The sequence below is a fragment of the Flavitalea antarctica genome, assembly GCF_054461535.1.
The window spans coordinates 115,344-173,014 of record NZ_JBTLQG010000009.1; the positions used below are offsets into that span (position 1 = coordinate 115,344).

Genomic DNA, 57,671 nt, shown 5'->3' on the forward strand with positions numbered 1-57,671 from the left:
CCTTTGTTCTGGGCACGGATAGATGGAAAACGTTGTGTCCACCAGCTATACCTGTGCGGCTCAGGATGAAACTCACGGAACGTGTCAATCCAACCGCTATCGAAAAGTTTATCCATCCATGCTCTTTCTTCCGGCAAAAATCCGCTTGACTTTTTATTGCCTTTGGGATCATGAATATCTATTTCTTTGTGTGCTATGTTGTAGTCGCCACAGAGTATAAGTTTGGGATGGGTTTTTCTTAATTTGGTGACGAAACTATAGAATTCATCGAGCCATTTATATTTGAAATCCTGCCTGTCATCCCCGGAGGTGCCGGATGGGAAGTATGCATTGATCAGTCTTATATCTCCAAAGTCCATCTGCAGTACCCGTCCTTCGTCATCGCTTACGGCATGGCCATTACCATAGATAACATTGTCCGGTTTGATCTTTGTAAATACAGCAACACCGCTGTATCCTTTTTTCTGGGCCGAGAACCAGTAATCTTCATAACTGAGATCGTTAAACATAGCCAGGTCAACATTATCACGTAGCGCCTTGGTTTCCTGTACGCAGATAATATCGGCGGGATCTGTTTTGAGCCATTCAATAAATCCTTTATTGATTGCTGCACGGATCCCGTTCACGTTATAACTGATGATACGCATGCTTTGTGTTTTATTAATTATATTGAAAGTGAATAACAATATTGGCGGCAATTTACATACTTCAATGAAAGCGCAGACTACTAAAAAAATACAGCGTATTATTCCTGCAAAGCAACAGGTCTACCTCGACGGGCCACACAGCCGTGAACATGAACTGGGGTTTGCCTGGCGGGTGTTCAGACAACTTATCAAGGGCATGAGAACCCTGCATTTTGTTGGGCCATGTATCACGGTTTTTGGCTCGGCACGTTTTGATGAAACCCACAAATACTATCAGGCCGCAAGGGAGTTTGGCAAGCGGATAGCAGATCTTGGTTTTACAACGATGACCGGGGGAGGCCCGGGTATTATGGAAGCTGCCAACCGGGGGGCGTTTGAGAACAATGGAAATTCTGTCGGTTGCAATATTGAACTGCCTTTTGAGCAGAAGCCTAATCCTTACATGCAGTATTCAATAACCTTTGAGCATTTTTTTGTCAGGAAGGTGTTACTCAAGAAATATTCATATGCCTTCATCATCATGCCAGGAGGCTTCGGTACACTCGATGAATTTTTCGAAACACTGACCCTCATCCAAACCAAAACCATGACCCAGTTTCCATTGGTGATCTATGGAACCGAATATCATAAGGACCTTATTGAATACTGTAACTTCCTGGTAGAAGCAGGAACAATTTCTGCTGCCGATATGAAACTGGTTTTGTTGACCGATGATATCGATGAGGCCATGCATCATATACTCACTTATATCACCGTCAACTACAAAATAAAACCCAGGAAACGTAAATGGTGGTTGTTCGAAAAACGATAACCATCTCTCACTAAGCATCATACTCCAGGATCGGTCTGAGCCAACGTTCGACTTCTTCAAGCGGCATTTCCTTTCGCCGCGTGTAGTCCTCAACCTGGTCCTTCTCGATCTTACCGACACCAAAGTATTTGCTTTCCGGGTTTGCAAGATACCAGCCACAAACCGAAGATGCCGGGAACATAGCCAGCGATTCGGTAAGCATAATGCCGGCATTTTTTTCCGCCTTCAGCAATTCAAATAATTTATATTTCTCCGTATGATCCGGGCATGCAGGATAACCCGGTGCCGGCCGGATACCCATGTATTCTTCTTTGATCAATTGCTCGTTGGTGAGGTGTTCTTCAGTCACATAACCCCAATCTTCTGTTCTCACTTTTTTATGAAGGAACTCTGCAAAAGCCTCTGCGAGCCTGTCTGCCAGCGCCTGCAATGTTATTTTGTTATAATCATCCAGTTGTTCTTCAAATCTCTTGATATGTTTATCGATACCATGAATTGAAACAGCAAATGCACCGATATGGTCCTGCTTTCCGGTTGACGCAGGTGCTATGAAATCAGCAAGTGACAGGTTAGGTTGATCAGCAGTTTTCTTTATCTGTTGTCTTAAGAACTCGAGGTTCACCGTTTTGTCACCGTCTTTGAGATGCACAGTATCCTTGCCATCAGAGTTTGCTGGCCAGAAACCGATCACACCTTTAGCCTGCAACCAATTTTCTTCAATGATTTTTTTCAATAACGATTGCGCGTCATTATATAATTTGGTCGCTTCTGCGCCAATTACTTTGTCAGTTAATATTTGAGGGAATTTTCCATGAAGTTCCCACGCTATAAAAAATGGCTGCCAGTCAATGAACTCACTGATCTCTTTCAAATTGTGATTATCAAAGACCTTAATGCCGGTATAGCCAGGTTTAACAGGTGTAAATGAATCCCAGTTTATTTTGGTTTTGTTTTTCTGTGCGTCTTCCAGGCTCAGATACTGCTTGGAAGTTTTCTTATTTCCAAAGTCCGTTTTGAGCTTGGTGTATTCCGTTTTCAGCTTGTCAAGAAATGCTGGTTTGTTCTCCTTGTTAAGCAGTGTTCCCACCACTGTTACACTCCGCGAAGCATCGAGTACATGCACCACACCGCTTTCATACTCTGGTGCTATCCTCACCGCAGTATGCATTCTTGAAGTAGTGGCACCACCTATGAGCAACGGTACATGAAAATCTTTTCTTTTCATCTCCCGGGCAACATTAACCATCTCGTCAAGTGATGGGGTGATCAAACCACTCAGTCCGATTATATCTACGTTTTCTTTTTTAGCAGTTTCAAGTATCTTTTCGGTTGGTACCATCACACCCATATCTATAATGTCATAGCCATTACAACCGAGTACCACTCCCACAATATTTTTTCCGATATCATGCACATCGCCCTTGACGGTGGCCAGCAACACCCGGGCAGCTCCGCCCGACTCATCATTTTTAGTTCCGGCGGCAGCATGTGCAGCACGGCGATCCGCTTTTTCCTGTTCTATGTAGGGAGTAAGAATGGCGACCGATTTTTTCATTACCCGCGCGCTCTTTACTACCTGTGGCAGGAACATCTTTCCGCTTCCGAACAGATCGCCTACTACATTCATACCATCCATCAATGGCCCTTCAATTACATCCAGGGGCTTGGGGTATTTTGTGCGCGCTTCCTCTGTATCTTGATCGATATAGTCAGTAATACCATTAACCAGGGCGTGTTTCAGCCTTTCCTCAACCGATGTGGTTCGCCATTTTTCGTCTTTTACTTCAACCTTGCCTTTAGCTTTAACAGTCTCTGCAAACTGTATCAGCTTTTCAGTAGCCTCGTTGTTGTCATTGTTACGGTTGAGCAATACATCTTCACAAAGGTCGCGAAGTGTTGGTTCAATTTCATCGTAAACAACCATCTGTCCGGCATTCACAATACCCATGTCCATACCCGCCTTGATTGCATAATAAAGGAACACGGAATGCATGGCTTCACGAACATGTTCATTGCCACGGAAGGAGAATGATATATTACTTACACCACCACTTACCTTGGTGAGTGGCATCAATCTTTTTATTTCTGCTGTAGCCTCAATAAAATCGACTGCATAGTTATTATGTTCCTCGATACCTGTTGCAACCGCAAATATGTTTGGATCGAAAATGATATCCTGCGGATCATATCCCACCTCATCTACCAGGATCTTATATGCCCGATGACAGATCTCGACTTTACGTTCTTTAGTATCTGCCTGGCCCTTTTCATCAAATGCCATAACAATGATAGCAGCACCAAAGCTTTTGCAGATAAAAGCCTGTTCAATGAATTTCTCAACACCTTCTTTCATGGAGATGGAATTCACGATACATCGTCCCTGCACGCACTTCAGACCGGCTTCAATAATTGAAAATTTTGAAGAGTCGATCATGATAGGGATCCTTGCGATGTCCGGCTCACTTTGAACAAGGTTCAGGAATGTAGTCATCGCCTGGACACCATCAAGTAATGCATCATCCATGTTTACATCAAGTACCATGGCGCCGCTTTCCACCTGCTGACGTGCAACGCTGAGCGCTTCTTCATATTTGTTATCGCGGATAAGGCGGGCAAACTTCTTTGAACCCGTTACATTGGTACGTTCACCAACATTTACAAAATTTGTTTCGGGTCTTACTACCAGTGGTTCGAGGCCGGAAAGTCTTAAGTACGGTTTTATAATTGTAGACATATTATTTTCTTGGGTCAATATAGATAAGGTTATGCCAGTGTTTCTTCAAGCAAGGGCAACTGCCTTGGTGCAAACTTCTTTACATTGTCTGCTATATGTTTGATGTGATCCGGGGTTGTGCCGCAACAGCCACCCACTATGTTTACATATCCTTCTCTTGCCCATTCTTCAAGGAAATGAGCCGTTTGATGTGGTTCTTCATCGTATTCGCCCATCGCGTTTGGCAAACCTGCATTTGGGTAAGCCGACGTGTAGCAGGAAGCGATCTGGCTAAGCTCTGCTATATGCGGGCGCATCTCGGAAGCTCCGAGTGCACAATTGAGCCCGATGCTTAATGGTTTGGCATGCATAACCGAAACATAAAACGCTTCCAGTGTCTGACCGCTTAATGTGCGGCCGGATGCATCAGTGATAGTGCCACTGATCATGATGGGCAGATCCTGCATGTTGTTCTGGCGGAAGAAATTTTTTGCTGCGTAGATCGCCCCTTTGGCATTGAGGGTGTCAAAAATTGTTTCGATCAGCAGGATATCGACACCGCCGTCTACCAGCCCCCTGATCTGTTCAGTATAGGCGGCCGCTACCTCGTCAAACGTGACCGCCCTGAATCCGGGATTGTTTACATCGGGTGAAAGGCTCAGTGTTTTATTAAGAGGGCCGATTGCACCTGCAACAAACCGGGGCTTGTCATGATTCTTCGCGGTGTACTCATCTGCAGCTTTCCTCGCCACCTTAGCTGAGGCAAGATTCAGTTCATAGGCGAGTGACTGCATGTCATAATCACCCTGTGCTATGGATGTTGAACTGAAAGTGTTGGTTTCGATGATATCGGCACCGGCTTCCAGGTATTGTTTATGGATCTCTTCGATGATCTGCGGCTGGGTTATACTTAGCAGATCATTGTTTCCTTTTATGTCTTTGTGCCAGTCTTTGAAGCGTTCGCCCCGGTAATCAGCCTCCTCAAGTTTGTATCTCTGGATCATGGTGCCCATAGCGCCATCGATTACCAATATTCGTTTTTCGAGTTCTTTTCTGATGTTCCGCATTGCCACTCCTTTTTTATGGTTAATAATCATTTTCCCGGTTGACCTATGCGCAAAAAAACACATGGCCGGCTGTGAAAACCTGCGTAATGGAATAACCGATAATAAACGTTTGGAAACAAATGCGTGGGAGCGTTTCTTGGCGTTTATTAGTTCAATTAATCCCGTCCCGTATCCCGCACATGCGGGGAGACGTCTCGCGGGCCGAACAATAAACAAAATCCGCCCGTAAGAGTATGCAAAGGTAATAAAATGTATTCAAATAAAAAGTGGGCTATCTGGTCACGTAACTTTCCACGGGGAGTCGGTTTGTGATGGACCGGGCAAGCGTCATCTCATCCGCATATTCAAGTTCACCGCCAAAGGCAATTCCTCTTGCGATCGTAGTAACCTTTATGCCTAGTGGATTTAACTTCTTCTGTGTGTAATATATGGTGGTATCCCCCTGGATATTCGGGTTGAGTGCAAAAATAACTTCCTGTGTTCCCTCTTTTTGTACCCTGGAGACCAGGGATTCAATGGTCAGTTGATCAGGGCCAATGCCGTCCAGCGGGCTGATAATTCCCCCCAGCACATGGTAAACGCCATTGTATTGCTGGGTGCTCTCAATGGCAATCACATCCCTGATATTTTCCACCACGCAGATCAGTTCCTGTTTGCGCATCCTGTTCGAACAGATAGAACAGGTTTCTCCATCCGAGACGTTGTGACAACGATGACAAAACCGGATATCCTGGCGCATTTTGATAATTGTTTCGCCAAATCCCTGGACAATGCCCTGGTCCTGCTTCAATAAATGCAGCACCAGCCGCAAAGCTGTTTTTTTCCCTATTCCCGGAAGCTTTGCAAATTCATTCACAGCATTTTCAAGTAAGGAGGAAGAGAACTGCATAATGCAAAGATAATCTGGTTACAGGTTTATTTCGATATCATTATCGATGTTCGCCCTGATATTAACCTTCCGTTGTATAGGAATGACCCTCTCCGGCTGACGCCTGTTCAGAAAGAAACTACCCGGATCCCATTTCCCATTCTTATTCGCATCGTAGAGGATGCGCAGCTCGTATTCACCCGGGGTGAACAACCTCGAGTTGAATTCACGGCTGTTCCCAAAAACATGGGCAAAAACCACCGCGTCATTTTGCACAAACTGGAGAACGGGGTTAAGTGATAGATTAAGGTTAGGGAATCGAATCCTGACCAGCCCATAATCAGTTTCTTTTTTTGTGCGGAACGAGATTGTATCGGCCCTCGGAAGTTTCCGGCCCGAACTATCCACCGCAAAGTCCTTATCAAGTATAAGTTGATAGGCTGTGTTTTCTGTCCAACGGTAGAATATGCTGACACGTTTGCCGGTGCTATCTCTCAGGAACCGGTAATTGGTTAGCGGTTCAAACTTTTCGTTTGCTAACAGCACCTTTGTTGAATCGAACACCCTTAACGAATCAAGCGGGAAAAGCAAATGAAAGGTATCACTGGGAAGCAGGCCAAGCTGGTCGCCGGTAAGATTTGTTTGCACACGCAATAACCTGTCTGCGATGGCTGCATTTCCTTTAAGCACCGGCTTTGGCTGGGCAGGCTGTCTTCTTATGGTCGGGCGGGAAGTGTCTTTTTCCAGGTAAGCATACAGCGTGATGTCCTTAGGTGGTGCCTTACTTGAAATGACGGTATCATAAAACGCAAAAAGCTGTGATGGAGAAGAGTATCTCCTGCTTCCGCTTTCATCTGCAAAGGCATAAAGCGCATAAGTGTCAGGAGGCAGGTTACGAAAGATAAAATTTCCTTTTCCATCAACCTTTGTCGCATAACGAGGGCGGTCGCGCAGTGCAGAATCTGCAAAGTTTTTATGCAATACAACTACGATGGTACTGTCTGCCCTGCCGCTTTCCGCCAGTAGCACATTACCGGAAATAGTTAATGAATCGAGGCCGCCACCGGTCGAAAATATGTAAGTATAATTTTTATAAGGGTTGCCTTCATTGATGTCCCTGATGGCATCACCGAAATTTAATGAATAGGTTGTATTCGGCTCAAGTGAATCCCTGAGGGTTATCGTTATTTCACGCAATTTATTTTCAACCGTGGGGGTGATTTTTGGGACGGGTGACACCAGCAGGTTTTGCTGCACATTATCAAGTTGTACATATTCATTGAAAGCCAGCGTAATCCTTTTGCCCTTGAAGTTGATGGTAGAATCCCCGGGGTTTGCCCTAAGCAGAACCGGTGGTAATGAGTCTCTCGGCCCGCCCGTCGGGGGAATCATATTAGCACAACCTGATCCGCCAATCATCCCAAATACCACCAAAGCACTAACCAGGGTAAAAAATACAAAACTGTGTTTATTCATACTGTTCCTATGCGGATTGCAAACTTAATGGGTTTGAGCGGATATTGATTGTTTTGACAAAAGCTTAGCATTTCCACTATTCCTCTTCATCTGTTTCAAGATCGTGCAGGGCAATGGCCAGGTTATTGGTCTTCACAAATTCACACCAATGGCAGTCGGGTTTGCCACATCCGGTATAGAAATCATGTGCCTGTATCTTTTGCCAGGTACTAACAATCTGTTCGGTTACTGTAGTGATATCTTCAGGCGTAATCACCACTTTCATCTTCTGGTAGTTCTTCTTTTTATCCGGTTCGATAAAATCGAATTCGGTACTGGTAACCTTCCACTCCTTTTTATCATAGTTGTCCACCAGGATCTTATAAAATACTGCCTGCCTCCAATAGTCACCACCATTGGGGTCTTTCTCACCCGGACCTTTTAGTTTTGGTTTAGCATTATCCGGATCCCCTGTTTTGTAGTCAACTACGGTCACCAGCTTTCCATCAAATTCAAGTTTATCCAGCTTGCCTTTCAGGGGTACATCCCGGATAGCAACCTGCCGGATGTTCCTTTCAACCGAAACCACCTTGCTCCAGCTGTTTATATACTTATCATAGTAATCGGCCAGTATCTGGAACCCGTACTCAAGCCTGCGGTCAAACTGTTCTTTGGTAAAACTTTCCCGGTGGCGGTGCATATACCACTCAAAGTCAGTAAGAAATTCTTCCTTCGAAGGAAACTGGTCATTGCGTTGCTGCATCTTCTCGAACAACATTTGTAATGCGTGGTGCGCGGCAGAACCAAATTCCGTTGCTTCATTTTTTGGTGATGGTATGCGGACCAGGTTTTTGAAATAGAATTCGAGCGGGCACTTGAGATAGTTGTTCAAAGCCGTAACACTCATGACAAACTTCTCCAGCATGGTATGAAGAAAATCTTCTTCTACATGGCTTATCTCGGGAGCCCGGTTCTCAGCAAATGATAAGGCCTGGAATTCGAGGATAACTTCTTTATCAATGATTATTTTTTCTGTCGGGATGATATGATGATCCTGGATCTCTGCGATAAACATGGAAGGTTCCAGCTCACGGCCATCGTTCCTGAAACGGCTGTACGACAAATGCAGATATTGTTCTGCCCGCGTCAGCGCCACATAAAATAATCGTCTTAATTCCTCATCATCATTGGCATTGCTCACACTGGAAAATATAGTGTCGGGATAAGTATACCCGCCGCCCGGTTTTCTTTTCTTCTCCCAATAAGCGGAATTACATCCAAGTACAAAAACGTGTTGAAATTCGAGCCCCTTCGATCCATGTGCTGTCATCAGGTTGATACCTTTGTCGTTGCCGCTCACCTGCACGAGTGGCAGTACCAGTTCTTCCTTCTCCATCAGGTTGAATATATTTACCAGTTCGGGGAGCTTCATTTTCGGATTTCTTCTTGTCTCCTCTTTAACAAAATCGAAAAGTGCAGTCACCACCTGCATGAGCCATAATTTCTCAGGGTCCTGCATGATATGCCTCAGCACACCGGCTTCTCTTATGATGTTCTCTAACAGCGTTTGCAGGGTAACGTTAGGAACGTTTGCTATAAGTTTTTCGATGACCGTACCGGCAAACTTCAATTTTTCATTAAATGGTTTTGCAAACAGGTCAGCCGGTGGCCTGGTTGATTTTTCCAGCAATAACTTTCGGATCGATGTTTTTTGTGCACCGAATTTCTTCTCTGCTACTTCAATAGACAGCTTTGCAATTTCAATTGGTGGTATTCCAAACCAGTCAAAATGAAGGATCTCGAACAACATTTCATCGCCCCCAAATGGCGTTTCCAGTTCAGCCGCGAGGTATTTGAAAAACAATATGATCTTCGAAGCCACCGGTATCTGTAAAATGTTTACATCGCGTTTACTGTAGACGGGTATACCCCTTAGTTTGAAATATTGTGCAAGCTCTTCGCCATACCGGTTTTCCTTATAAATTATCCCTATACGGCCGGGTGCAAGGCCGGAGGCGATCAGCCTTTCACATTGAAGGGTTACATCGATCATCTCCTGGTGCTGTGATTCGTATTCCTTGATAACCGGCAGATGCGAGAGGGTGTTGATTGACATATTAGATGCCATCAGATCTTTTGAAAGCCCGTTTATCTTACTGATCAACCTTCCCTTGTTTCGATCTATAAGTGTTTTCGATACGTCAAGAATAGGTTGTATGGAGCGGTAGTTATTGGTAAGTACAATCGTGAGCAGGTCCTTATAGGTGTCAGTGAAAGCAAGCATGTTATCAATGTTCGCACCCTGGAAACGGTAGATGCTCTGATCATCATCACCCACAACAAATACATTGGGCCTGTCCCAGTAATTGATAAGCAGGTGAACCAGCAGGTTCTGGGTACCGCTGGTATCCTGGTATTCATCAACCAGTATATACAGAAATTGTTCCTGGTATTTTCTCAACAGCGCGTCGTTCTCCTGGAAAGCCCTGATGACCCAGTTGATCATATCATCAAAATCGTAACGGTTCCTTGACCTCATCAATTCCTGGAAGCGGTCAAACTCATGCACCGCGGCGCGGAGTTTTTCCATGCGTTCTTTTGCTTCATCGAGCTTATCTTTTTTCAGGTCACCCGCCTTATAGAGTTTGGTTGCTTTTTTATAAATGTATTCTTCCCGGGTCGGTAAGCTGTCAAGGTATTCCGTGATTTTACCATCGATAAATGCGGGGGTCCATCCCTCCCTTTTCATTGTGCTGAACAATGACTGGAGGTTGCGGATCTCGAAGTATACATCGCCCCTGTATCGTTTTAACGGATGATTTTTTGGAAACGTGTCGATGAGTTCCTTGAACAGGGCAATTTTTTCAAGCTCTGAAACCGGGTCCATAGCCGTTTTTTCGAACAATGAGAGATTATCCTGGATCACATCATTACAGAAGGCGTGGAACGTATAGATGCGGACTTTGTACGCATCCGGTCCGATAAACGATAGCAATCTTCTTCTCATCGCCACAACCCCAGCTTCTGTATAGGTGAGGCAGAGAATATTATCGGGAGCAGTATCAGTCTCCAGGAGGATCTTCCCGATGCGTGCACTCAGGATCTGCGTTTTGCCGGTACCCGGGCCGGCAATCACCATCACAGGGCCCTCAATGGTGTTTACGGCTTTTTTTTGCTGGTCATTGAGTTGCTCAAAAGTTTCACGGAATTTTTCATTGAGTTTGTCTGATAAAGCCATGCTGCAAAGGTAAAGCCTATACTTCATAACCCCTGACCGTGGGTCCGGGCGCATACTCGCGCGCCGGGCCAGGTATAACAGGCTAAGTACTTCCCCTTACACATTGATACCATGCACGTTATATACCAGGTTATTATTTTTGGAATTATTCCTTATTCTGGAATATTTTTTCATCATTTGCGTTTATAGTTACGTATTCCATACCCAACCCATGAAGAACCCTAATTCTCTCAAAATTTTCATCCTGGAAGATGATGTCTGGTACGGTTCCATGCTGAACCATTACCTTTCACTTAATCCCGATTATGAAGTTCGCCGCTTCGAAAGCTCAAAAGCGTTTTTTGGCGCCCTCCACGAAAAGCCTGATGTAGTTACGCTTGATTACTCCCTTCCGGACATGGATGGGGGAGAGGTATTGAAAAAGATCCGCGAGGTGCATCCCGACATCCAGGTTATTATTATTTCTGGCCAGGACGACGTTGCCACCGCTATCAGTCTTCTGAAAAATGGGGCTTTTGATTACATCGTTAAAGATGATGATACCAAGGACCGTCTTTGGAACATACTTGCGCATCTCAAAGAGATCGACGGGCTGCGAAAGGAAGTAGAACAACTGAAGGAGCAGGTTGGAAAAAAGTATGATTTTTCGAAGTTCCTTATTGGTAAAAGCGATGCTATTGAAAAAGTTTTCGGGCTGGTAGAAAAAGCATCAAAAACCAACATCACGGTTTCTATTTCCGGTGAAACAGGTACCGGTAAGGAAATGGTGGCAAAAGCCATTCACTATAATTCTGAAAAGCATAAAAAGCCTTTTGTTCCTGTAAACGTGGCCGCTATTCCAAGGGACCTGATTGAAAGTGAACTTTTCGGCCATGAGAAAGGCGCATTTACCGGGGCGGTCACCCGGAGAATAGGCAAGTTCGAGGAAGCCAATGGTGGTACCCTGTTTCTCGATGAGATTGGTGAAATGGATATTAACCTGCAGGCAAAACTGCTCAGGGTATTGCAGGAAAGAGAGATAACAAGAATAGGGGGCAATGAAATAGTGCCCATTAATGTGAGGATCATCGTAGCCACGCATAAGAATTTACTGGATGAGGTACAAAGTAAAAATTTCAGGGAAGATCTGTATTACAGGTTGATCGGTCTGCCCATTCACCTTCCCCCGATACGGGAACGCGGCAACGATATAGTTATTCTCGCCAAACATTTCATGGACCATTTTTCGAAAGAAAATGGCGGGGAGAAAAAGATACTGGATGCAGATGCACAACAAAAACTCCTGGGTTATGCGTTCCCTGGTAATGTGCGCGAATTGAAGTCTGTAATGGAACTCGCCTGTGTTATGTCCGACAGCGAAACAATTGCTGCCGAGCATATATCCATTAATACTACAGCCAAGATAGCCGACCTGATGAGCAAAGAAAGATCGTTGAAAGAATACGAGATCCAGATCATACAGCACTATCTCGACAAATATGACAAAGATGTTTTACTGGTAGCCAAAAAGCTTGATGTCGGCAAATCTACGATTTATCGTATGATACAGGCAGGCGAGTTGAAAGCAAGGTAAATGATATTGTATCAGTAAAAAGGTGAAAGTGCATCCAGGCGTGAATACTCAGAATACGATAGAAACCCTTCACAGGATTATTGTGGAAAAGCTTGCGGGCTCAGAACTGGCCGAAACTTCTCTCATCAATAAAGCAAAAGGCATTGGCGACATCAGCCACGAACTGGTGCAGCTAAATGAACTTTTGCAAAAGTCCGGCGGCAGGGCCGCGACATCCGAAGAGTTTATCAATCACTGCCTCTTAACTACTAGCAACCGACTTATGCACGTTGTTCAGAACCTGAACTACGGCATCTGTGTTGGTGATGAAAACAATAATCTCGTTTTTATTAACCAGCGTTTTTGTGATCTGTTCAACTGCCCCATTGATCCTATCGAGTTTATCGGAAAACCATGCAGCCTGACGACTGACGAGGTCGCAAATTTGTTTCGGTATCCTGAGGCATTTACCAACGGTCACAAGCAACTGATGAAAGAACGTTTACCCGTGCGCGGTATGCAGGTTGAACTTGCAGACGGCAGGATGTTGCTGCGCGATTATTGCCCGATCTGGAACAAAGATCACTTTCTTGGCCAGGTCTGGATATTTGAAGATGTAACCGACAGGATCGCCACCGAAGTTAAGCTTGAGGAACAACGAAAATTTTATGAAGATGTGCTTGATAAAATTCCAACTGACCTTGTGGTATTCAGCACAAAACGGGAATACCTTTTTATCAACGAAACCGCGATCAAAGATCCAGCTTTAAGAAAATGGCTGATCGGGAAAAGAGATGAAGACTATTTCAGCCTTCGTAAATATCCACCGGAGATGCTTCAGCGGAGAATTGCTGTGCTGGAAGAAGTGCTGCAGACTGCCGAACACCGTAAATGGGAGGAGACATTTATCTTGAAAGACGGCAGCATTCAACACCAGCTGCGATGTTTATACCCGGTGTTTCACGAATCCGGGAAACTGAAATTGCTGATTGGATATGGCTTTGATATAACTGAACAAAAACGCATTGAAGAACAGATCCAGCGAAGTGAAAAAAGATACCGTGATCTGTTCAATTATAGTGAAGCTTTGATCTGCACACACGATATGAGCGGGAGGATGTTGTCTGTGAACCCCGCCATCTGCCGGCTGCTGGAATTTTCGGAAGAGGAAATGGTAGGCCGGCTTATCTCTGATTTCATACCTCCTGAACATGTTGGAGCTTTCCAGGGACAATATCTCGATCCTTTGATACTTGAGGGGAAATGTAAAGGAGTGTTTTGTGTGATCAGCAAATCAGGCCAGCGCCTGTTCCTGTTGTACAAGAATTACAAAGTGGAAGAAGCAGACAGCGAGCCCTACACGATCGGGTTTTCGCAGGATATAACCGATCGGGTGGAATCGGAGAAACAATTATTGCTGGCGAAAAAAATCACCGAGGACACCGCAAAAGCGAAAGAGGTTTTCCTGGCAAATATGAGTCATGAGATCAGGACGCCGATGAATGGTGTTCTTGGATTTGCAAGTCTGCTGGTAAAAACGGATCTCAGTGAACAACAAAGAGGATACCTGAAGATGATCCAGGAATCGGCAAACAACCTGTTGGTGATAGTGAACGATGTGCTTGACCTGGAGAAGATCCTGATGGGTAAACTTAAGTTTGAACATATTGATTTTCCGATTGTAGAACGAATTGAGATCTGTGTCCAGACCTTTACCTATAAAGCAGAAGAAAAGGGGATAGTCATACAATCCTTTGTATCCCTGAACCCGGATGTAACCGTGATTGGTGACCCGCATCGACTGGGACAGGTCTTAAATAATCTCATAAGTAATGCCATAAAGTTTACTGAAAAAGGATCTGTTACTATCAGCGCAAAAGTGCATGAATCAAGTGATACTTTATTATGGCTCGAGTTTGCGGTAGCGGACACCGGAATTGGCATTCCGGCAGACAAACACAGTGAGATCTTCGAGCCTTTTATGCAGGCTAACACGGCGGTTACCAGGCAGTATGGAGGTACGGGGCTTGGATTAAGTATTTGCCGCGAACTCATTCAATTAATGGGAGGACAATTATTTCTTGAAAGCGAGCCTGGAAAAGGTTCAACATTCAGATTCATATTGCCGTTCGGAATCAGTGTTTATAAACCAAAGAACAAAGACATGTCACAGGAAATTAATTATCAAAGCCTGGGCAAAAGACGGATTTTGGTAGCAGAAGATGTTGAGCTCAACCAGTATCTGGCCAGGCATATTATGGAATCATGGGGCTTTGAAGTGGAGATTGCCGTGAATGGAAAAGAAGCATTGCAAAAGGTGCAGGAAAATGAATATGACCTGGTATTGATGGATATCCAGATGCCCGAGATGGATGGCATGCAGGCTACACAAAAGATCAGGGCGCTCGAAAGCAAAAAGATATCCCGGATACCCATTGTTGCGCTCACGGCAAATGCGCTTAAGGGTGATAGTGAGAAGTATATGGCCGTTGGAATGAACGACTATTTGTCAAAGCCATTCGACGAACCAAGACTATTCCAGGTAATTTCCAAAAATCTGAATATGGCAGGCCCTGATGTTGCCCAAAGCAATGCTGAAAGTTGCGAAGCAGCACCGGTAACGAAAAGTCCTCCGGACATAGAACTCACACCCGGTGAAAAGCTTTATGATCTTAGTATGGTTGAAGCGATTTCCGGTGGTGACCTGGATTTCGTCAAAAGGATGGTACAGCTGTTTCTGGACACCATGCCTGATGCTTTACAAGATATCGAAGTTGCAGCCGGTGATCAGCGCTGGGAAGCGTTGAGTAAGATGGCGCATAAGCTCAAATCAACCATAGATTCAATGGGCATATCGAGGCTGAAACAGCTCGTCCGCACGATCGAGTCAAACGGGAAAACCGGCACGGATACTGAACAGATCCCTGCTCTTGTTGAAACACTGGTTGCGACTATGCGGATTTGTATGGACCAGATAAAGACTGATTACTCGTTGTAGATAAAGTTGTTCGGTTCAAACGGGATAGACGAATTTGTTCGGTTTAAATCAAATTAACGGAGTTATTCGGTTAATACCGGTCAAAGGTGTTGTTCGGTTATAATTGATAAAGAGATTTATTAGTTTCATTCTGGCCTGATCCAAACGGGCTGCCCCAACCCCATAAAAAAATTAATCTTTTAAACATATTCCTGCTTCAGTGGTTGTATTGACAGTGCTCAATCATTTATCATTATGGCAGTTTATTCACTGAAAAGTGTACAAAGAATTCCGGTTCCAGTAACGGAGATCTGGGATTTTTTTTCCAGTCCGCAGAATCTTCCCGTGTTAACCCCTTCCACGCTCGGCTTTAAGGTTATCTCCAAACACCATGGAAACAAAATTTACCAGGGGCAGGTGATTGAATACAAGGTCAGCCCGTTGTTGGGAATACCTTTGTACTGGATGACCGAGATCACCCATGTTGACCCTATGAAGTATTTTGTAGATGAGCAGCGGCATGGACCTTATAGCATGTGGCACCATCAGCATCATTTCAGGCCGATTGAAGGCGGTGTCGAGATGACCGACATTGTCCATTATAAAAATCCCTTTTGGATCCTGGGTGACCTTGCAAACTCGCTCCTGGTTAAAAAGAAACTGCGGGAGATCTTTGCTTTCCGCTATCACGCAGTTGCGGACCGGTTTGGCAAATGGCCTGGTGAGCAGATGCTGCTTGAATTCAGTTGATACTATCCGGGGATCCTGGTGATGTACTTCTCAATGTCCTTTAGCTGTTTTACAATTTCAGGAGTGGTTGGCTTTAGCGCTTTTGCTTTCCTGAAAAACTCCTTGGCAGCACGAAACTCTCTTTTGTTCATCATGAGTGAGCACATCTGGAGATAAGCAGCGGCTTCATTTTCTTTGTCGGGCAGACCCTTTCTGATAGCCTGGCGGATGTAACTTTCCGCCTGTTTGAAATCATTTTTCTGCATATTAAGCATTCCCATCTGCAAAAAGCTGGCTCCTTCGGCTTCTTTCATCGGGATTCCCAGGTCAATTCCTTTCTTCATATTCAGTTCCGCCCCGGCAAAGTCCTGTTTCATCATAGCTACGTTGCCTTTCAGCGTGTAATAAACGGAACGGATCGGCTTGTAGAGAAGGTTCGGAAATTTGATCGAATTCATAACTTTTTCCGCGCCTTCCATATCCCCGGCTTCCATGTATTCCTGGATCACGCGTAATGGTCCAAAGAAAAAGTGACCTGCAATCAGGATCACCCCAACAAGATAAGCCGGGAAAGCTGGCCAGAAGCTGCCGAAAACGTTGGCAATGATGCCGATAATGATCACAAGTATGCCAATCTGGAGCCTATAGCGAATGAGAATATTATAAAATTTCATAACTAGTATTGAGGGACGCAAAGATATGAAATCGCGGACAGCTTAAGCAAGCGGTTTGGGAGAGAAGTGGCAGGAATTTCCAGCGACCCTAATACGGCGGATTCGGCAGATATATTTGGATCCGGCAAACATAGTTTGCAGGAAAAACGCAAGAAACGATGGAAAGCTTTATTTTTGCCGCCCTGTTGGGAGTTTCCTGATTGTCCGCTGAAGGCGGAATGATTTGAGATTCACATCGGTCCCGTAGTTCAATGGATAGAATAGAAGTTTCCTAAACTTTAGATACAGGTTCGATTCCTGTCGGGACTACCAAACCGGAATTTTTGAAAATGACTTCAGAAGTTTCGCCTTTTTTCTTGGAAAAGTAAATTCCTTCGGGAAAGATGGTTTGTTGCAGCTCTTGTTCCTCTTGTAATCGCTGGAAGCCCATAGGGACGGGAGTTCTACGAGAAAATCAAGGGAGCGATCTATGTATTTTTCAAGGTTCGAGTTAGTTAATGGGGTCATCTTCACCATTGCCTCCAGTTCCTCTCTTTCTTTGCGAAACTTTACCGAGATCTTTTCGTACAGATCAGCCTTAATTTCCTCATTTATGAAGCGTTCTTCTAGCCGTTCAATCTTGTCCTCTAGTTCTTTCGACTTGAGCTTGTATTGTTGCAAATGCTCCTCCCTTTCTGTATTGAGTGCTGTATATATTTTCTTTAGCTGAAGTTTGAATGGGTCAACATCTTCTTGTGTAAGGTTCAATTCATTCAGGATAGCTTCAAAAAGAGAATGGAGTTGTTTGGCGCTTAAATAACAAGAACATTGGCCTCAGTGGTTGCATTTACAATAATAAAGCCCCTTCTTTTTCAAAATATACCCTCTGAGGTATTCTTTACAGCTCTCGCATTTAAAGAACAGCTTTGGCGGCAGGTTTTCATTCATAGGGCTTGCCTTGTAGCCATGTGGATTTTCGACTTCTCGGCATTAGCTTTTAGAAATAACTCTTTTGAGACAAGCTTTTCGTGCTTGCCTTCAACCATATCACCATCCAGCAGGAATGAGATAGTAAACCACAGTAAAATGGATTTTGCAGAATTTCACTTATGCGTTGATGGGAAATTTTTAATCCTTGTGTTTCCAGGGGTTAATAATCTCCACCATTGAAATGCCTGCGTTGGCTTTTCAGAGGAAGGCTTTACGAAGCAGTTTGCCCTTTTCATTAACCATAATAGACTTTTCACTATTAATAGTGACGTTATCATAACCCAAAGGAGCGCCACAGGTCCAAATGCCTTGCAGAAGTTTGTAATACTCGATAAAGGATTTTTTTGTTTCTTGTGAAACTTAATTAAGGTAATTAATGGCGCACCAATTAGTCTTTATTAAACGAAAAGACATTCTCAGAGCAACTTCCAGGGAGCTAATTCTTTTCAGCATGATGTAGATGTAGTGATTGAAGTTCAGGAAAGAGGAAAAGCCGTCCAGATGGGAAGGTTTAATTAGGGTGGAGAAATCAATATTTTTTAAACCAGATATTAGTTTACGCAAACTAATTGCGGCAAGTAAAAAACTTAGCCGCAATTTTTTTATATCAATATTTCTAAACCATCTATTCTGTTGACTACTTCTTCTATCCACTAAGCTGGGAAGGAATGCAGTGATTTCAATAAACAATGAGTGCTTATAAAGGACAATAAGGCATTGACACAAACAATCAAACATTGTGAATTAAATGGACAATCTGTTCATGTATTTCATAGCGAATTTTGTCCAAGCAATAAGAAATCTGATTTTCTCGCTTTCTTAATAATGACTTGAAATAAGATTGAATTTTAAAATATTTAAAAAATAATAAGATGAAAAGAATAGTTCAAGGATGCTTAAGCGTTAGACCGCATTTAATCACCGTTAAGGTTAGTTTGTTCCTTCTGCTTGTTATAATTGGAGGTAATCTATCTGCACAGGTAAAAGATTATGCTACCGACCCACATCTTACACGGGAAGTTAAGAGTTTTTTGAAGCAGTTAAATTCCGGCGGGCAACCCCTGGAAACCCTGTCACCTCTGGATGCCCGCAATGTATTGGTAAATGCACAGGCGTCAGTTAAAGTTGATTTATCAGGAATAGATGTTTCTGAAAAAACAATTAACAGTGACGGTTACCAGGTAAAGCTAAACATTGTCCGGCCAAAAGGTAGCAAAGACGTACTACCCGTTTTTATATTCATTCATGGGGGAGGATGGGTTTTAGGGGATTTTCCTACGCATCAGCGTATGGTTAGAGACCTGGTTGTTCTCTCTGGAGCAGTGGCCGTTTTTGTCAACTACACTCCTACTCCTGATGCTATATTCCCACAAGCCATAAACGAAATTTATGCAGCTACCAAATGGGTTGCAGAACATGGTCAAGAAATAAATGTCGATGGCAAACGCCTGGCTGTTGTTGGCAATAGCGTGGGAGGAAATATGACAGCCGTTACCACCCTAATGTCCAAGGCGAAGCGAGGTCCGGAGATCAAATTGCAAATTTTATTCTGGCCAATTGTTGATGCAAATTTTGAAACAGAGTCTTATAAGCAATTTGGATCCCAGCGTTTTTTAACTACGGCTACGATGAAGTGGATGTACGATATGTATATCAAAGACCCTCAAAAGCGAAAAGAAATTTATGCATCTCCTTTGCAAGCAACGCGTGAACAATTGGAAGGATTACCACCGGCACTGATCACTGTGGCTGAGAATGATGTACTCCGTGATGAAGGAGAGGCTTATGGGAGAAAACTAAGCGAGGCTGGAGTGAACGTTACTACGGTACGCTACCTGGGAATGATCCATGACTTTGGTTTGTTAAATGAGCTTGCAGAAATACCAGAAACCCGTTCACTATTTATTCAAGCTGCCGCTGAACTAAGAAAATATTTGAAATAGGGGTTTCTAGAACCTCTATTAGCTAAAACAAATTAGTTCTGCAACAATAATTTAATTTATCACAAACATTTAAAGCTATAATTATGAACACTACAACCATGTCAAAGTTGGAAAGACTATTCAGTTTGATAGTGATCTAAACATTGATAGCTGGGGACCGCTGTCACTAGGCTTAAAGCTAAAGAATTGGGCGGGCCGCATATTAAATTTCAACTAATGTTTTGGCCCATTGTTGACGCTGATTTTGAAACGGAATCCTATCATTGATTTGGGAAAGATCGTTTCCTGACTACGCCGCTAATGAAGTGGATGTACGGTATGTATATCAAGGACCCTGAAAGGCGAAAACAGATTTATGCATCTCCTTTGCAAGCAGCCGTTGAACAATTGAGGGGGCTTACCCCCGGCGCTTATCCAGGTTGCGGAAAATGATGTGCTTCGTGATGAAGGTGAAGCCTATGGCCGAAAGTTAAGTGAAGCCGGAGTCGATGTCATCACCATCCGTTACAATGGGATGATTCTTGATTTTGGCTTGCTGAATGGCCTTGCTGAAATCCCTGCAACAAGATCCCTATTCTTACACGCCGCAGCAGAATTAAAAAAATATCTGGGTTAACGTAAACAATGAACCCATGTGTATGCAACAAATTGAGCAAAAAGTTGTGGGGATACTGATTCAAATTTTGGTCTTCGCAGGCTTTAGTTATAGCCAGGGGGTTGACTCCGTAAATAGCGGTTATATGGTTGATCCTGCGGAAGAATTTTGGTTACTAAGTGATGATAAAGTTGCGAAGATAAAAGGCTACCGAATGAAGCATATTCCAGTCAACCGGGAGAGAGGATTTATTAGTTTGGGTTTGAGTTTCCGTGAAGCCTACGAATATTACGATAGGTACTTATGGGGTATCGGTATCCAGGATGACAACGGCTATTTCCTACGTCGCTTCCTGCTGCATACCGATATAAGATGGAATGTGTATATCAGACTATTTATACAAATCCAGAGCAGCACAATTCGTGGCAGGTATGGAGGTGCGAGACCTGTACAGGATTTGAACAGGCTTGCCGTTCTTCAGCTTTTCGCCGAACAAACAATCTTGCAGGAAAGAAATGCAAAGTTGAAGCTGCGCCTTGGGAAACAGTCTTTAGACTACAGCATGGGAACCCTGCTTGATATTCGTGATGCTAATGTGAGATTGTCGTGGTTAGGAGGTAAGTTGATCTTTGAAAACAGATCGCTGAAAATAGATGCTTTTTTTATGCAGCCTATCAAAGAAGAAGAAGGATCCCTTGACGATCGCATTAACAAGTCCCAGAAACTGGCTGGTATTTGGGGAAAAGCCAAGTATTCGAAAAGTGCATTGAACCAACTGGATTTCTATTACCTGTTCAATAAAAGGGATTATACAAGCTTTTACCAGGCGTCCGGCAAAGAAACGAGACACACAGTAGGGATGCTACTTTCCCTTAAATGCGGAAATTGGGCAGCCTACTTGGTTACGGATTTGCAAGTCGGAAAATTTAATCAGGGTAATATCAAAGCATGGAAAATTGCAGGATTATTAAGACATGCAATCCCGGCTTCTGGTATCAAACCCGTTCTCTCGATCCAGGGTGCCATTTCCAGTGGTGATAGAGATTCTTCAGATTCAAACCTTCAAACATTTAATCCTCTCTATCCAAGCGGTGTTTACTACGGCTATGTCAATAATGCCGGTTCGGCAAACATGATCGTTCTTCATCCAATTGTGGAATTTAAATTCCGGGACAGGCTCAGCATAAAAACTGCATACTACCGATTTTGGAGACAACGGGTAGAAGATGGACTCTATTCCGGTAATGGCTCTTATTTGCTGCCAGAAGCAAATAACCATCATTCAGTTGGGAGTATGTGGGATATGGAACTGAACTACTCTATCGGTGAGCACATTTCTATGCAATTAATGTGCAGCCATTACAAAAGAAGTAAGTATTTAGAAAAACAAGCGGTAACGAATAAGGACATCTTTTATGTTGCCGCAAAAACATTGATCCGTTTGTAAACGATTTAGACTTTTCTGATTTATACTAATTATTGTCTCTTCACATTATAAATATCAAACAATGAAACTTCTATTTAAAGAAACGAAAGAAATGTCATCTAAGGTGATGTTAATTTGCGCATTCTCGTTTGCTACCCTGTTTTTTTATGGAACATCCTTTGCGCAAACAACTCCCAGGTACTCTAAGAACGAACTCTCAGATGAGGCCCTGGTGAATTCGCTTCATGGATTCGAAAATAAATTTGCCGCTGTCAATGGTATTCAATTGCATTATGTGAAGGGCGGCACGGGAGAACCATTGATATTATTACCAGGATGGCCACAAACATGGTGGGAGTATCACAAGATCATGCCTGCCCTTGCCAAAGAGTTTACTGTTATTGCCGTTGACTTGCGTGGTATGGGTGCTTCTTCAAGACCCGTGAGTGGGTATGATAAAAAAACAATGGCAAAAGATATTTACGAATTAGTTAAGAAGCTTGGTTACCCAAAAGTAAATATAGCAGGTCATGACATCGGCTCTATGGTAGGATTCAGCTTTGCCGCAAATTATCCCGATGCAATAATAAAACTTGCACTAATGGATGTGCCTCACCCTGATAACTTATTTGGACAGCTTCGTATGCTACCAGAAAATGGAAAGTTTGGAACGAAAATAGATGAGCAGCACCCCGGATATCCCTGGTGGTTTGCCTTTCACCAGGTTAAAGGTTTGCCTGAAAATATTCTTGAAGGCCGTACAGGCATTTACCTGGACTTCCTTTTGGATTACCTGACACTGCACTCAGATTCCATTGGTGCAAAGGACCGGGCGATCTACAAAGCTGCTTATGAAAGCAAGGACGCAATACGTGCCGGTGATGCATGGTACCAGGCGTTTCCGCAAGACATGGCAGACATGAAAACTTATCCGAAGCTTACGCTTCCTGTCCTTGGTCTTGGCGCCACCGGATATGGCTGGTTACAGGCTGCGGTAACGCCAGTTACAACCAACTTTACCTTGATTAAAGTAGAGAATAGCGGGCACTATATCGCCGACGAACAACCAAAATTTGTTGCACAGGAATTGATAAAATTTTGTAAGTAAACCGGATATGCTTTTACAGTTTCTAAAGTAAAAATGTTGGACAGATTTCGAAAATATTTAGAAGATAAAATAAATCTGACGGACCAGGACTTTGCCTTGATACAATCCGTTGCGACCGTTAAAAAGCTACGTAAACACCAATACCTTCTACAGGAAGGCAATGTATGGAAGTTTAATGCTTTTGTAGGCAAAGGTTTTTTGCGAACCTATTTTGTAGACGATAAGGGCACTGAACACATCATGAATTTTTCACCGGAGAACTATTGGACGGGAGACCGCGAAAGCTTGGCCTCAGGAGCACCTTCAAAATACAATATTGATGCGATTGAAGACAGTGAAGTCCTGCTGATTAGAAAAGATGATTTTGATAGTGTGTGCAAAGCTGTACAGCCTTTTAATGATTTAATGAATGGGCTGCTTCAAAAAAGTTTTATCGTATCGCAGGAACGCATCCATGTAAATATCACTTATTCCGCTGAAGAGAAATACAAAGACTTCATTAAAAAGTATCCCTCCATTGCCAACCGTGTACCGCTGCAAATGATAGCCTCCTATTTAGGTCTTACGCCGGAAACGATTACCCGGATCAGAAGAAAGGCTTCGCGGAAATGATCCCTTGACATTTATCAAGATTTTTTTTAGACAAATGTCTGCCTTCGTAGATGTGGGCTGTGCGGAGCTTTGCATTATTAAATCACAATAAAAAATTTAAACGATGAGCAAAATAATTTTCATCACCGGAACAAGTACGGGCTTTGGTAAATTAATGACCGTTACACTGTCGAAGGCAGGCCACAGCGTTATCGCCGGGATGCGGGGCACGAAAAGCAAAAACAAAGCAGCGGCAGATGAGCTGGGAGCCTTGCCCAATGTACAAGTGCTAGAAATTGATGTCACTTCCGACACTTCAGTAAAGGGAGCTTTTGAATCCGTGTTAACCAACTATGGCCATATTGATGTATTGGTCAATAATGCGGGTGTTAGCGGCTTTGGTTTGCTCGAAGCGTACAGCATCGAACAAATTCGGCAGATGTTTGAAGTGAATTTCTATGGTGTTGTTCGTACCTACCAGGCGATACTTCCTTCCATGCGTAAGGCAGGGAAAGGGTTGATCATTAACCTTACGTCCGGCGCCAGCGGGCACACATTACCATTTATGATCCCCTACCTTGCTTCCAAATTCGGAGTGGAAGCAATCACTGAAGGACTCGAAGCAGAACTTGCACAATTTAATATTGAGAATGTGACCATTCAGCCTGGTGTCTATCCTACGGAAATGAACAACGGAAGTAAAACAGGCTTAAATGCTGATAAAGCTGATGTTGCAAAAGAATATGATCCTGTAGCTACGCATATGTTCAATGCAATTGGTACCGGATTGTTCGGAAAGATGGCCCAGTTTGATATGAACCCACAAACGATTGCTGATGGAGTTCTGACTTTGGTGAATATGAAGGAAGGTACTCGCCCCCTGCGCTATCCCCTTGACGCCATTGCACAAGGCACGGACGTAGAGTTCATCAACGCAAGGGCAGAGATTAAAGCAAAATGGCTCGCCAAATACACTTCATAATCAAAAAGTAAAGCACTTGCATTTGTCAGCAAGGGCTTTACTTTTTATAAATTTTACACAATGAGCCACGAGCAGCAAATAAGCACGGGATTAATTCTTGACGCTTGGAATTTGCAAATTAAAAGGGCAAACAACCTGTTTAACTATCTGTCGGCAGAACAATTACAAAGTGAAATTGCACCTGATAGAAACAGAGGTGTTTACCTGTTAGGGCACCTGACAGCAGTGCATGATACCATGCTACCGTTGCTAAACTTAAACGAACGTTTATATCCTCTGTTGGATAACATCTTTATTGAAAACCCTGATAAATCATTTGCGATGATGCCTTCAACGCATGATTTAAAGTTTTATTGGAACCAAGTAAATGAAACTTTGGCAGCAAAGTTTACCCGACTGGAACCATCCGATTGGCTAAAGAAACACAACGAGGTAAATGCAGAAGATTTCAAAAAAGAACCGCATCGAAATCGGCTGAATGTTCTGATAAACAGGACAAATCATTTATCTTATCATCTTGGACAGTTAACACTGTTAAAGAACAAATCGTAATTAAGAATAGAATATTCATTCAATTTTTATAATAGCAATGAATATTCAAAGCACTTTTTTATAAAACAAATTGAAGTTTTTAGATAAGGCATCTGAATGCAAAAAAGCCACCTTTGATCTTTCTAGTAAGAATAGCAAGGAACGTTTCTTTCAGTGACTGACTTGTTGCGGCAAGAAAGTTAACATGAAGCACAAATCACCTTTTCAGAGGTTTTTTAACTACCAAAAAATAAACAAAATGAAGATCGAAACACGTCATCTCTATGCTAAGGTCAATGGAGTGGATATCTTTTACAGGGAAGCAGGTCCTTCGGATGCGCCCACCTTAATTTTGTTACATGGCTATCCCACTTCATCACACATGTACCGAAACTTGATCAGTAGTCTGTCGGATACATATCATTTGATTGCACCGGATTATCCAGGCTATGGAAGAAGCGAACAGCCACCGATGGCCAATTTTGAATACAGCTTTGCTAACTATGCAAATATCATTGAAGGCTTGTTGCTGTATTTGGAGATTGAAAAATATAGCCTTTACCTGATGGACTACGGGGCACCGGTAGGTTGGACACTGGCTTCAAAACACCCCGAAAAGGTAGAAACGATAATTGTGCAAAATGGTTGTTGCTATGAAGAAGGCCTGGAAACATTTTGGGAACCGATTAAAGCGCTTTGGAAAAACAGGAACGACCAGGAAGCCATAAATAAATGTCGCACTTTTCACAGTCCGGAGGGTTTAAAATGGCAATATACCCACAGTGTTCCGGATGCTAGTGTTGTCTCACCTGACAATTGGGAAATCGATTTAAGACATTTGCTCCGGCCTGAAAATGATGACATTCAAATCGGGTTATTTTACGATTACAGGAACAACGTAAAACAATATCCCAAATGGCAGGAATACCTCCGCACCCACAATCCGGAGATGCTGATTGTTTTTGGAAAGAATGATTACATATTTCCTGAAAGTGGCGCAGAAGCATTTAAAAAGGACGTAAAAAACCTGGAGTATCATTTATATGATACCGGTCATTTTGCATTGGAAAGTTTCGGTGATGAAATTAGCTCGACAATTAAGGATTTTTTAGAAAGAAAAGTAGGTACATTCAGGCAGGGCAGAGCAAAACCGAAGATGGTGTAGGGTTAGTCGACAGGTCAGAAAGGTTCAGAAGCCCCTCTGTGATAGAAGATTTTGTTCGTACGGGAGGGGCTCTTGTTTTAACCGTAATAAATAAATAAATGACAAAGAGCAGTTCTTTCAACGCTGTGTATATAGGATGAACAATAGTAATTCTCGAAATCGCCGGACTGTGCATCATGACTGATCTAACGCTTGACCGGGCTGGCAGTGCATATCAGTCTGGCTCGCTTATACATGAAACAACAAAAGGCTCAGCAACTATTAAAATTGGGCACATAGATATTGTGCTTTTAAGTCACGATCAGCATTTCGATAATTTAGATCATGCAGGCAAATTGCTTCTGGAAAAAGTCTTTAAAACTTACACTACCATTCCAGGCGCTCACCGGCTAAAAGGAACCGCCATTGGCTTAAAGCCCTGGCAAAGTGACATTGTTACAGCTCCTGACGGTACACAGATTGTAATCACTGCAACGCATGCCTGCCACGGTCCGGCAGGAACAGAAGCACTACAAGGTGAAGTAGTAGGATTTGTGTTATCCGTTGGGCACGATCAGCAGTTGAACATTTATATTACCGGTGATACCACTCATTACGAAGGCGTGGCAGAAGTTTCAAAACGGTATCGCTCGCAATATGTTTTCCTGTTCGCAGGAGGCGCACAGGTGAGAGCTCCGTTCAATGTAACGATGAGCACCAATGATGCGATCGATACAGCTATTGCGTTTCCAAACACCATGGTTATTACTTTGCATTATGAGGGGTGGCAACATTACACGCAAAACAAAAAAGACATTGATGCACCGTTCAAGATATTGGGAATTAGCCAACGTTTACGGGTATTGGAAGCTGGTATCATTGAAGTTTTGCGATGATAACTGACACCAGCAAGACTTGCAAGTGGAATATACAGGTGAACTCAATGACAATCACAGCGATGACCTGTCGGTAACATTAAAAACGTTTGACCTTCTGCTCCATTTGTAATTAATTTCTCCCGGTATAAACAGGCAATTTTCTTCATATCAATTGAGTACTATGAATCAATTGGCACAGATAAATCATGTTGAATCAACAATGGACAATAATCGGAAAATTCATAACGGTTTGCTCTTTATTCCTGATATCAGTGGTTATACCGATTTGGTGCACAACACTGATGTGATCACAGGAAGAACCATCACCTACGAGTTGCTTTCTGCCATCATCGATTATAATATTTTGGGGTTGAACATTGCCGAAATTGAAGGAGATGCAGTATTTTTTTACAAATATGGCGCTCCTCCCTCTACAATGGCTATACTCGATCAATATGAACTGATGGAGCGCATTTTCAATGAACGATTAGTAGAAATTGAAGCGAGATACGAACGTAAGTTTCCGCTCTCTTTAAAGCTGATTGCTCACTACGGAAAAATGGCGGAATTTAATCTGGTCGGCTTCAAGAAACTATATGGTGAAGTGGTATTAGAAACACACCGCCTCCTGAAAAATGATATTCCAAGTTGTTCTTATGTATTAATTACAGATGAATTAATAGACGAGTGTACTACACCCCTCAAAGAAGAACTGATGGCAAAAGGCATCCGTTCAAACAAACTGTGTAAAATATATGGTGGATTGAGAAACATCTGTTTCACCTATTTTGATTATGAGCATCCCAAAGTTCTTGTTTGAACGGGTAACTATGTATGAGTTGGCACAGGTTTTTGTAGACGGTTAGCCTTATGGTGGTTAAATCAAGTTTATTTCGTGAAGATTCAGTTGTCGTGAAGGATCTACGTCTTACGTAATTATGGTAGTAATAATGGAAGTGATTATACAGTCCATTGATAAACGAAACAGTTTCACGGCAGCATCCATCATACAGTAAGCCATAAGAGTCTACAGCATTATTGCGAAAAGTTTTTCGCGGGTTTCAATACAAGAGACATCAAGGATAACAAGGTTTTGAATAGACTGTAAAGAATAGTGAAGAACATTTAAAGTATAAACAGCTTATCGTAAAATAACAGAAGCCTTCGGCCTTCTTTTATTCATACAAAGCAAAAGCAACAATAAAAAAAACGTGCTGGTAACTATGAACCTAAAGTGAAGACTCATTTATAATTTGATGAATTGATTGCTATTTCAGTAGCCAAGGGTGCCGACCCCACCCAAAAGCAAGGCAAAAAAGTAGCCTAAATTTGCCCAAGATTAGCCTTAACCAACGACGATACCGTATTTTTTGAAAAATTAGCTACAGGCCAGGGGAATCTTAATTTTTACTTCAACAGGATCCACACATCCGAAGGGGTGCGGTTCCACGTATCAGTAGTGGCTAAATATCGCAAAACCGAAATTGTTAATTTGGTATATGATGGTGGCTCTTGGAAATAAGTAAATCCTGAAAATTGCCCGGATTGGATTGTTAGGATGGAAAAAGTTTTTGAAGAGTAAATTATTAAATACTTATCAGAAGGAAGCTAAGATAACCTCTTCCAACACGTATATAGTTCCCCTTTCAGCAAGCGCTACATGCGCTATACAGTTTGCTTGAAGTTTTGTCTAAATATTTTTTTTAAAACAACCTGGTATAGGATGCTAATCTTTGAAAAATACTTTTCCCTACGATACTTCTCTCTTTTTGTAAAGACACATTATTCTGTAGAACAGTGTAGGACGGCTCTTTTCGTAAAAGGCTTTTACGATTAATCTGATCGGATGTTTTCAGCATCTTTTTCTTAATCAGTCCTTAACTGGCCTTGAACGACGTCTTCTACTAGCTACCGTAGCCTTTCTAATCCTCCACCCCTCATTTACTTTTCAGCAAAAGGAAATACTGTTTCCGAAACTAGCGATATTTCGACAGTGGATTCGGCATTTAACGATATATCGACGATTTCGGATTACCCGTCGCGGGCTAAAATGTTCATTATTAATATGTTGCGCATTGGCATTTGCTTTGAAACCATTAGCCGGTTAACAAGTTATTCTACCTCTTTTAAAAAGAAGATAAAGCGACTAAAAATGCAGACAAGCACAACAAACGGACGGTATAACTTCATGCATATCAAAAGAGAACTATTGTGTAAGGGCCATTTCGGAATTCAATTTTATTCATCGAATCAACAAAAAAAAAGTACCTATTATCTAGAGCAGAATATTCTGCTTTTAGTCACAAAAGGAAAACTAGGCATTACGTATGGTATTGAGACATTTGAAGTAAATAATAGAGAGATAGCCTTTATCAAGAAAAATATGATTCTTACTTTTCATAGGGTTGCTGACACAACTGATGACCGCCTCGAATATTTTGTTTTCGTATTAGAGGACGAAATAATCAAGGAGTTTATCAAACTTAGCAATATCGTAATTACACATAACGAAGCTTCTTCGCCGATTTTGATCAATGTCCCTAACCGGCAGATATTGAAATATGTCGAGACATTAGAGTCCTTCTGCCACGAGCCAGAAAGTATAAAAAGCAGCCTGGTGAAAATAAAACTGCTCGAATTACTTTTTTACCTCTCAAGCCTTGACAATTCGATTGTGCATGGCCTTTACAACCTGCGTAAAGAATTCCGTACTGATATAACGGTGACAGTAGAGGAAAATATTATGAATTCCGTTTCCTTGCAACAGCTCGCTGTTTTGACCGGAAGAAGTTTATCAAGTTTCCGAAGAGATTTTTTAGCTATCTATAATATGTGCCCATCAGATTATATCCGCAAAAAAAGGCTCGAAAAAGCACAGGAATTGCTTCGCTGTACGACAATGACTATCACCGATATTTGCTACACGCTAGGATTTGAGAATATTGCACATTTTTCAAGACTATTTAAATCATATTTTCAGCATTCGCCTTCCGAGTTCAGACAACGTGCTACGATAGTTCAAGAATGAATCAGAATGCAACTGTATTAGCAACCGGAACTTTACCGTGACCATTTTAGAAGGTTCTACCTGTACTGTGACATCCATTAGAATAGCGTGGAATAATAAGAAAGTTTGCAACCCGTGTGTATTAAATAAAGTGTTCTTTTTTGATACCCAATCTTTTCATTTTCGATGTCAGCGTACTTGTAGGAACGCCCAGTATTTCTGCAGCTCCACCCATACCGGATATTTTCCCTTTGCAATGTTTTAGTGTCAAAAGAATATGTCGCCGCTCATTATCGTCAATCGTGGTTAACAGGGGTTCGGGAGCCTTTGCTTCACCTGGCACCTTTCCTTTGGTAGTAGGCAAATGGATTTCCTTGATGGTGTCACCTTCTGTTAATAAAACACTTCTCTCAATGATATGCTCAAGTTCCCTAATATTACCGGGCCAGCTATACTGAATGAATTCCTTCAGTACTTTATTGCTAAAAGTAGTAATTGTTTTGCCTGCCTTTTTTGCAAATCGCTTGATAAAATGCAAGGCAAGAACGGGAATATCTTCTGTGCGGCTTCTTAAAGGGGGCAGGCTAATCGGGAAAATATTAAGCCGGTAGTAAAGGTCGTTTCTGAACTTACCCTCTTCCATCATCTTCTCCAAGTCTCGATTCGTTGCAGCAATGATACGCACATCTACTTTAAAAGGGGTTCGGCCACCAACACGTTCAATTTCTTTTTCCTGTAAAGCCCGAAGCAATTTTACCTGAAGTTCCAAAGGCATTTCTCCTATTTCATCGAGGAAAAGAGTCCCACCATTAGCAATTTCAAATTTTCCGATCCGGCGCTCGGTGGCTCCCGTAAAACTGCCTCGTTCATGCCCAAACAATTCACTTTCGATTAAATTTGCAGGCAGTGCTGCACAATTTACCTTAACCATTAACTTCTGACTTCTTGGAGATCCATTGTGGATGGCCCTTGCAATCAGCTCTTTTCCTGTTCCGGTTTCTCCTAAAATTAAGACGGTACTATCTGATTTAGCTACTTGCGTAACAAGATGGAACACTTTTTTCATTGCGTCGCTGTACCCGATAATATCAGAATAGTTTTGGCTCGTTTCAATTTCTTCCTGGAGATAAATTTTTTCTTCTTCCAGTTGCTGTTTGTAGTGCTCAATTTCATGAAGCTGTCTTTCAACTTTTTCATTCGCAATAATATTGGAAATGGCAATGGCCAATTGAGAACAGATGCTCTTGAAAAGTGGTTTTTTTGTTGCGAACTGATTAGAGGCATCCTGTTTGAAATTCATAACGGCTATAGGCTCTTCACCTAAATGAATAGAAACTCCTGCCATTGTTTCAAGGTTTATATCATTGGCAGCTTTGGCGTAAGAAGGGGGTCTGGTAGAATGCAGCCAATCATCCACTTTAAAAACAACTGGCTCGGTTGAACCCAGAATGACATTAAATACTCCGTCATTTACATCTGATTCCATTTCCACTAACTTTCTGAAATCCGGGTGTGCGGCAAAATCTGCTTCGGGATCAAACAAAACAGGCCAATGCTTTTTTTTGTTTTTGGTGATTGCATGGATTACATAATCTTCAATTGCAAATAAGTTATTTAATTGAGCCTTTAAAATCTTTGCCAGCACATGTTTATCTCTTACCGAAGCAATGGAGTTACTGAATTCCAACAACCTCGACTTTTCCTCCTCTCTGGCTTTTATTTCATTATTGGCTATAAGATTCGATATTGTAATAGCGATTTGTGAACAAATACTTTTTAACAGATGATATTGGTTGGGCGTTAACTCGAAGTCATCATGCCTGAAATTCAAGATAGCAATATCTTCTTGTCCCATCCGGATTCGAACCCCTGTCATTCGCTTTAGCCCAATTGTTTTAGCGGTTTCTGCATACAGGGGTGGGTCTGTTGAACGCGACCATTGTGTAGCATCAAATGTTATAGGTTCCTCAGAGTTTAATATTTGATTAAAGACACCATCATTTACATTAGTCGGAATATGTAGAAGTTGTAGGAACGAAGGATCATTTATAAATGCTGCATCCGGATCGTAAAGCAACGGAATAAATGTTTTTTTATCGGAACTCAATTGATTGATAAGATAATCCTCAATCGAGAACAGATCTTTTAGCTGCTGCTTCAATACCTTTCCAAGTACTTCGTTGTCTTTTACCGAGGCGATGGAATTACTAAAATGTAACAACAAAGATTTCTCCTGTTCGCGGTATTTTATTTCCTGATTGGCAATAATGTTTAATACGGCTATTGAAATTTGATATGACAACCCATCAATAAGTCGCAGTTGGTTTGGTTCTGGCGCTTTTGGTGAGTCGAAAAGGATCATCCACACACCGAAATGGGTTGCACCATCTGAAAACCTTGCTAATACAGCATGGTTAATGCCACTGTCAAAGTTCACCTGAAAATAAAGAGGAAGCTTGGTTTCTTTAGACATCTGTCTCAAATCAAAAACCACAGGTTCCGAAGTGGAAAAGACTTTTGTGAGGACGGCATCATTTATTGAATAGGACTTGGCAGAAGCCTCCGCATAACGTGGATGTTGCTTACTTTTTGCTTCGTTATCCAAAAGAAAGGCACTTAATGTAGATTGATTGTCATTTATTGTCGCAATGACAGTATGTGTAAATCCGAGTAGCTCCCTAAGCTTTCGACTGATAACATTCAGCAGTTCATTGCTGTTGCGTGCCGCCGCAATTTCAATATTTAGGGATAATAATAATTCACGTTCCTTCTCGCGCCTGGAGATTTCTTCATTACGCAAGATGTTAGAAATAGCTACTGCTAATTGAGCACAAACACCTTTCAACAGGTTAGACTTTAAATCTACTTTCGCCCTGCCACCAACATCAAAAAAAACAACTCCTATATCTATCCCGCCAACACGAAGCGCAACACATAAAAGGAACTTAAAATTTACTTCTTTCCAAAAATGAACATATGCAGGGATGCTAGGTATTTTTTCGAGCTCATCAACATCAAGAATAACCGGATCAGGTGAATTCATGATATGACTGAAGACCGGATCATTTACGTCATACTTTTGTGTAGTAATTTTAATAAAGTCAAGATGATACCGCACCGAGTCACCAAGATCCATCATGAAGGCACTATGGCTTTTCCGGTCTTCGCTGATATGCGCTATTCCCAATTTGTTAAATGAAAGAATTGTCTTTATCGTCGGATTGACCTTTTGAAACAGGTCGTCTCTGTTTCTTAAAGCTGCCATATCATTACTGAGCGAAAGAAGTATGGATGTATCTTTCTCTCTTTTTATGATCTCCTCATTTGCCTGAATATTGGAGACGGCCACCGAAATTTGTGCGCTAACGGTTTTAAAAAGGTTCAGCCGTATTTTATCAGCATATCCTGAGATAAGATGAACAATAAGACAACCGAGGTACTTATTGGCTGCATTTAATTTAATACCCATTACCTGCTTCACACCCATCTTCTTCCAAAAGTCCACATAGGCTGCCCGCATTACTTCCAATTCTTCCACATGAAGTAAGACGGGCTCCTCGGCCAGCGTAATCCTGTTAAACACACCATCTTCAGTCGTGTAGGTAGATTTGGTTACTTTATTAAAATCTGCATCATTCTTTATTCGTGCCTCCGACTCTACCACGAAAGGACTATGTGATGTCCCGTCTTCATTCAAAAGAGTGATACCAAAGCCAGTAATAGGAAACAACTGCTTCAACTTCGAATTTAGGACTTGCATCAAATCGCTTTGACTGCGTACAGCAGCAATGGAATTACTCAAGGATAGCAATACTGTCTGCTCATGATTGCTATCTGTGGTATTTTCTTCACTTATAGGCTTATCCGCTTCCGAAAATGAAGAAGAATGCCTGGTTTTAGGCGTGAACTGTTTTTTGATTCCATCCAAAGGTCACTTTTTAATGTGCAAACTTTATCGCTTTGCCTAAATATAAGAATTTCGGCCTTATAGCAGATCAAAAGGCAATTGGAATTTTGGGGCGACTTCAAAGTTTATGTTAGCAATTTATGATACAAACTCTCTGAGGATCTTGTTATGATGGCTTATCAGGATGCCTTTTATAGCATATCTACTTACAGCCACACCGAAAACGATTGATACATAGCCTGACAAATCTTCAAAGCAGTAGTACTCAGTAATTGCCATATACTTCCTATGTATCTGTTTTTTTCGTTGTACCCAGAAGAAGCGGTTACCGTCCATAGCAAAGTCTTCTGTATAACCTCTATCGTGAAGAGATATAATAGTGTCACATTTTCTTAAAGAAGATGTCATTTAAGTTTCTTTTCAAGAACTAAATTAAAACCTTTGTACAATAAGAACTCCCAATATAATTAGCGCAATTCCTAACAGCCTCCATAAACTGAAAGCATGCGGCTGTTCTACAAGAATATTAAAATGGTCTAGTAATACAGAAATAATAACTTGCCCCGCCAACACTAGTCCAAAGGTTAATGCCATGCCTATCCGCGGTAGCGCAAGCATTGTTCCGGTTATAAAAATGGCACCAGTAATACCTCCTCCAACCAGGTAATAAAAACTTGCGGACTTTAAGCTGGTGATCGAAATAGATTCTTTCGTAAATGGGATATAAAATGCCATCGCAATGGCACCAACGATAAAACAGATCATTGACGAATAAAGCGGACTATCAATTGATCGCCCTAATCTGCTGTTTAAACCAGCTTGAAAGGGCAATAGCGCCCCGCAAATGAAAACGATAAGGAGCCAAATAAGTTTCATATCTTAGGTTTAGTGGTCGATCATTGAAAACGTGGCAAGCATTTGCCGGACCATTTGATTTGTAAATTCCCATTCCATCAAAACTGTAAACGCCGCCGCGCCTATTCTCCCGAAGCCATCGATTGGAATATTTTTCATGATTCAATTTTCAGGTTATTTCTTATTGCCCAATAAAGGTGAAGGCTTCTCCTAGCTTTCATTTTGCAATGCAGTTTCTCTTTTTTGATTTTTTACTTCAATTTTTGCGGACTGTAATGATAGGAAAGACAGTAGCGAGTGAGGATATACGGAGATTTTGCTTTATAAGTATTAAGTTAAAGCAGCTTGAGTGGCTTTGCCTAGTAAGGGAGATATAAATTCCTTTAGGCAAGACTTTGGCAGGCAACTGGAATGGGAGTGAGTATTCAGATATAACAACACATTAAATTCAATGGACCTTAAAAAACTCGAACTTTCAATGGGATGGCAATACCCTTAATTACCTCATAATGCTGCTGAATCCTTTAAATCCTGTAGGATTTGGTTCGAGTTTTCAACCCTTGGGGCTGCGAAAACTTTACAAAAGTTCCGGGCTTTCCGGCATTTTCTCTTTTCGTCTTTTTTGGGTGTCGCACAGGTTGCGCCTGGTTTATTCGGGGTTAGCTGCAGTTTTTCCTGACCGGTCTGATATTTTATTTATCTTTGTATGCATAAAAAAGGTTCCGGAAAATCGAAAATTTCTTCCATACCGCAACAAGTAAAGCTTGAGCACCGGATATACCTACAAATGTGCACGCCTTTTAGGTACCAGGCTGCTCATCAACGATCAAACAGTCTGCAGACTGCATTTACTGTGGCGTAATAACTTTTTTTCGATGAGATTTTTTAATGCGCGGTTTTCAATGCTCATCTCAGCGCCGAAGTTTGGGGAAGCCACAAGCCTCTTTGTAAATATTGTCCATAGTCTGGTTCAAAAAGTGTCCTGAAACTTTGACCGAATTTTAATCATCTGATAAACTCAAACTAAGGATAGACATTGTCAATTTGTTTGTTGAATAAATATTATACGTTTTCATCTTCTCGTTAAACAAAATTTAGTACATAATATTTGATTGTCTAATTTGATATGATCGAAATTGACTTTTGTCTCTCACCGGCAGCATTTCAAATCGTCTTGGAATAAACAATGAGAGGGAGGGGTTTCATGCATGGGTAACTCTTAGCGCCGGGATCTCAATAGGATTAGGCAACGGTCGTACTTAGAACTTCTTAAATGGAAACGGTTTGCCCTCCTCTATACCGGGACCACGTAACACGAACTCTGGTTCTGAAAATTGACAACTGATATACTGATGTAGCCAGGTATTATAATAACGAACAATTTTTGACCATGTTAAGATGCTCAATTTTGAAAGTTTTCTTTACTGGGATTCTGTCACTCGCATACATTTTTTCCCAAGCACAGAACACACGGGCAAGCAAAGCACCAGAAAAAATAGTGCTCATGCAGCATTGCTGGCCATGAGCGGCAAACGCAACCCTTACCCCCATGGCAGATTGGGCGTTGTAGAAGAAGGGGCTTATGCCGATTTGATACTAGTTGATGGCAAACCTATTCATAACATAAAACTGCTTGAAGACCCTGAGAAAAATTTTTTACTGATTATGAAAGATGGTGTGATTTATAAAAATGTTTCCAGGTAAATTCAATTCACCCATCCAGTTAATTGCTGCTAACCATATACAGGTATTTTATACCGGAACTACTACTTGTAATTTGCAGCCTATATCTTACTTTTAAAAGAGTTGTAAAAATATGTAGGCTTGAAAGGCAAGGACGGGCAGTTTGGAAAGTTTCTATCCCTACTACCCGTCAGATCTATAAAAGTTGGCTATGCAATCTCAGGTGAAAAAGCTAAAGAATGAACTCAACATCAATTAATGTAGGATGGAAGATAAATTACAACCTTACCGACAGCCAATGGTTAATGTTGCAGGCATTTTGCTGGGGTTCATACTGAACTTTGCGGCTATGTGGATCACCAAAGCATTTATAAGTCATAGACTCAAAGAAATAGTAACCGGAGTTAGTCTTTGCTTATGTATACCGATATTGTTGATTGTTATATATCGGGTATTGAACATGAATTATCCTAAACAAAATACGGTTCTCTATTATCAAAAAACCCTAATGCTTTTTATAATTGGTCTAGCCATTCCGTCCCTCGCAATCATCATAAGCTTAATTGAAAGTTTTATTGTGAACCGATAGGACTTCCTTGTAATTAGGCTCCTTAAGAATCAATTAAAAGTATAAAAACGAATACGACTTATTCGTCAACCATCCGCTGGTATCCCTTGTTGTTCGTACCGGCTCGTCGAATCATTAAGCAAGACATACCCAAACCAATTTATGCCGGAACCACGCACTTTTCCCTTCTACCACTCCATCAATGAATGGCACGCCGCTTTGAGTACCGGGATTCAAACGCTTCACGACGACATTCACATCTTCCGCTATGAAGACGTCATCAATAACGTGGTGCTGGAAACGCCGTACTACAAGGATGCGTTCTTTCACATCACTTTTGCGACCGATATGGATGCGGTACTGCATGTGAATGACAAAGCTTATGAATGCAGGGAAGGTGGCCTTTTTTTCTTTATCTCTCCGGATCAACTCATTCACTGGAAACGAACAAAAAGCAACTGGAAAGGGTTTGTCTTGCTGGTCAAACCCAAATTTCTTACCTATTCCATCCAGGGAAGCTTGCTGCTAAAAGAACTCATCTTGTTTCACCAGGATAAAATCCACGTTACGCCGGTGCCGGAAGCGTCCCGCAGGCAGGTGGAAATTGTTTTTGAAAACATCCTGGAAGAATATTGCAGTAACGAGGAATGGAAGTTTGAGATGATTCGCTCCTACATTAAAATCCTGTTGATTCATGCGCAACGAATTAACCGCAGCACCGCGCTACTGCCGGTGTCAAGAGAAGAAGAACTCCTTTTCAATTTTCAAAGCCTGGTCAATCGTTTTTTTTCGAAACAGCGTTCGGTGTACGAGTATGCCCAACAGCTGAATGTTCATCCGACGCACCTGAGTGAAACAATCAAAAAGAAAACGGGAAAAACCGCGAGCGCTTTTATTCGGCAAAGAGTGCTTCTTGAAGCCCAATGCCTGCTTGCCTACACCAGCCTGGATATCTCACAGATTGCCTACGAGCTGAACTTTGATGAACCATCGAACTTCATGCGTTTTTTTAAAACCTACGAAAAGAAAACGCCGTCTGCATACCGTGCAAGCCTGTCGATGGAAAAAGATTGATAGTTTTTTCTGAAAAATTGATAGTCATCTTAAAGCCTGCTTCGTGAAGCTTTGTAGTAAACGAAAAGTTTATGGCAGCAGTTGGACAAGAAAACATCATAAAAGCAGAAAACATCGGGTGGGTGCCTTTCACGTTACCCGGTTGGAGCGGGGATACTTTGGCCGCATTTCCCAACACTGATATTCAGCAAGCACCTTTTATTGCCATGGCGAAACTGGCCCCCGGTGCCTTTCTTCAACGACACTATCACATAAAAGCTGTCGAGTCTGTTTATGTGGTTGAAGGTGAGCTGATCAACAATGGTGAGAAATTGAACGCTGGCTCTTTTCTGGTGCATGGCCCCGGCGTCGCCCACGGACCGCATACAACAGAGAAAGGCTGTACACTGATGTTTATTCAATACCCCGGGGTAAGCGTTGAAGACAGCGTTTTAGTGTAGAATGTTTATCCAGCATTTCCCGGTCAAGGCAGCTACCTCGATAAATATTTGAAGGCGATTAAACCCTTCTTCTCTTCACCACCTTATTTCAAAAGAAACGATTTACAAACCGTTGTTGAAAGAAATCTTGTGGCCGTGCCTGGCGAAGTAACTGCAACCCATGCCGGCAATCTATTTGGGTGCCGGCAACAAATAAAACGATCCTTTATGACCTGGGATTTTTACCAGATCGAAGATGGAATAATCGTAGCATCCTGGCATATAGCGGGCTGGCTGTAGGTGCTGTCTCAAGTCGGAACAATTAAATCTCAGATAAATTAAACCTAAAAAAATGGAGAATATCAAAAAATCAAATGAAATGGACTATATGCCATTTCCGATCCCCGGAGCTACTATAGATAAGCTGTTTGTAAAACTCCTGAATGTAGAAACGAAATACGGGCCCGTTTTTGCTGAACTTAAAATGGAAGCCGGCGCTTTCATCCCAGCACACATTCACCATAAAACCGAAGAACAACATTATGTACTGGAAGGCGATTTCATTAACGACGGTATCAGCTATGGGCCGGGGGCTTTCTTTGCTCATGACCCAGGGCAAAAGCACGGACCTCACAGCACAAAAAATGGCTGTCGCGTGCTCTTTATTCAACCAAAAGAAGTAGACCCCACCGATTTTGAGATTGCTGAAATCACAGGATAATCTTTCGCAATCCACACCTTTTGATTTATAAGTGCTTTGTATTTCGGCTTTCCACAAATACCATAAGCACTTGATAAAGACTGAAGCCAACCACCACCACTCGCACCGCGTTACCAATAAGCCAGATGATTGACAGGGTATGTAGCCTGTCCTTATTCTGTGCCAGGTCGCCAAAAAAAAGTTTCATATTTAGCTGTGTGACAATTAACGCTGTTACCACAATAGCGATAGATCCGTAAATACCTGCCTTTTTCAATCGCTGCTTTCGTGTGGGATGGCTCGTTTTCCAATACAAGTACCACACAGCAAGGACGGCTAGTTGTGTAAACGGAACATAGTAGTAAATTTGGTTGGTGAGGGTAAAATATCCTTGCCAGGCTTGGAGCGCTGCATAACTGTTTACTAGCTGGTTGGGTGCCAGTACAATCTCTTCGTATAGATTACCATAGAACCAGTGTGCTAAAAAGAAAAGACTGAAAGCCAACATCAAATCGAACGATTTCTCTTTCATTGCCATGTTTGTTTTATACCTCAAAAATGGCGTTGAAACATCCTCAAGAATCTACCAAATGGTAAGAAAACGTATCACTTGAGATTCTTACGAATCCGGCTCAATGAGTTGGGAGTAACCCCTAAAAAAGAAGAAAGGTCTTTTAGCGGTACCCGTTGCAGCAGATCGGATTTTTCCATTGCTTGCCGATACCGTTCTTCCGCTGTGAGCGTTTGATAAGAAATAATGCCATCGACAACTTTAAGAAAAGCATCTTCCCAGACCTCTCTTCCAAACTGTTGCCAAACAGGGTAACTACGATAATATTCTTCCATTTTTTCGGTGGAGATGGCAAGCACAATGCAATCCTCTATAGCTTGGATACTAAACCTGCAAGGCATCTGCTTCTTCAGGCTTGACAGCTCTGTAAAAAAGTCATTTTCCAGGGCAATCCAGCCGGTGATTTTTTCTTCACCGGTATCCATGTAGATGCGCAGTCCACCACGCAGAACAAAGAAATAATCCTTAATAATATGTCCCTGTCTGTGGAGCAACTTTCCTTTCTTTACTGTGATCTCACGAAACCCGGCAAGTATCGTGTCCAAGTCAATTTCTATGATTGGGACTTTGCTTTTGATAAATGTTCGTAACGCTTCCATTGTAAAACTAGTTTGGACATTTCAGAAAGCAGGGGGCTTGTACATTATCTACTGCAGAACGTGCAACACGCGTTGCTTTGAAAACACAAAAGTAAACACGTTCACAAACAGCACAAAAAACGGCTGTCCCATGCTTTTTATTCAACCCAAAGAAGTAGACCCCACCGAATTTGAAATTACACCGTAATACACGGTACAACTAATATTTCTACTTTATTCGCTTGTAAGCAAGCATTACGCAAAAACTGGCGACACATCCTGATAAATCCGGACAGATTCTACAAGGCCGTGATCATTGAGATCTGTGAAAGCGACGGCCTTCACTGTTGCCATTTTGCCGTCTTTGCGCACGTAGTGGTTCTGTGCCTCTAACACATAAGCTGTATCCCTTCCATAGATATTAGTCAGGTCGTGCTCGACACTTCCAAAGGATTGCCAGTAGTAACCCAGGCCTTGAAGGACTGTTTCTTTTCCTTGCATGGGTTGATCGTTGTTGAATTGAACCGAAATATCGTCTGCAAGAAACTTTCCGTAGGTTTCTATGTCTTTGCCATCGATGGCACGCAGGTAAGAAAGATAATTTTCAAAAGCGGCGGCGGAGAGTTGATTGATGCGAAGATTCTGGGTGATCATAACCTTTGTTTTTAGTGTTTTGTGATAATTACATGAACAGCACAAAACTACATTACCACGATCCTGGCCAGTAGAGCAAACTACGGAAAGGCTGGTAGTTTTTTCCGTTACGAACTTCGGTACTCAAGCGGCGTGATGCCCGTTTTATTCTTGAACAGCTTTGTAAAATAAGATGGGTCTTCATACCCCAGCCAATACACGATTTCTTTGATGTTCATCCCGGTTTGTTTCATAAGACTTTTTGCTTCCAGAATGATGTAATCATCTATGGACTGCTTGGCGGATCGTCCTGTTTCCTTTTTTAAAATATCAGAGAGAGTTTTGGGGGTAATCTTCATCTTTTCTGCATAAAAGGAAAGCTCTTTTTCATCTCTGTAATGAGCATGTAACAGGCCCGCAAATTGATTACAAATCTTTTGATTTCGGGTACTTTGATTAACCCCGTCACCTATTACTTGATAGATTTGATCAACCAACTCCAAAAAAGCGAAGAAAATACCTTGACTAACCCTTTTGTTGCTTTTGTAAGCTTGCAGTAATTCTAAAAGGCCGCTTACCTTCCGGTAGTCTGTATCAAGCAGTTTGATCGCATGATTGACACCCGCTTTGAAAAAAACATAGTGCTGTAAAAATCCATTGGCAAAGGGTGGGTCAAAAAAGTCGGGTTTAAAAAAGATGGTGTGGTTAATTGCCTGCCAGTCATTCTTTGTCCAACTGCGGACAATTCCAGGCCCTACAACGCTTAGGGTTTTGTCCACTATGTCGTATTCATTGACCCCAACCCGCAATCGGCAATCACCTTTGTGCATGAGTGCTACTACGTAGAAATAGCTCCGGTAAGGATAGTCGATGTTTCCGCCTTTCGCAAAGTCCTTTTCTGTTGCTATAAAGAAGGTGCCAGATGGATCACTTGCTCCAAGGACTTTCTGAAGGTACTGGTGAAATTGAAAATTATGAGGGAGTTCTCTTTTCATCGTCTTGTGGCCATTATTGCTGGTGAATGCTATCAACTGACAATTGTAACTCAGACAAAAAAAAATGACATTTTGAAGGTTTAGTTGATGAACTTTTATGAAAGATAGACATTAAACAAAATGTTTTCCACCCCCGGGGCTTCTTTGGGCCTGTGTAGGAGCAGGTGAGCTGATTTGATGAGAAGGGTCGGCCAATTCCAGATTTGATAACAAGTGCTGAACCATCCGAATGAACAAATAAGACAGGTGTCGTGATGCTTTGCCCATCACAATTGCTGTTTAGTGTTTTAGATATAAATCGGTAAAAAAATTAAACATTTTTCAAAGAGCCACATTTAAATAGCAGCGCGTATAAAAAGAAAGCAAATCATTTTATATAATGTCGTCTTTAAAATAACTTCAACTGAAATGCTCGGATATGGCTTGGGGCAGACTTACTAGTTGATGGATAAACTGAGGTAAAGAAAAATTGGGGTCTAGGTTTCTGTTTGATTCTGTAAAGGAAAAAATAAGTTGAAAGATGATTTGAGAAATTGAAAACAATAACGACCATACAGGACTACTGCAAGGAAATAAATATTCCTTTCCCCAGGCATCCCTATTTCGACATCAGGAGGTTTGAGGACAATATGAAAACGGTCAATCCGAAACAGCCACCATTCCGGCACGAGTTTTACGCGGTCGCTTTAAGAAACTGGGGCGATAATCGGGAGGTGAACGGCAGATTCCTCAGCAGCAATTTGTTTTTTAATTCTCCTTATCAAATCATCACCTGGGAGATTGAATTGGATTGGCAAGGGTGGTACATTATCTTCGACCGTGAGTTTCTGGGATTAAATCCATGTTGGAAAAACTTCATAATTGACTTTCCCTTCTTTCGACTGGACACGGTTTCTCCGATGAATTTACCAATGGAAGATGCCCGACTTGCCAATGGAATCTTTCAACAAATTTTTGACGAATATCATTCGAACAACAAAGACAAGTTCCTTTTCATTCAATCATTTACCCAGCTTTTGCTGCTGATTACAAAACGGTATTTCGACAAATCGGAATCAAAGAGCAGCGGTAACCAAGACAACAGAACAGCCGACATTCTGCTGGTTTCCCGTTTTCAGTCACTTGTTGAAACGCTTCTGACAGATGAAGCAGCAACGCAGAACATTCGCTATCCTTCTTATTATGCGGAAAAACTGCGGGTTCATCCCAACCATTTGAATGCCGTAGTTAAGAGAATTACTGGCAAAACCGTAACAAATATCATTCACAATCAACTTATTGTTTTAGCAAAGTCGCTATTGAGGCAAACGGACCTTACTGCGAAAGAAATTGCTTTCCGGCTTTCTTTCCGAGAGCCAACCCACTTCAACTCTTTCTTTAAAAAAGGAACGTATTTCACGCCCCAACAGTACCGGGAAAACCACACCCTTTGAATTTTGTCATTCTTGCTTTGAGCGCCGTTATCTTACTCCGTTAACATAACAGCATCTTTGTGTTATCACCTCAAACAGCAAAATCTAAAAGCAATGAAGCAAAAAGTACAATTCAACAGCGATGGCTTGGTACTGGTCGGAAACCTTTATACACCAACCGATTTTGACCAAAAAAAGAAATATCCTGCCGTTGTCGTAGGAGGTTCATTAACATCGGTGAAAGAACAAATGTCAGGGACATATGCTGAGAAATTAGCAGAACACGATATTGTTGCCTTAGCATTTGATTACCGGAACTTCGGAGAGAGCGAAGGGCAACCCAGACAGTATGAAGATCCAGCTTTAAAGTCAAAAGACCTCCAATCTGCTGTTACTTTTCTACTGTCTCTTCCGTACGTACGGGGGGTGGGCGCTTTGGGTGTTTGTACGACAGGAGGAAATGTTGCTTACCTGGCTGCTGAAGATGACCGTATAAAGGCAATTGCAACCGTAGTAGCCTGGCTTCCTGACGCCGACGTACTTCCAATGCTTTACGGGAGTGAAGACAATATCGAAGCTTTACGAAAAGCAGGCGCAGAAGCAAAAAAAGAATTCGCAATTTCCGGCAACAACAAAATCATTCCTGCATACAGCAATACCGACAAATCCGCATCACATGTGGGGCCGATGGAATACTATATGGACAAGACCAGGGGCGGGGGCGTCAAAGAATGGAAGAATGAGTTTGCCGTCATGAGTTGGGAAAGCTGGCTTGACTTTGACCCCATCCCTAAAGCAACAACTATTTCAACGCCGTTTATGATGTTTCATTCCGATGGCTGTGCACTTCCGGATAACGCAAAGAAGTTTTATAACCTGCTAAAGGGAGAAAAAGAACTGGTGTGGGGCGACGGCTATCATTTCGACTACTATGATCAGCCAAAACAGGTGGCGGCTGCCGTAGAAAAAGTCAGTGCTTTCTTTAAAAATCAACTGATAAAGTCATGATAAGCAGGATAAGTCCTGGTGATACCGGGAAGCCTGGTGGGATGCAAACAAACATCTGATAACAAAAAAGATCTTACAACATGGATCGATCACTGGTTGAAAAGAATAAAAAAGTAGTGGACAATTTCTTCGTTGCATTGGAAACACAAAAGTTTGAAATGCTGAATGAGGTGTTTGCCGAAAATGGGAAACAACTAAATCCATACTCGCCTGAAGGATTCCCTAAGAGTTTCGATGGTGCAGAGGGGATTTATAAACAATACAGTGGGCTTACTGCCAACTTCGGACAGATGAAATTTCCCAGGCAAATATTTGCCACCGAGGACCCCAACTTTTTCTTTGTAAAGTTTAGGGGTGAAATCGAGATAAAGGCAGGAGGCAAGTATGAGAACGATTACCTCGGAACATTTAAATTAGAAAACGGCAAAGTGATTGAATACACCGAATACTTCAACCAAATTGTAATGGCAAAAGCATTTGGCATTACACTAAAATAATTCCAGTATAGACCTCGAAAAACTCGAATTTTCGACGGTCGGTTTTACTCGGTAATTCGCAATAGGGGAAACAAATCGGGTAAATCCTGGAGCAAAAAGTTCGAGGTTTCAACGCTCGGGGCTACTTGTGAGTAATACAAAGGTCTTCTTCAAAGGCTTATTTTCTTTGGATTCTATTGCCTGGGGAGGCGCCTATTTTTTCTCAGAGGGCAAATTGAAAAATTATGAGACATTAGGGCATGGGAAATATCGCTTATCAGCTGCAGTCCGGGCTGAACGAACATAACCAGGCTTTGGAATATACAATCAGCTTTCTATCTTTACCCAGCGACAGTGCATGGCTGAAACAACAGAGAAAATCAGCACAGCAGAAAGCCCTGCTCGTTGGGCAGCATATTATGACACCTCTCGGTAAACTTATTTTTTCGACACTACCTATCTTATGCATGGGTTGTGGTAATTCATCAACGAACGCCGCAGCTGGGGGGAAACCATTGATCGCTAAAGACACCACAAGCGAGATAGAGAGGAAAAACACTTTATTTGTATTTGTTGGAGAGAGGATTGAAACTGCTTCCATCCCGCACAAACCAGGTGATTTTGATAATGGAGTGAGAGCAAAATACAGAATCCTCCAACCCGTTTATGGAAATTACAAGAAAGATGTCATCGAATTTGAAGCCTATGATCATTACGGGACACCGGAATTTATAAAATACAAAACCGTTTTGCTTTTTGTTTCAGAATATAAAGGAAAGTTCTATCAAGAGAAATACATGTTCGACCCTCTAGCTAAAACAAAAGACGGACGTTGGGCAGGACCTTACTCAAGTGAATACGCGCATCCGTATAATAAGCACACGACTGTGAAACCGGAAAAGGTTGACTTTGTTGAACAGATTTTTTTCCCCACCAGAATTAAGAACAACGACGGCAAGGAATTTACTCTTACTTATCAAGAGCCATATTTTAAGACCGTTGGTGATAGTGCCATCGCGGTTTACGGGAACTACATCCCAGAGCTTTTTAAGCTTAAAAAGGAGGGAGTTTTGACAGCGAGAGAATTGTTCCCAGGTAAGAGCGAAAAAGAGGCAGAGCTAGAAAAAACCACGGACGCTATCGATGACTATTAGGCCGCAGTGAGAGACAAAGTCCTGCCGATAAAATCGTTTTGCAAACTGGTGGCTGATGAATAATTGCTAGACGATAGGAGAACGATTGACCCTCCGATTCTTTGAAAAACGTCCAGCCGACCGAAGCTGGCATGAACAGTTATTGTTCTTGTAGCGACAGGTATTTGGATCTGAAACCGGAAGGTGATTCACCGGTCTTTAATTGAAACAGGCGACTGAAGTAAGCAGGGTCTTCATAGCCTAAGTCATATGCAATTTCCTTTGCCGACAGAGAAGTGTGTACGAGTAGTCTTTTGGCTTCTAAGATCAAACGGCTTTTGATAACCTCATTCGGTTGCGGCAGATTAAGCCGTTTAAACTTATGCGTTAGTGTTTTTGCAGCCATTAAGAGAAGATCAGCATAATCGGCAACACTGTGTTTTTCTTTGTAATGTTTTTCTACCAAAAGCGTGAAGCGCCGAAAAAACTCCAGTTCATTGTTTTGCTGCATCGTCACGTTGTTAAGATGCTGCTTTTTCCACAAACGGGTAGACTTGATAAATAGCTGCTTCAAATAGGTGCGGAGCATTTCTTCCTGTGACGACTCATTCACTTCAAACTCATCTTCGATTTGTGTGAAAAGATAGTTGATAAAACTTGCTTCTTCTTCCGCCAGGGAGGTCATTGGCATATTATTAATGTTGTTAAACAACAAACCATCGCAGGCTACTTCTTCATCATGGATCTGAATGCAATAGAAATCCCGGTTGTAAAAAATAAGATGACCCGGTTGAATTCCAAAGCTATCGATGTGCAAAAACTGGTTTGGACTGATAAAGAAAAGCGATGGTCTCTCCGTGCTGTAAAATTTAAAATCAACTTTGAGGCGATACCCTTTTGGCAAGTAAAGCACTTTGATGTAGGACTTGTATTCTTCTAAATTAATGCGGGATGCATTTTCACTCTCTACCCGAAGGAGTCCAATCTTTTTCAAACCTGCATCAAATAGTTTTTGGTGGGCCATGGTGTTGCTAAAATAATTTAATTCTTAGATAAGCTTATTCTTTCGTACTAAAAGACCTGCGGAGCTGTACCGCCTCCGCAGGTCGCTATTATTATTGTTATTTATCCCTTTGCAAACTTTTCCAGTTCTGTGTTGAATTTTTCCATCTCTTCCACAAACAGGGCATGACCACTTTTTTCAAATTTTACGATGTAAGAGTTTTTTATTCCTTTGTTGAGTTGTTCAGCGAAGACAAAATCACAAAGCTTGTCTTGAGTACCATGAAAAATGGCCACCGGAATTTTGATCTTTGATAATTCAGGGCGCAGATCAAGATCACGTAAGGCGGTAATAGACTCGGTGATGGCATAAGGAGAAGCTTCCAGGTTCATGTTTTCCAACCATTTTTCTACGTTCTTCGAGATACCGCCCTCCTTTGCTGGAAAACCAGCGCCAAAGCTTGCAATCAGATCTTGTCTGCTGGTCATGGTGGCTTTTATCAATCCTTCTGCACCTTCATCCGATATTCCATATGGAAAGCCATCACGCTGTTTCCAGGAGGGCGCTGCCGCAGCAAACAAAGCCAGTTTACTTACATGTGCAGCATTGTATTTTGTTATGTAATGAAGAACAACGGCACCACCCATCGAAAAGCCGCCCAACGTTGCATTCCTGATGTTCAATTTTTCCAGCACTGTTTTAATATCATCCGAAAAAACATCAAAGTTGTATTTCCCATAAGGCTTATCTGATTGACCAAACCCTCTGAGTGTAATGCCAATTACCCGAAATCCCTCCCGTACCAGGTACTGATACTGGTATTCATACATTGCGTCGCTGAGAGGCCATCCGTGGACCAGTACTATAGGTTGTCCTTCTCCCAAATCGGTTACATGGAGGCGTACATTTTTTTCTACTTCAATGTAATCTTCTCTACCCAGGGCCGCTGGTACTCTTTTCCCTTGCGCAAAAAGGGCTTGTGTCGAAATGAGGATGATCAAAAGGCTGAAGCTGGAAATGATTGTTTTCATTGTTTTGTTTTTTTGTGTTATCAAATCAGTGTTTTTGTTTGTTGTTTGATAGCACAAAGTTGGTTCAATTATACAGGCAAGTAAATGGACAAAAGAGGACGATCCTTGTATTTTTTTCCCTGAGCGGAATTTAATGGGTGAGCCATTCCTTTTTAGCCTGTAATTTTCAATGACTGTATCAATTCATCAACGATATGCAAATGATAAGTCATTACAATTGGACTTCCGGGAAACGTTCCTGAGACTTCTGCTTTTAACAGGCTTTCCGGCCCAATTTCTTCAAAGCCCACAGGCTTCATGACAGCCTTGTATCGTTCATTGGCATCAGCAATCCAATGTTCTTTTCTTTTCTTCCGGTGTGGGTTTTTCCCTCATCAAACACCACTGCTGTTTCAGAAAAACAATCTGCATAGGCTGTGCTGTCAAAATCGTTTTGTGCTTTAACTAAATTGGCCAATACTTTTGGTAAGTTCATTTTGTCGGTTTTTATTACTGATTAGATAGTTGGCACGGTTCCTCCATCGATGACGAAATTTGTTCCTGTCAAGTAGTTGGCTCTGGGTGAAACCAAAAAGCCAACCAATTCGGCTACTTCTTCCGGTTCGGCGGGCCTGCCGTAAGGGATTCCACCCAATGCATTCATGACACCTTGCCGGGCTTCTTCAACAGTACTACTTGCATTTCTTGCAATCTCGCCCAGCCAGGCTTTCGATGCTGTTGTGTTTATCCACCCTGGCGAAACAGTTAGCACGCGCACACCTTTTGGGGTAACTTCATTGGATAAACTCTTACTGTAATTGATCAATCCTGCCTTTGCAGCCGCATAAGGCAGTGTAGAATCGTACAGAGGCAGTTTGCCCTGAATGGATGCAATGTGAATAATTACACCGCTTTTTTGTTCAATCATTTGCGGTAAAAATCCTCTGTCCAGTCGAACGGGTGCCAACAGGTTCGCCTGCAGTGTTGATTCCCAATCTTTATCCGTTAACGCGGTGAAACCGCCAGCCGGTGTTTCGGAAGAACCGAGGTTGTTTACAAGAATATCCAGCCTCCCAAATTTAGACAGCACCTCGCTTGTTACTTTTTGTGCTCCTTCTGCTTTACTTAGATCCGCGGCAATAAAATGTAGTTGGCTGTTTTCTTTTCCGGGTGGGTTCCTTGCCGTGATGATAACCGTAGCGCCAGCCTGTAAAAGCCGTTCTGCAATAGCTTTTCCTGCTCCTTTTGTACCGCCTGTTACTAAAGCAATTTTGCCTGATAGTTCATCGTTGAAATGAAATGGTTCCATGGTTAACTCTTTTGTTTTAATATTGATGATAGGTCAAAATTGAGGCGTAAATGAGATCTGAACAAGTACGGAATTACGATTCGTATAGGGATAAATTTCTCCCCTACTTCACTTAATTGGACATAGGTATACCTTTGCAACATGTACAAGAAAAAAACAACACCGAACTTAAATTGCGGCCTTGATCTGATAGGTGAAGTCCTTTACGGCAAGTGGAAAATCCGTTTGCTTTGGTTCATCAATGAGGGTCACAAACGGCCAAGCGAACTGCAACGAAAAATTCCGGATGCAACAAGGCGTGTGTTGAATATGCAGCTAAAAGAACTAGAAGACCACGAATTGGTTATGAGAAAAATTTATCCCGTTGTACCACCGAAAGTGGAATACAGTTTAACTGAATTTGGTAAAACCTTGATCCCGGTGATTGCCGCACTTGGACAATGGGGTAATGCACACGAAGACCGTTTGCGGGATTTGATTCTAAAACAGGTTGGAAGTTCTGCCTTAGATTAAGGTCAAGTGCATCTTTGGCTGTTGATAAGCCACCCGGGCTTCCCCGGCAAGAGCCATTCATTCCATATGGCATTTGCTTGTGGATTACATAGTTGGCACCGAACCCTACCGAAGGCAAGCGGAATGTTTGAGGTATCTCACTCTCAGGATCGTTGTTAAGCGATTCCTTATACTTCTCACCTAACCTCAAGCCGCATCTTTTTGTGCGGTGGAGGAAAGGCCTGATTGAGTCTTGTCAGATCTTTTTCCGTAAGTGTGATATCCAGGGCACGGCGATTTTCTTCTACATGCTTTATAGTGCCTGATTTAGGGATTACAATTACCTTCTGATGAAGCAGCCATGCCAGGGCCACCTGTGCCGGACTTGCTTGATGTGCCCCTGCAACCAGCGTTAATGCCGGATGTTCGAGCATATTCCTGCGGTCTTCGGGCGAATGTTCTAAAGGCGAATAGGCCATGATAGGAATGGCGCGCTCACGGCACAAGGGCACAAGGTCGTATTCGATACCCCGGTTTGCAAGATTATACAGAACCTGGTCAGTAACTATTCCATCACCTCCGGGTAACTGCAGTGCCTCCTTCATATCAGCCGTATCGAAATTGCTTACACCGTAATCTATAATATACCCCTGATCCCTGAGATACGTTAAACCCTCCAATGTATCATCAAGTGGTATTCCCCCACGCCAGTGCAGCAGGTATAAGTTTAAGTAATCAGTCTTTAGCCGTTTCAGGCTTCGATGGCAGGCATCTATTACACCCTGGCTAGTGGCATGGTGTGGAAGTACCTTACTCACAAGGTAAACTTCTTTACGACGGCCTTCTATGGCCTGGCCTACCAGCTCTTCAGCGGCTCCATCTCCATACATTTCAGCAGTATCAATGAGCGTTAAGCCCAGGTCTAAGCCCCTTTGAAGGGCGGCAAGTTCTGCATCCCGCCTGGATGCTATTTCTCCCATCAGCCATGTGCCCTGGCCGAATACAGGTATCGATCTGCCTGACGGAAGTTTTATTGTTCGTTTACCTGCATTTGATGTGCCCATGGTTGCCTGTTTTGTGTCGTAAAACGCTCTGTCTGCAATAGCGACAGATAATGTAGTTGTCTCATATTTTAAGCCAGATAATTAATACCTGTTTTCTCTGTCATTATTACCGTTCTGCAGAATTTCCTTTCGACCTGCGCGGTCTGATGTCTTGTACAGGTAATGGCCGGTCAACGGTATTTTCTAGTGAAATTTCCGGGCGCCATGGGCTTGTATTTACTTTGAACAGTCGTTTGCTACTTGTTTAACAGTCAAGGCAACAACAGCTTACAAAAACGAAAAGCAAATCGGATTTAAAGCTTGCTGATAAAACCGTATTCATAAGTGGCTCAACGGCTGGTATCGATTCGCCACTGCGCAGAGATTCGACGAAGGAGCCGAAGTCAATGAAAAAACAAAACAGAGCATCGAAAATGCCGTAGCCAAATTAAAGACATTGATGGAAAAGCCAAAAGTTACTGGTATTCCTGCGGACTTTTCAAAATGTTCCAACGATGGTGACCCTCCTGAATACAGAACAGTAATTGAAAGAGCTTGTAGCGATTTAATGATGCAGCGGACAGCAATTTCTACTGGTTTATTTTTTATTTTTCCGAAAAGACTCACCCTTAATTCTAAACTGGGCGTGCTGGCTGTCATTCTGTCCATTATTGCATCTGCCAACCTTGGCTCATCAGGTACTCAAAAGGTGTTGGTACTGGTAATCAGGGCGTGATTCTTTCCGACCGTTTAACATACCTGTCTTCAAGTATTTCGGGTAAGGCCATCATTACTTCCGGGTTAAAGCAGCCGGTGTACTTCGATAACAACATTTCCATACAGCTTGTAAAATCCTTTTACTGATATATACTCAATAACGCCATAATGAATAATTACTGTAGAAGATTGCTTTCTGATCTGGTGTATCGACGGCGAACTCCTCCGGTTTTGCATTAAGTGGATCGATCCTGGATAATAGCCTATGTTCGCTATTTGCATTTCTTGCAGTCTCGCCTAACCGGGCTTGCGATGAATTCACTGATTTGGACATAAGTAAATGCCGGCCTTGCCTTTTTTTCTTATGAAGGTTTTTCCAAAAATCCTCATAGTTTTCGCATTCCTGTCGAAAGAAATATTTTTCTTTTATTTCAACATCACAAGCATATATCCAAACAAATGGTTCAGTCTTATGATCAACCTTAGGATGCACTTGATGCTAGAGGGTATAAAGCCAATTTGTTGGTGGTAAGTAAGAAGCGTTTAAATGGCATAATGGGTTTACACTAAAACAAGTAAACTTAGTTTATCATTGCTCCTTTGTAACTGTGCTAAGCAACTTTTTGATACTAAGAATCGTTGAATCGGGAATCTTGCTAATAGAAGCCTGGTCAGGATACTCCTTCAACAGTCTTGTCATTGATCTAACCAGGTCCGGCTTATCACCACAGCGGTTTATTCGCTCGGCAGGATCCTCAACAAGATTAAACAATTGTATGGAATCCCTATCGCCGACAAAGGTCATGCGCAATTTCCAATCGCCCTGCCTTACGGCCTGGGGAATGGCATTTACATAATAAACAGGAGCGTGCTGAAACCTGTTTGCTTTTCCTTCCAACAGTTGAGTCACGGATTGCCCATCTACAGGCTGTGCCTTACTGATGGGAATTTGTAACCACTCCGAAAGAGTTGGAAAGATATCCAAATTGGTAAATGGCTCCGAAATTTGTCGTGCCGCTAATTGATTCTTCCAGTATATAATAAATGGTACCCGATGCCCGCCTTCATAAGTATTCCATTTCTGACCGCGGAAAATGCCTCGTGTACCGACATGCCATCGTTTCGTTATGCCATCGTTCATCATCCTTTCCGGAAAATCGATCCAGGGTCCGTTATCACTTGTGAAGATGAAGATGGTGTTATCTGCCCATCCCTTTTCTTCTACTTTGCGCCAAATTGTTCTCAGCGAAGTGTCTAGTTCCATTATAGCATCTCCGAGCAGACCCGCACCTGATTTTCCTCTATATGCCGGGGAGACGCCGAGGGGAAGATGGGGTGTATTAAGGGCCAGGTAAAGGAAAAAGGGTTGCCTGTTTGTTTGTGCATCGATAAACTTTACGGCTTCCTTTGTCCAAATCTGCGTTAATTCATTATTGTCGGGCATAGACATAACCGAAGTGGTATTTCTAAATATTTTCAGAATTGTGTCCGTCTTTTCGTAAGGATGGCGATAGTCGTTGCTATAAAGCATGCCATAGAAATGATCAAATCCCTGGTTGTTGGGCAAGTATTCCAATTTACTGTCACCAAGATGCCATTTACCGATAAGCGCAGTTCGGTAACCCGCTGTCTTTACTTGTTCCGCTATGGTTACCTCCCGTGCCGGCAATCCATTGTGAGCTCCCGGACCGATGGGTATAGCTAAATTCATCCGTGTAGGATAACGGCCTGTAAGCAAGGATGCTCTTGACGGTGTGCATGTTGGTGATACCACCAGGAAGTTGGTTGCAAAAATGCCATTCGCGGCCATTTGGTCTATGAACGGAGATTTGATCAGAGGATTACCATAGCAACCTACGTCGCTGTATCCCATATCGTCTGTGAGTACCAAAATAATATTTGGTCTTTCCTGAGCATTTGCTTGGAAAATGCTGAGTATAAACAACAAAAGCGCAAAAAAATGGAATAAAATCATGGTTAATTATTTTGCAGTCGGCGTTATGCTACCAGACATGGTAAACAATTAAAAGGATTCAGCTGGGTTTAAAGTAATAAGGTATCAGCGGCCCTGTGGGCTAATTAAATTCTTATAGATGATGCCATCTTTTATGATCAACAAAAATTGCCTGGCAGGGTCTGCTACTAGATTGATGTTTTGCAAAGGATTCCCATTTACCAGAATGAGATCGGCATAGGCGCCTTCTTCAATAACACCTAGTTTGCCTGCGGTATAGGGATTGCGTTTGCCGCACAAGGCCAATAATTCCGCATTGGTGAATGTGGCCATCTTCAATATTTCAAATGGCGTATACCATCTGGTCATTTTTACTAACTGGGCACCCTGACGGGAAGCCAGCTTTGCATCAAACATACAATCTGTACCCCAGGCTGTTTTTATATTGTACTTCTTGGCCAGCTTGTAAGCATTATCTGTACCCTGAGTCATTTCCAATTGTTTTCTACGATTGGCCGACCCTTCAGGAAAGGGAACCACGTCCTGATCATCCAAAAAAGGTTGGAGGCTCCACCAAACACCTTTTTCTGACATTAGTTTTGCTGATTCCTCAGTGGCTAATTGCCCATGATCAATACATTTAACACCTGCCTGAATGGCGGCCTTGATAGCATCGGGGGTGTAGGCGTGCACTGTCACATAGGTGCCCCATGCCGTGGCAGCGTCCACGGCTGCTTTTAGTTCTGCCTCAGTGTATTGGGTTACGTCCAGCGGGTCATAACTCGACGCAACACCACCCCCAGCCATAAGCTTAATCTGTGTAGCGCCACTTCGCAGCTGTTCCCTTGCCCGCAGCAATACCTGGTCTGCACCATCAGCCAAAATGGTCATGTTCGTTCTTTCCAGGTATGACATGTTACCGACTTGCCTCGGGATGTCTGTTGATAAACCAAAATCCCCATGCCCGCCAGTTTGAGAGATAGAAGCTCCGGAGGGGTAAATTCTGGGGCCCTTTGCTAATCCTGCATCAATGGCTTTTTTTAAACTAAGAGAAGCCCCACCCATATCACGTACAGTTGTAAACCCTCTTAGCAACTGCTTTTCCGCTGCGTGGGAAGCGACAAGAGTAATGTACCCGATATCTGAATTTAATCCCGTGGCTAGGGAAATAGACTCCATCATAGTATGCACATGTGCGTCGATTAGTCCTGGCATCAAAAATTTACCCCTTCCATCGATTATTAGTGTATTACTTGATTTCGTTGTAGGTATAGGTGAAGTAGAAACTTTAGAAATAAGGTTGTCTGCAACCAACACATTGCCGGTTATGGTTTGTTCATCTATTCCATTAAAGATCTGTACATTATTGATAAGAATGACCTTTTGTGCTGCAGCTGGTACGGTAGCAAAAATGAATACTGTTATCAGCAATTGTTTCATATGTTAGTTTTGTTGTGTGTAAGCAATGATTACGGCGGATTACAACAAAAAAAATTATGAAAAGTTTTTACTATAAACGGATCTAAAGCCAGGTAGGAAGCTAAATATTAAATAGATATCAGCCTATACTCTTCAGGCAACAGAACAAGATGTCGGTTGAACTCCCTCGTGCAACTACGTCTCTCCACAAACGAGGTGAGGATAAAGACTAGCCACCTCGGAACATTGTTTCGAATCGATGGTTTTCAAGAACTGACATGCAGCCAAAATGATCTACTATTTGAACCATTGCAAACAGGTAAGTGTTTTGCGAAATGAAGACGGAAGACTTTCAAATTGCTTTATGGCAGCGACAAATTTTGTCATAGCATGTTTAATCACCCTCAACTATAAAGCTATGCACGGTCAAACCATTCAAACAGCCTACATCACGGCCAACGGTTACCAGTTCACTTACCTGGAAGCGGGGAAGGGCCCGCTTGTACTGCTTTTTCATGGCTTTCCCGACAATCCGCACAGTTTCACTTCACAGTTAAAGGCTCTTGCTGTTGCTGGTTACCGTGCCGTTGCCCCCTACAAGCGGGGGTTTGCTCCCGGAGATATGGCCCTTAACCCCATTCAACATTCAACCCTTTACATGCAGGATGCAGCGGCACTGGTGGAAGCTTTCAGCGAAGAAAAAGTATTCCTGATCGGGCATGATTGGGGTGCGGGCGCCGTGTACGGTGTCGCCAAACTGGCTCCGGCGAGAGTAAAAGCCATAGTCACGATGAGCATTCCGCTTAGCCCGGCCTTTTTTTCTTCCTACACCACCAATCCTCAACAAATGAAGCGGTCCTGGTATTTGTTTTACTTCCAGTCGCCCTATGCAGTGGAGGGTTTAAAGCACAATGATTATGCGATGATTGATTTCCTTTTTCAAACCTGGTGTCCTGATTGGAAAGACTACAATAGTCACCTTGAAACCGTAAAGGAAATGTTTCGAAAGACCAGATCAGCAGAAGCGGCTGTTGAATATTATCGGCAGTCGTTTGGAAGCTATGAGCTTAAGGAACCGGAACTGCAAAAAATCCAGGCTGCTTTTTACGACGGGAAGGCCTTTATTGTCCCCACGCTTTACCTGCACGGACAAAGCGATGGCTGCATAGGTTCGGAGAACGTAGAAGGCATGGAAGGCATTTTTTCTAGCGGCTTTGAGAAATACATCATCCCCGGAGCCGGCCATTTTCTGCAATTGGAAAAACCGGAAGCCGTTAACCGTTATATTATCAATTTTCTAAAGCAGCTGGAATGATGGGTTGCGTAGCGCGAGATTGCCAGATTATGGTAGGCGCTACTGCTTTCGGCATTTACCAGCATCAAAAACCACAGCAAGCAAATCAGCTTGTTTCCGCTATTCGCCTGGCAGCTGCATCAGCCTATACCGGAAGGGCCGCCTGGTTGGTTATGGCCCGCCCGAAACTGCAATGGTTAATAGTGGTATGCATCTTCTGGATCTTTTTCTCTTTACTGGAGGTGTTTTTACAATTGATCGGCGAACAAGGCTTGTTTACGCAACTGACTATTGCCCCATAAATTTGGTACTTACTACGGGAACAATCAAAGCTTATATATGTTCATCGTTCCAATTCGTCTATGAAAAATTATCAATCCGGGCTACAGATTTACTTGCCATGGTTTTGCGAGCGTACAGGGTGTTCATAAAATAATGAATGGTTTCGGAATTCAAAAAGCCGCATTGATGACTTTAGATTAAGATAGTGAATCCGCTTACATTTAGGCTATTACTCAATCGGTTCAATGTCTGATATAATATCATCCGGCGTCTTCTTTAACGCATTTTAAACGATCATCCACAATGAATATTCTTCAGTCATTCTTCCTTAGGCAGGGGCTCAACGAGAATGAAGCCCAAACTGTTTCCGGCAGTTTCACCTTAAAAAAATTGAAGAGAGGTGAGCTGTTTGTGCAGGAAGGCAAAGTGAGTAAATATCTGGGCTTTATTCAGACGGGATTTTTGCAGTATTATATTTTGCTTGATGGTGAAGAAAAAACTACTTATTCTGTTGGTGAAAATAGTTTTGTTGCTTCGTTGGTAAGTTTTCTAAAACAAGTTCCTGCCCGCGAAAATATAAGAGCTGTTGTTAACACAGACGTATGGGTAATTGAGAAAGAAACATTGATAAAATTGCAGAACGCTTTCCCTGCCTTCAGGGACTTTTATATAGGGATGCTTGAATGGCAAATATGCTGTATTGATGAAAGCCGTTTAGATGCAATTATGCTTACTGCACAGGATCGGTATTTAAAAATGATGGAAAAAGAACCTTCTCTTATCCGGCAAATACCCTTGCAATATCTTGCTTCTATATTAGGTGTTACGGCTCGCCATTTAAGCCGGATACAAAAAAATATTCTTTAATCACGATTAATGGACATTTGTCCTGCTGCAGCCTTTTTTAGTGTTTCATCTTTGCGTTGTTAAAAAAATTCAAAATGAAACATCTGATTTTTACAGCCCTGTCAATCGTCATAGCCGATACTGCATTAGCGCAAAGCAGGTTCCCCAAAAACGAACTAAGTATCAATGGTTTTCGAAATCCATCAATTGGGTTAGAATACCACCACAGGCAAATATCTGTTCACGGAGGTTACTACCTTACCAATTTTACTGAGAACACAACAACGCAGTTTGTGAAGGCCGGTTTAACCTATTGGTTTCTTCCGGTGGATAAGAAGTAGATACCTTCTTCATTTTATGCCGGAGCATCTTATTTACGTGGATT

53 protein-coding genes and 1 tRNA gene (1 of these 54 only partly in view) are annotated in these 57,671 nt (G+C 42.3%); 31 read left to right on the forward strand and 23 right to left on the reverse strand.

Translation table 11 applies throughout. The features are described from left to right. Positions 1–647 carry the 5' portion of an exodeoxyribonuclease III gene (locus ACX0G7_RS11245; RefSeq protein WP_458923567.1) on the reverse strand. The gene continues 121 nt to the left of window position 1, outside the view, so the window shows 647 of its 768 coding nt (coding positions 1–647); it begins with the start codon at positions 645–647; the stop codon falls past the left edge of the window. A 28-nt stretch (positions 648–675) separates the two neighbouring features. On the opposite strand from ACX0G7_RS11245, the gene ACX0G7_RS11250 reads away from it, so the two are divergent. Beyond that, entirely contained in the window at positions 676–1,458 is a 783-nt protein-coding gene (locus ACX0G7_RS11250; protein ID WP_458923568.1) for an LOG family protein, read from the forward strand. 10 nt (positions 1,459–1,468) lie between these two features. Here the strand turns inward: ACX0G7_RS11250 and metH are convergent, their stop codons facing one another. The 5 genes from metH to ACX0G7_RS11275 form a co-directional block, all read right to left on the reverse strand. After that, a complete protein-coding gene (metH, locus tag ACX0G7_RS11255) occupies positions 1,469–4,192 on the reverse strand; it encodes a methionine synthase (RefSeq protein WP_458923569.1) in 2,724 nt (907 codons plus the stop codon). Between the two features lie 29 nt (positions 4,193–4,221). After that, on the reverse strand, positions 4,222–5,238 hold the full coding sequence (locus ACX0G7_RS11260; protein ID WP_458923570.1) for a homocysteine S-methyltransferase family protein: 1,017 nt from the start codon (positions 5,236–5,238) through the stop codon (positions 4,222–4,224). A 271-nt stretch (positions 5,239–5,509) separates the two neighbouring features. Further along, positions 5,510–6,127 (reverse strand): recombination mediator RecR, encoded by a 618-nt coding sequence (recR, locus tag ACX0G7_RS11265; protein WP_458923571.1) that lies wholly within the window; start codon positions 6,125–6,127, stop codon positions 5,510–5,512. 18 nt (positions 6,128–6,145) lie between these two features. Next, positions 6,146–7,582 (reverse strand): Ig-like domain-containing domain, encoded by a 1,437-nt coding sequence (locus ACX0G7_RS11270; protein WP_458923572.1) that lies wholly within the window; start codon positions 7,580–7,582, stop codon positions 6,146–6,148. 76 nt (positions 7,583–7,658) lie between these two features. Then, positions 7,659–10,799, reverse strand: a complete 3,141-nt coding sequence (locus tag ACX0G7_RS11275; RefSeq protein ID WP_458923573.1) for an ATP-dependent helicase — start codon at positions 10,797–10,799, stop codon at positions 7,659–7,661. Positions 10,800–11,010: 211 nt separating this feature from the next. On the opposite strand from ACX0G7_RS11275, the gene ACX0G7_RS11280 reads away from it, so the two are divergent. The 3 genes from ACX0G7_RS11280 to ACX0G7_RS11290 all read left to right on the forward strand — a co-directional run bounded on the left by ACX0G7_RS11280 (position 11,011) and on the right by ACX0G7_RS11290 (position 16,078). Beyond that, positions 11,011–12,372 carry a sigma-54-dependent transcriptional regulator gene (locus tag ACX0G7_RS11280; RefSeq protein WP_458923574.1) on the forward strand — a complete coding sequence of 454 codons (1,362 nt, stop codon included), beginning with the start codon at positions 11,011–11,013 and terminating at the stop codon, positions 12,370–12,372. Between the two features lie 28 nt (positions 12,373–12,400). After that, a complete protein-coding gene (locus ACX0G7_RS11285; RefSeq protein ID WP_458923575.1) occupies positions 12,401–15,349 on the forward strand; it encodes an ATP-binding protein in 2,949 nt (982 codons plus the stop codon). A gap of 234 nt (positions 15,350–15,583) precedes the next feature. Beyond that, the gene (locus ACX0G7_RS11290; protein WP_458923576.1) at positions 15,584–16,078 is read left to right on the forward strand and encodes an SRPBCC family protein; all 495 of its coding nucleotides are present in this window, start codon (positions 15,584–15,586) and stop codon (positions 16,076–16,078) included. Positions 16,079–16,080: 2 nt separating this feature from the next. Here the strand turns inward: ACX0G7_RS11290 and ACX0G7_RS11295 are convergent, their stop codons facing one another. After that, positions 16,081–16,731, reverse strand: a complete 651-nt coding sequence (locus tag ACX0G7_RS11295; RefSeq protein WP_458923577.1) for a tetratricopeptide repeat protein — start codon at positions 16,729–16,731, stop codon at positions 16,081–16,083. A 237-nt stretch (positions 16,732–16,968) separates the two neighbouring features. On the opposite strand from ACX0G7_RS11295, the gene ACX0G7_RS11300 reads away from it, so the two are divergent. Beyond that, positions 16,969–17,043, forward strand: a tRNA-Arg gene (locus ACX0G7_RS11300). Here ACX0G7_RS11300 and ACX0G7_RS11305 read toward each other — a convergent pair. Beyond that, a complete protein-coding gene (locus ACX0G7_RS11305; protein ID WP_458923578.1) occupies positions 17,038–17,478 on the reverse strand; it encodes a hypothetical protein in 441 nt (146 codons plus the stop codon). The two genes, ACX0G7_RS11300 and ACX0G7_RS11305, sit on opposite strands and share 6 nt — an antisense overlap. 1,094 nt (positions 17,479–18,572) lie before the next feature. On the opposite strand from ACX0G7_RS11305, the gene ACX0G7_RS11310 reads away from it, so the two are divergent. The 11 genes from ACX0G7_RS11310 to ACX0G7_RS11360 all read left to right on the forward strand — a co-directional run bounded on the left by ACX0G7_RS11310 (position 18,573) and on the right by ACX0G7_RS11360 (position 29,926). Then, positions 18,573–19,643, forward strand: coding sequence for an alpha/beta hydrolase (locus ACX0G7_RS11310; protein ID WP_458923579.1), 1,071 nt, complete (start codon positions 18,573–18,575; stop codon positions 19,641–19,643). Between the two features lie 433 nt (positions 19,644–20,076). Next, on the forward strand, positions 20,077–20,259 hold the full coding sequence (locus ACX0G7_RS11315; RefSeq protein ID WP_458923580.1) for a hypothetical protein: 183 nt from the start codon (positions 20,077–20,079) through the stop codon (positions 20,257–20,259). A 22-nt stretch (positions 20,260–20,281) separates the two neighbouring features. Then, positions 20,282–21,685 (forward strand): alginate export family protein, encoded by a 1,404-nt coding sequence (locus tag ACX0G7_RS11320; RefSeq protein ID WP_458923581.1) that lies wholly within the window; start codon positions 20,282–20,284, stop codon positions 21,683–21,685. Positions 21,686–21,746: 61 nt separating this feature from the next. Then, positions 21,747–22,772 (forward strand): alpha/beta hydrolase, encoded by a 1,026-nt coding sequence (locus tag ACX0G7_RS11325; protein ID WP_458923582.1) that lies wholly within the window; start codon positions 21,747–21,749, stop codon positions 22,770–22,772. Positions 22,773–22,805: 33 nt separating this feature from the next. Next, positions 22,806–23,384, forward strand: coding sequence for a Crp/Fnr family transcriptional regulator (locus ACX0G7_RS11330; RefSeq protein ID WP_458923583.1), 579 nt, complete (start codon positions 22,806–22,808; stop codon positions 23,382–23,384). 103 nt (positions 23,385–23,487) lie between these two features. Then, positions 23,488–24,345 (forward strand): SDR family oxidoreductase, encoded by an 858-nt coding sequence (locus ACX0G7_RS11335; protein ID WP_458923584.1) that lies wholly within the window; start codon positions 23,488–23,490, stop codon positions 24,343–24,345. A 60-nt stretch (positions 24,346–24,405) separates the two neighbouring features. Next, on the forward strand, positions 24,406–24,897 hold the full coding sequence (locus tag ACX0G7_RS11340) for a DinB family protein (RefSeq protein WP_458923585.1): 492 nt from the start codon (positions 24,406–24,408) through the stop codon (positions 24,895–24,897). Positions 24,898–25,135: 238 nt separating this feature from the next. Beyond that, positions 25,136–26,041, forward strand: a complete 906-nt coding sequence (locus ACX0G7_RS11345) for an alpha/beta fold hydrolase (protein WP_458923586.1) — start codon at positions 25,136–25,138, stop codon at positions 26,039–26,041. Positions 26,042–26,217: 176 nt separating this feature from the next. Further along, a complete protein-coding gene (locus ACX0G7_RS11350) occupies positions 26,218–26,916 on the forward strand; it encodes an MBL fold metallo-hydrolase (protein ID WP_458923587.1) in 699 nt (232 codons plus the stop codon). 163 nt (positions 26,917–27,079) lie between these two features. Next, on the forward strand, positions 27,080–27,718 hold the full coding sequence (locus ACX0G7_RS11355) for a DUF2652 domain-containing protein (protein ID WP_458923588.1): 639 nt from the start codon (positions 27,080–27,082) through the stop codon (positions 27,716–27,718). A 1,332-nt stretch (positions 27,719–29,050) separates the two neighbouring features. Continuing rightward, complete coding sequence (locus tag ACX0G7_RS11360) at positions 29,051–29,926, forward strand: helix-turn-helix domain-containing protein (RefSeq protein ID WP_458923589.1); 876 nt, start codon at positions 29,051–29,053, stop codon at positions 29,924–29,926. A 121-nt stretch (positions 29,927–30,047) separates the two neighbouring features. On the opposite strand, the gene ACX0G7_RS11365 is transcribed toward ACX0G7_RS11360, so the two are convergent. From ACX0G7_RS11365 to ACX0G7_RS11375, 3 genes are all read right to left on the reverse strand, one after another. Further along, positions 30,048–33,833, reverse strand: coding sequence for a sigma 54-interacting transcriptional regulator (locus ACX0G7_RS11365; protein ID WP_458923590.1), 3,786 nt, complete (start codon positions 33,831–33,833; stop codon positions 30,048–30,050). 411 nt (positions 33,834–34,244) lie between these two features. Then, positions 34,245–34,688: a DMT family transporter gene (locus ACX0G7_RS11370; protein WP_458923591.1), complete on the reverse strand. Its 444-nt coding sequence runs from the start codon at positions 34,686–34,688 to the stop codon at positions 34,245–34,247. Positions 34,689–34,697: 9 nt separating this feature from the next. Then, entirely contained in the window at positions 34,698–34,826 is a 129-nt protein-coding gene (locus tag ACX0G7_RS11375) for a hypothetical protein (RefSeq protein ID WP_458923592.1), read from the reverse strand. A 1,239-nt stretch (positions 34,827–36,065) separates the two neighbouring features. Here ACX0G7_RS11375 and ACX0G7_RS11380 point away from each other — a divergent pair. The 5 genes from ACX0G7_RS11380 to ACX0G7_RS11400 all read left to right on the forward strand — a co-directional run bounded on the left by ACX0G7_RS11380 (position 36,066) and on the right by ACX0G7_RS11400 (position 39,132). After that, the gene (locus tag ACX0G7_RS11380; RefSeq protein ID WP_458923593.1) at positions 36,066–36,371 is read left to right on the forward strand and encodes a hypothetical protein; all 306 of its coding nucleotides are present in this window, start codon (positions 36,066–36,068) and stop codon (positions 36,369–36,371) included. A gap of 709 nt (positions 36,372–37,080) precedes the next feature. Continuing rightward, positions 37,081–37,992, forward strand: a complete 912-nt coding sequence (locus tag ACX0G7_RS11385) for a helix-turn-helix domain-containing protein (protein WP_458923594.1) — start codon at positions 37,081–37,083, stop codon at positions 37,990–37,992. A 71-nt stretch (positions 37,993–38,063) separates the two neighbouring features. Beyond that, entirely contained in the window at positions 38,064–38,432 is a 369-nt protein-coding gene (locus tag ACX0G7_RS11390) for a cupin domain-containing protein (protein ID WP_458923595.1), read from the forward strand. Positions 38,433–38,480: 48 nt separating this feature from the next. Continuing rightward, entirely contained in the window at positions 38,481–38,711 is a 231-nt protein-coding gene (locus ACX0G7_RS11395) for a hypothetical protein (protein WP_458923596.1), read from the forward strand. Between the two features lie 52 nt (positions 38,712–38,763). Further along, entirely contained in the window at positions 38,764–39,132 is a 369-nt protein-coding gene (locus tag ACX0G7_RS11400; RefSeq protein WP_458923597.1) for a cupin domain-containing protein, read from the forward strand. Positions 39,133–39,157: 25 nt separating this feature from the next. Here ACX0G7_RS11400 and ACX0G7_RS11405 read toward each other — a convergent pair whose 3' ends face one another. The 4 genes from ACX0G7_RS11405 to ACX0G7_RS11420 all read right to left on the reverse strand — a co-directional run bounded on the left by ACX0G7_RS11405 (position 39,158) and on the right by ACX0G7_RS11420 (position 41,888). Beyond that, the gene (locus ACX0G7_RS11405; protein ID WP_458923598.1) at positions 39,158–39,643 is read right to left on the reverse strand and encodes a hypothetical protein; all 486 of its coding nucleotides are present in this window, start codon (positions 39,641–39,643) and stop codon (positions 39,158–39,160) included. A gap of 74 nt (positions 39,644–39,717) precedes the next feature. Beyond that, positions 39,718–40,281, reverse strand: a complete 564-nt coding sequence (locus ACX0G7_RS11410) for a Crp/Fnr family transcriptional regulator (RefSeq protein WP_458923599.1) — start codon at positions 40,279–40,281, stop codon at positions 39,718–39,720. 234 nt (positions 40,282–40,515) lie between these two features. Next, on the reverse strand, positions 40,516–40,914 hold the full coding sequence (locus ACX0G7_RS11415) for a nuclear transport factor 2 family protein (RefSeq protein WP_458923600.1): 399 nt from the start codon (positions 40,912–40,914) through the stop codon (positions 40,516–40,518). Between the two features lie 107 nt (positions 40,915–41,021). Further along, positions 41,022–41,888 carry a helix-turn-helix domain-containing protein gene (locus tag ACX0G7_RS11420; protein ID WP_458923601.1) on the reverse strand — a complete coding sequence of 289 codons (867 nt, stop codon included), beginning with the start codon at positions 41,886–41,888 and terminating at the stop codon, positions 41,022–41,024. Positions 41,889–42,421: 533 nt separating this feature from the next. Between ACX0G7_RS11420 and ACX0G7_RS11425 the strand changes: the two genes are divergently transcribed. The 4 genes from ACX0G7_RS11425 (at position 42,422) to ACX0G7_RS11440 (ending at position 45,938) form a co-directional block, all read left to right on the forward strand. Continuing rightward, a complete protein-coding gene (locus ACX0G7_RS11425; protein ID WP_458923602.1) occupies positions 42,422–43,321 on the forward strand; it encodes a helix-turn-helix domain-containing protein in 900 nt (299 codons plus the stop codon). 57 nt (positions 43,322–43,378) lie between these two features. Then, entirely contained in the window at positions 43,379–44,308 is a 930-nt protein-coding gene (locus tag ACX0G7_RS11430; RefSeq protein ID WP_458923603.1) for an alpha/beta hydrolase, read from the forward strand. An 80-nt stretch (positions 44,309–44,388) separates the two neighbouring features. Beyond that, on the forward strand, positions 44,389–44,805 hold the full coding sequence (locus tag ACX0G7_RS11435; protein ID WP_458923604.1) for a nuclear transport factor 2 family protein: 417 nt from the start codon (positions 44,389–44,391) through the stop codon (positions 44,803–44,805). Positions 44,806–45,044: 239 nt separating this feature from the next. After that, entirely contained in the window at positions 45,045–45,938 is an 894-nt protein-coding gene (locus ACX0G7_RS11440) for a hypothetical protein (RefSeq protein ID WP_458923605.1), read from the forward strand. 139 nt (positions 45,939–46,077) lie between these two features. Here the strand turns inward: ACX0G7_RS11440 and ACX0G7_RS11445 are convergent, their stop codons facing one another. The 4 genes from ACX0G7_RS11445 to ACX0G7_RS11460 all read right to left on the reverse strand — a co-directional run bounded on the left by ACX0G7_RS11445 (position 46,078) and on the right by ACX0G7_RS11460 (position 49,239). Next, entirely contained in the window at positions 46,078–46,941 is an 864-nt protein-coding gene (locus ACX0G7_RS11445; protein ID WP_458923606.1) for a helix-turn-helix domain-containing protein, read from the reverse strand. A 101-nt stretch (positions 46,942–47,042) separates the two neighbouring features. Next, positions 47,043–47,951 (reverse strand): alpha/beta fold hydrolase, encoded by a 909-nt coding sequence (locus ACX0G7_RS11450; protein ID WP_458923607.1) that lies wholly within the window; start codon positions 47,949–47,951, stop codon positions 47,043–47,045. Positions 47,952–48,246: 295 nt separating this feature from the next. Beyond that, positions 48,247–48,426 carry a hypothetical protein gene (locus tag ACX0G7_RS11455; protein WP_458923608.1) on the reverse strand — a complete coding sequence of 60 codons (180 nt, stop codon included), beginning with the start codon at positions 48,424–48,426 and terminating at the stop codon, positions 48,247–48,249. Between the two features lie 21 nt (positions 48,427–48,447). Next, positions 48,448–49,239: an SDR family oxidoreductase gene (locus ACX0G7_RS11460; protein WP_458923609.1), complete on the reverse strand. Its 792-nt coding sequence runs from the start codon at positions 49,237–49,239 to the stop codon at positions 48,448–48,450. A gap of 141 nt (positions 49,240–49,380) precedes the next feature. Here ACX0G7_RS11460 and ACX0G7_RS11465 point away from each other — a divergent pair, with 141 nt between their 5' ends. Beyond that, the gene (locus ACX0G7_RS11465) at positions 49,381–49,752 is read left to right on the forward strand and encodes a winged helix-turn-helix transcriptional regulator (RefSeq protein ID WP_458923610.1); all 372 of its coding nucleotides are present in this window, start codon (positions 49,381–49,383) and stop codon (positions 49,750–49,752) included. A gap of 176 nt (positions 49,753–49,928) precedes the next feature. Here the strand turns inward: ACX0G7_RS11465 and ACX0G7_RS11470 are convergent, their stop codons facing one another. Then, positions 49,929–50,795, reverse strand: a complete 867-nt coding sequence (locus tag ACX0G7_RS11470; RefSeq protein ID WP_458923611.1) for an aldo/keto reductase — start codon at positions 50,793–50,795, stop codon at positions 49,929–49,931. A gap of 439 nt (positions 50,796–51,234) precedes the next feature. On the opposite strand from ACX0G7_RS11470, the gene ACX0G7_RS11475 reads away from it, so the two are divergent. Continuing rightward, positions 51,235–51,510, forward strand: a complete 276-nt coding sequence (locus tag ACX0G7_RS11475; RefSeq protein ID WP_458923612.1) for a hypothetical protein — start codon at positions 51,235–51,237, stop codon at positions 51,508–51,510. A 65-nt stretch (positions 51,511–51,575) separates the two neighbouring features. Here the strand turns inward: ACX0G7_RS11475 and ACX0G7_RS11480 are convergent, their stop codons facing one another. From ACX0G7_RS11480 to ACX0G7_RS11490, 3 genes are all read right to left on the reverse strand, one after another. Continuing rightward, positions 51,576–51,773, reverse strand: coding sequence for a DUF2652 domain-containing protein (locus tag ACX0G7_RS11480; RefSeq protein ID WP_458923613.1), 198 nt, complete (start codon positions 51,771–51,773; stop codon positions 51,576–51,578). A 307-nt stretch (positions 51,774–52,080) separates the two neighbouring features. Continuing rightward, positions 52,081–53,466, reverse strand: a complete 1,386-nt coding sequence (locus tag ACX0G7_RS11485) for a sulfatase-like hydrolase/transferase (protein WP_458923614.1) — start codon at positions 53,464–53,466, stop codon at positions 52,081–52,083. A gap of 84 nt (positions 53,467–53,550) precedes the next feature. Beyond that, entirely contained in the window at positions 53,551–54,885 is a 1,335-nt protein-coding gene (locus ACX0G7_RS11490) for a metal-dependent hydrolase family protein (protein WP_458923615.1), read from the reverse strand. 343 nt (positions 54,886–55,228) lie between these two features. Here ACX0G7_RS11490 and ACX0G7_RS11495 point away from each other — a divergent pair, with 343 nt between their 5' ends. From ACX0G7_RS11495 to ACX0G7_RS11510, 4 genes are all read left to right on the forward strand, one after another. After that, a complete protein-coding gene (locus ACX0G7_RS11495; RefSeq protein ID WP_458923616.1) occupies positions 55,229–56,179 on the forward strand; it encodes an alpha/beta fold hydrolase in 951 nt (316 codons plus the stop codon). Between the two features lie 29 nt (positions 56,180–56,208). Beyond that, a complete protein-coding gene (locus ACX0G7_RS11500; protein WP_458923617.1) occupies positions 56,209–56,460 on the forward strand; it encodes a hypothetical protein in 252 nt (83 codons plus the stop codon). A 283-nt stretch (positions 56,461–56,743) separates the two neighbouring features. Continuing rightward, on the forward strand, positions 56,744–57,307 hold the full coding sequence (locus ACX0G7_RS11505; protein ID WP_458923618.1) for a Crp/Fnr family transcriptional regulator: 564 nt from the start codon (positions 56,744–56,746) through the stop codon (positions 57,305–57,307). Positions 57,308–57,381: 74 nt separating this feature from the next. Next, the gene (locus tag ACX0G7_RS11510) at positions 57,382–57,627 is read left to right on the forward strand and encodes a hypothetical protein (RefSeq protein ID WP_458923619.1); all 246 of its coding nucleotides are present in this window, start codon (positions 57,382–57,384) and stop codon (positions 57,625–57,627) included. Positions 57,628–57,671: the final 44 nt, after the last annotated feature.

Bases quoted from the DNA above. Each gene is read 5' to 3' on its own strand.
- ACX0G7_RS11460 (WP_458923609.1), bottom strand. From the start codon at position 49,239: ATGGAACCATTTCATTTCAACGATGAACTATCAGGCAAAATTGCTTTA.
- ACX0G7_RS11355 (WP_458923588.1), top strand. From the start codon at position 27,080: ATGAATCAATTGGCACAGATAAATCATGTTGAATCAACAATGGACAAT.
- ACX0G7_RS11455 (WP_458923608.1), bottom strand. From the start codon at position 48,426: ATGAACTTACCAAAAGTATTGGCCAATTTAGTTAAAGCACAAAACGAT.
- ACX0G7_RS11310 (WP_458923579.1), top strand. From the start codon at position 18,573: ATGAAAAGAATAGTTCAAGGATGCTTAAGCGTTAGACCGCATTTAATC.
- ACX0G7_RS11450 (WP_458923607.1), bottom strand. From the start codon at position 47,951: ATGAAAACAATCATTTCCAGCTTCAGCCTTTTGATCATCCTCATTTCG.
- ACX0G7_RS11490 (WP_458923615.1), bottom strand. From the start codon at position 54,885: ATGAAACAATTGCTGATAACAGTATTCATTTTTGCTACCGTACCAGCT.
- ACX0G7_RS11385 (WP_458923594.1), top strand. From the start codon at position 37,081: ATGCCGGAACCACGCACTTTTCCCTTCTACCACTCCATCAATGAATGG.
- ACX0G7_RS11375 (WP_458923592.1), bottom strand. From the start codon at position 34,826: ATGAAAAATATTCCAATCGATGGCTTCGGGAGAATAGGCGCGGCGGCG.
- ACX0G7_RS11260 (WP_458923570.1), bottom strand. From the start codon at position 5,238: ATGCGGAACATCAGAAAAGAACTCGAAAAACGAATATTGGTAATCGAT.
- ACX0G7_RS11440 (WP_458923605.1), top strand. From the start codon at position 45,045: ATGGGAAATATCGCTTATCAGCTGCAGTCCGGGCTGAACGAACATAAC.
- ACX0G7_RS11390 (WP_458923595.1), top strand. From the start codon at position 38,064: ATGGCAGCAGTTGGACAAGAAAACATCATAAAAGCAGAAAACATCGGG.
- ACX0G7_RS11335 (WP_458923584.1), top strand. From the start codon at position 23,488: ATGAGCAAAATAATTTTCATCACCGGAACAAGTACGGGCTTTGGTAAA.
- ACX0G7_RS11325 (WP_458923582.1), top strand. From the start codon at position 21,747: ATGAAACTTCTATTTAAAGAAACGAAAGAAATGTCATCTAAGGTGATG.
- ACX0G7_RS11290 (WP_458923576.1), top strand. From the start codon at position 15,584: ATGGCAGTTTATTCACTGAAAAGTGTACAAAGAATTCCGGTTCCAGTA.
- ACX0G7_RS11485 (WP_458923614.1), bottom strand. From the start codon at position 53,466: ATGATTTTATTCCATTTTTTTGCGCTTTTGTTGTTTATACTCAGCATT.
- ACX0G7_RS11400 (WP_458923597.1), top strand. From the start codon at position 38,764: ATGGAGAATATCAAAAAATCAAATGAAATGGACTATATGCCATTTCCG.
- ACX0G7_RS11505 (WP_458923618.1), top strand. From the start codon at position 56,744: ATGAATATTCTTCAGTCATTCTTCCTTAGGCAGGGGCTCAACGAGAAT.
- ACX0G7_RS11510 (WP_458923619.1), top strand. From the start codon at position 57,382: ATGAAACATCTGATTTTTACAGCCCTGTCAATCGTCATAGCCGATACT.
- ACX0G7_RS11445 (WP_458923606.1), bottom strand. From the start codon at position 46,941: ATGGCCCACCAAAAACTATTTGATGCAGGTTTGAAAAAGATTGGACTC.
- ACX0G7_RS11345 (WP_458923586.1), top strand. From the start codon at position 25,136: ATGAAGATCGAAACACGTCATCTCTATGCTAAGGTCAATGGAGTGGAT.
- ACX0G7_RS11420 (WP_458923601.1), bottom strand. From the start codon at position 41,888: ATGAAAAGAGAACTCCCTCATAATTTTCAATTTCACCAGTACCTTCAG.
- ACX0G7_RS11330 (WP_458923583.1), top strand. From the start codon at position 22,806: ATGTTGGACAGATTTCGAAAATATTTAGAAGATAAAATAAATCTGACG.
- ACX0G7_RS11415 (WP_458923600.1), bottom strand. From the start codon at position 40,914: ATGATCACCCAGAATCTTCGCATCAATCAACTCTCCGCCGCCGCTTTT.
- ACX0G7_RS11340 (WP_458923585.1), top strand. From the start codon at position 24,406: ATGAGCCACGAGCAGCAAATAAGCACGGGATTAATTCTTGACGCTTGG.
- ACX0G7_RS11435 (WP_458923604.1), top strand. From the start codon at position 44,389: ATGGATCGATCACTGGTTGAAAAGAATAAAAAAGTAGTGGACAATTTC.
- ACX0G7_RS11350 (WP_458923587.1), top strand. From the start codon at position 26,218: ATGACTGATCTAACGCTTGACCGGGCTGGCAGTGCATATCAGTCTGGC.
- ACX0G7_RS11295 (WP_458923577.1), bottom strand. From the start codon at position 16,731: ATGAAATTTTATAATATTCTCATTCGCTATAGGCTCCAGATTGGCATA.
- ACX0G7_RS11470 (WP_458923611.1), bottom strand. From the start codon at position 50,795: ATGGGCACATCAAATGCAGGTAAACGAACAATAAAACTTCCGTCAGGC.
- ACX0G7_RS11320 (WP_458923581.1), top strand. From the start codon at position 20,282: ATGCAACAAATTGAGCAAAAAGTTGTGGGGATACTGATTCAAATTTTG.
- metH (WP_458923569.1), bottom strand. From the start codon at position 4,192: ATGTCTACAATTATAAAACCGTACTTAAGACTTTCCGGCCTCGAACCA.
- ACX0G7_RS11410 (WP_458923599.1), bottom strand. From the start codon at position 40,281: ATGGAAGCGTTACGAACATTTATCAAAAGCAAAGTCCCAATCATAGAA.
- ACX0G7_RS11360 (WP_458923589.1), top strand. From the start codon at position 29,051: ATGCAGACAAGCACAACAAACGGACGGTATAACTTCATGCATATCAAA.
- ACX0G7_RS11270 (WP_458923572.1), bottom strand. From the start codon at position 7,582: ATGAATAAACACAGTTTTGTATTTTTTACCCTGGTTAGTGCTTTGGTG.
- ACX0G7_RS11480 (WP_458923613.1), bottom strand. From the start codon at position 51,773: ATGCAAATAGCGAACATAGGCTATTATCCAGGATCGATCCACTTAATG.
- ACX0G7_RS11380 (WP_458923593.1), top strand. From the start codon at position 36,066: ATGCTCAATTTTGAAAGTTTTCTTTACTGGGATTCTGTCACTCGCATA.
- ACX0G7_RS11495 (WP_458923616.1), top strand. From the start codon at position 55,229: ATGGCAGCGACAAATTTTGTCATAGCATGTTTAATCACCCTCAACTAT.
- ACX0G7_RS11275 (WP_458923573.1), bottom strand. From the start codon at position 10,799: ATGGCTTTATCAGACAAACTCAATGAAAAATTCCGTGAAACTTTTGAG.
- ACX0G7_RS11465 (WP_458923610.1), top strand. From the start codon at position 49,381: ATGTACAAGAAAAAAACAACACCGAACTTAAATTGCGGCCTTGATCTG.
- ACX0G7_RS11370 (WP_458923591.1), bottom strand. From the start codon at position 34,688: ATGAAACTTATTTGGCTCCTTATCGTTTTCATTTGCGGGGCGCTATTG.
- ACX0G7_RS11280 (WP_458923574.1), top strand. From the start codon at position 11,011: ATGAAGAACCCTAATTCTCTCAAAATTTTCATCCTGGAAGATGATGTC.
- ACX0G7_RS11475 (WP_458923612.1), top strand. From the start codon at position 51,235: ATGGAAAAGCCAAAAGTTACTGGTATTCCTGCGGACTTTTCAAAATGT.
- ACX0G7_RS11405 (WP_458923598.1), bottom strand. From the start codon at position 39,643: ATGAAAGAGAAATCGTTCGATTTGATGTTGGCTTTCAGTCTTTTCTTT.
- ACX0G7_RS11500 (WP_458923617.1), top strand. From the start codon at position 56,209: ATGGTAGGCGCTACTGCTTTCGGCATTTACCAGCATCAAAAACCACAG.
- recR (WP_458923571.1), bottom strand. From the start codon at position 6,127: ATGCAGTTCTCTTCCTCCTTACTTGAAAATGCTGTGAATGAATTTGCA.